Genomic DNA, 57,671 nt, shown 5'->3' with positions numbered 1-57,671 from the left:
CATCTCCCTCTATACGACAGTGCATGTCATGCCATGAACCAACGACTTTGGTACCATTGATGTAGTAGTCTGCCACATTCATCCCACCTGTGTAAGCTACCTTCCCATCAATGACAACAATCTTGCGATGGTCACGATTGAAGATATCATGCAACCATGGGAACTCCATAGGCTTGAACTCGTAAATCTGAATACCCTTTTCACGGATAGACTTCAAGTTCTTTTTCTTCATAGGGCGATTATTGCTTGCATTACCAAAGCCGTCGAAGACTGCCCTCACCTCAACCCCCTCTTTTGCTTTTGCTGCTAAATGCTTTATCAATTCTTCATTGATAGAGTCATTACGAAAGTTGAAGTATTCCAAATGAATACTCGAACGTGCTTGGTCAATCGCCTTAAAAAGGTCATTAAACTTTTCCCTTCCTGTTGTAAGTAAGGTTACGGAGTTGTTGTGAGAGAAGTGTACACCTTTCTTTCTAAGCTGGTTAACAATCAAAGAATCAGCCCTATCTGCCGTCATCTCATGTCTTTCAGCTAAAGAGCCTTGAGCCTCTGTCTGTGCTGAAAGACGTGTTGGACATATTATACTATATAGTGCCATCACCGTTGTGATGGCTTTTCTTATGCTAAAACTTACTTTTATCTCTCTCATTTTTCGTCGATAGCAGTAGCAATCTATTGTTGTAATAGATTGTCCCACTCAATATAAATACATAGATAAGATAATCGCATCTTATCTTTACAGCATACAGCTATAATGGTCTACAACACCTAAAAGATGTTTCTCGTTGTCGCATACCAATACAGTATGGATCTTGTTTTGCTGCATAATATGCTGAATCTCTGTTATCTTTGTTGTCGGCAAGACCGTTTTAGGGCTCTTTGTCATAATGTCACTGACCGTATGATCAAAGAATTCTGCCTGCCAATGCTCCATAGCTCTACGGATATCGCCATCAGTTATCAGTCCTATCACTTTCCCATTATCAACTGATACACCCAAGCCAAGCTTACCTTTGCTGACATGTATGATTGCTTCGCCTAAGTGCATATCCTTTGGTATGATAGGAAGCTCGTCTGAACGCATAACATCTTGTGCTGTTGTCAATAGGCGTTTACCTAACTCTCCACCTGGATGGAACTGTGCGAAGTCCTGTGGCTTGAAGTCGCGAACACGCATGAGAGCAACTGCTAATGCGTCACCCATGACCAGTGCAGCTGTTGTCGAGCTGGTTGGAGCAAGGTTGAGAGGACAGGCTTCTTTCTCGACCCATACTTTTAGGTGGGCTGTAGAATACTTTGCCAATAGGGAATTAGGGTTGGCACTCATTCCTATAATAGGGATATCCATGTGAAGAACTATCGGAATGAAACGGAGTAATTCGTCTGTTTGACCAGAATTAGACAAGGCTAAGACGACATCCTCTTTGGTCATTACCCCCAAGTCACCATGATAAGCGTCTAAGGGATTGACGAAGAAAGCAGGTGTACCCGTTGAAGAGAGTGTTGCTGCTATCTTTGCACCTATATTTCCACTCTTGCCAACACCAGTAACAATGATTTTACCCGTACAATGATACATCAAGCTAACGGCCTTATCAAAGTTCTCATCCAACTGATTTATTAAGTTGAGTGTTGCGTCTGCCTCCTCTTTTATACATTGTGTGGCATACGCTCTGACTTGCGTCAATCTCTCTTCTGCTTCCATCATATTAGTTTTCCTATTAATTCGTCTAACTTTTCAAGCTCTAACATATTGGCTGCATCAGACAATCCAGCGTCTGGTGTAGGGTGAACCTCAAAGAAGTAACCTGTTGCACCGAACGCTTTAGCTGCCAAAGCCATTGATGGTACGAACTTGCGATCGCCCACAGTTTTCCCGTCTCCAGCGCTTGGTCTCTGTACACTATGCGTGCAATCCATAATGACATCGGGGACAATCTCTTTCATGTCAGGTATGTTTCGAAAATCAACAACAAGGTTGTTGTATCCAAAACAGTTCCCACGCTCCGTCAGCCACACCTCTTTAGCTCCGCTCTCTTGGCATTTCTGAACAGGATAACGCATGTCTCTACCACTAAGGAATTGTGCTTTCTTTATGTTTACAATCTTGCCTGTTTTTGCAGCAGCCACTAATAAGTCAGTCTGTCGACATAGGAAGGCTGGTATCTGAATAACATCAACAACTTCTCCTACGGCTTTAGCCTGATAACTCTCATGAATATCAGTCAACAGGCGTAGTCCATATTTATCCTTGATAGCCTGTAACATCTCAAGACCCTTCTCAAGTCCTGGGCCACGAAAGGAGTGTATGCTCGTTCGATTAGCTTTATCAAAGCTCGCTTTGAAGATGATATCGATGTCGTATTTGTTGTTGAGTCGCACTAACTCTTCGGCTACAATGCCGAGAAGCTCTTGATTTTCTATAACGCAGGGACCTGCAATGAAGGTAGGTTTATTCATCATTATTCGATTATATAAATAGCTTCTTTTACCATAAAAGTATGATATTTTCTGCAAGAAATGATTGCAAAGTTATATATAATAAGGTGAAGAGACAAGTAATTAACGTTCATTTAGATGTTTAAAGTAAAACTTATGCGTAAAATTTGGCAGTTTAATAGAAAACCCTTTACTTTGCACACAGAAAACAAAGCTTATTGTCTCTTACGGCTTAAAGGGTTGTTGAGAGATATAGCATAAGGTAAAATAGATATAATTCAGTATTAATTAAAAAGTTTTCTATTATGAAAAAGATTTTATTGTCATTTGCAGTAGCATTTGTTTCACTTGCTGCAAGCGCACAGGTTTACGTTGGTGGTAGCGTTGGTATCGCTTCTTCTAAGACAGACGGGGCTGATGCTGTTACTACTTATCAGTTCCTCCCAGAGGTTGGTTACAACATCAACGGTGACTGGGCAATCGGTACTACACTCGGTTGGGGTAAGGGTGACCCTGTAGAATATGAGACTGGTGCTCGTAACTACGTTAAGGTTGCACCATACGCTCGTTACACTTTCGTACGCTCTAAGTATGTAAATGCTTTCGTAGATGGCGGTTTCGGTTATGCTCACTACAACCATGCTGACGGTGCTTCAGTTTCTTACAATCAGTGGGAAGCAGGTTTGAGACCAGGTCTTGCAGTTAACCTCAGTCCAAAGGTAAGCTTCGTAAGTCACATTGGTTTCGTAGGTTGGAAGTCTACTAAGGCTGATGTAAGTGGCGCTAAGGCAAGCAATGTTTGGGGTGCTTCTCTTAATGGTAACAATATCACCTTCGGTGTATATTACAATTTCTAATCAATTGAGTTGAAGAAACTTAATAATTATATGGAGGAACGCTGTTTAGCGTTCCTCTTTTCGTTTCTGTTTCTTTCCCTTGTGGTGCCTACTTGCATGCTAAAACCTGTATTACTCTGTGAAGCAAGCAAGACGTCTTCTTTAGCTATTGGCATTTTCAATAGATTATTTTAGTACGATCTCCATACTTCAAAGTGATTGGTAGAGTTGTGAAAAGTCATTACAAAATATTACGCAAATCATTCTTAAGAAAAGAGTATAATATCTCCTAAAAGTTAGCTTGTAATCTTCATGAAATCAATATGTTACAAATAGCGTTAAAGAAGACGCCTTTCTTGCACCAAGAAGGGCGTCTTCTATGAGTAAGAAGGGCATGTTCTCAATTGCAAGTAGGCGTCTTCTATTATCTTATAGAGCATATAGTGGATTCTAAGGTAGTAAAAAAAAGTAGCGTTCTCTCCTGTCTTTTCGAACGAAAGAGAGTATCTTTCGAAATAGTTCTCGCTGTTATATTGTATTTAATGAGCAAAGAGAGAAAACATCATTGCAGACTTTACTTGTCTCGTTCTCCAATTTTCCTTCAACCGAAGATGGGGCTGAATGTCTCATAGTAGGTATTGGCAGGGGGAGTAAAATGTATTCTTTTACTCGCAGATCAATACTAATTTTTCACACAGCAATACAATATAAACAGGTGTTCTGCCCTCGAAGTTTTTCGTGTTTATACTCCGTACTACTCGTGTACGTACTCCACTCGTTCGTAAAAAAGGAAATTAATGCTTATATTAGCTGCCACGAAAGATTGGAATAAGTCGCTGATAACCAATTATATAGTAATGGTTTTATCCATGCTTTGATGCGTTTTACTTACATGAATAGCCCCGTCACTTAGTTATTATTTTGTTGTTTGATAGTGATTTCACGCTGTGGGAATGGGATTTCAATGCCATTCTTATTAAGCGTTTCGTAGATACATTCCATGATATCACCAATGTCACTACCTCGTGTAAATACATTCAGCCACACAATAATGCTCAATGTAATGCAGCTATCATCAAAGCTTTTAAGTCTGACAACGACTGGTTGTGCTTCGTAAGTGACTCCCAATGAGGTTATTGCGTCTGTAAGAAGAGCCTTTACCTCCTTAATGTTGGTTCCGTAAGCTACTCCAACCTCAAGGATATCCAACTCATAACCATGATTCTTTGTCATGTTCTTGTAGTTTTTGGTGAATAGTTGTGAGTTTTGGAAGGCAATAACCGAACCATCGAGGGCTTCTATCATAGTAGAAGTATAGCTGATAGAGCTTACCCTACCACGAATGTCATCACAAATGATGTAGTCGCCAATCTTGATACGACCAGCCATCAGAGAGATGCCATAATAGATGTTTTCGAGGATATCCTTCATCGCAAAACCTATACCCGTTGACAGTCCACCCGTCACAACGACCAACCATGTGCTGCTGACCTTGATGATGCTAAGTGTAGTTAATAGCCATGCACCCCAGATAACAACCTGTAATACATTGATATACATTGTTGCACGTGCTTCAGCCGTTGATGGGTCGTTTCGTTTGAGATACAGTTTAATTGCATCACGAATCGTTAGGTTTAGATAATTAAATACGAACCAAAGGATGGTTACAACGGCTATGGCGTAAACACTAATCTTTATGTTTGTAGAGTCAATGAAGTTGTCACGAATCAAATCCCAAGTCAACCCACTAAGATTGAACACGTCTGTTGCCCAATAAACGGCCATAAAGAAAGATATGACCAAAGCTATAGGGATGAGAACAATGTCTATGAAGCGTAGTGCCCATACCTTTATAGGCGATAAGTTCTTGATAGGGTGTTTAGCTCTATATTGATTCAGATAGTCTTTGAAGAAGGCGATTGTAAGAATACATGCCAATTGCATTGACCACCAGATAATTACTTGTACGGCAAACATCGTATATCCTATCCATGCACTCACAAGTGAGAAGACAAAGACAAGTTGAGACATATAAGCGAAGTTCAGGTCGTAACGAGGTACAAGTTTGTGATATCTGTAAATCATTCTTGCCTGCCACAAGGTGTCGATAAGTAATAGAGGCGGGAAGAGGAGCGTCACGATAGAGCTTGGGAGCATTACAATACGGAAGGTAATGACGAAGAACCCAATCATTATCAATGGATAGTAGATGCGATAAGCGTTGTGTGTCTGTGAGCCTTCTACACGCAGGAGCAGGGAAGCAAAGATAACTGTCAGCATCCATGTGTACTCTAAGAGTAGGCTGCAAGCCATGTGTACGAAATTAGAAGGTGAGAACAATCTGATGATGACAAGTATGATACTAAACGTAATCACGGAAGCCAACATGATAATACACGTACGCTTTGCAAGAAAAGCATGACTCTTCTGCTCGAACCTATCGGTTTTCATGACCTTAGTAACTAAGAAACGAATACTCAGATAATTGATTAAGATGGCTATCAAACCATAAATGAGTATCATACTAAAAAGTGTGATTATCCACTTTACATCCCATTGTGAGGCAACAACAGGGTCGGAAGTGTATTTCTCGGAGAGTGTTGTGTTCATTTGATTGAAGCGTAGTCGGGCAGTCTTTAAGAATTTGAAATAGTTGTCTCCAGAGTTCGTAAAGATACCAGACTGTATCTCCTCATACCTTTTCTGTGCGTAGGCATCGAGTGCTTCTAATTGTTGTTGGCTAAACTTATAGTATTGGATGTATTCTTTATAGGAGTCGTTACGCTCTTTTAGCATCCTTCGAATACTTGCTGCAAGGGTAAGACAGACGTTACGGTCGGTCTTCATCTTAGGCGTGAGACCAAAGATATACATCGTACTGAGTACGTTGATTAATGAGTCGTAACGTGCTATCTCTTCATTACTTTCTGTGATAAGGTCGTGGAAGGGACGGGTCTTGGTTTGAAAGTCTTTCCATAATTCGGTCGCTTGTTGGCAGGCATAAGTAAGGTCGAAGATGTTATCCGTCTTTTGAGAATAAAGCATCAAGGATATTTGAGCAGAATTATCACCAATCTCTTTCAGTTGGCTTGTAACTTGTTCGGTAATAAATCTTGATTTATTCAGCTGTTTTGTTAGTTCTAAATGCTGCGCAATCAGTTCAGAGCGTAGTACTTGTAGAGAGTTTTTTAGTGAGTCCTCTTGTAGAACAGCATGTGTTGGCAGTGTGAGGATGAAAAGTAATATAGTGATAAAAAATAGCTTTTTGCGCATATCTGTTTGACTCTAAAAAGGGTTGTTATGTATTATATAGGTGTACAAAGATACGGAAACTTTGCCATTTAGGGCTGTATAGGAATGTAAAATGATACTAAAGATAGCTTTGTTTGTGCTTTTCTTATGTCACATGGCGTGTAAACGAATAAAAAATCGTAAGTTTGCACGAAAAAAGAGCACTATGATATTAATTGCCGATAGTGGAGGTTCTAAAACAGACTGGGCATTGGTAAGTCTGCCGACAGATACCAGTAAGTGCGTTCTGAGAGTCCGTACACAGGGATTAAATCCTTTTCATCAATCGAAGGATGTCATTTTACAAACATTAGAACAGGAGCTAATACCAGTGTTAATCAAGGCTACTGAACAAAACAACAATTCTCTAAGGGAGGCTGATATAATCAAGTTGGTCACACAGATATACTTTTATGGGGCTGGATGTACAAAGAGTCTTTCACCCATTGTAAGTGAAGCACTCAGCATGGCATTCCCTTCTGCTTCGGTGAAAGTAGAGAGCGATTTGTTAGGTGCAGCTCATGCAGTATGCGGACATGAGGCCGGAATCGCTTGTATATTAGGTACTGGTGCTAATAGCTGTCAGTATGATGGCGAGCAGATTGTAGCAAATATTCCCCCCTTGGGTTATATCTTGGGAGACGAAGGCAGTGGGGCTGTTCTTGGAAAGTTATTACTCAATGGCATCTTCAAAGGCGATTTGCCAACAGAGATACGTGATCTGTATTTAGAATGGAGCGGATTGAGCTATCCTGAAATTATTGATAAAGTATATCGTCAACCACTTGCAAACCGCTTTTTAGCAGGGATCTCAAGATTTATCAAAGACAACTTGCAACATACTGAATTAGAGGCTTTAGTAGAATATAATTTCGATAATTTCTTTAAGAAAAATATCTTGAAGTATAAATCATCTCCAATCCGTACTATTTCAGCGGTTGGAGGGATAGCAGCAGCTTTTGAACCGCAATTAAGAGCCAGTGCTAATCGCTTCGATTATCAAGTTGGTAAGGTGATAGCCTCACCTATAGAGGGTTTGATTGAATATTATTCTTAGGATGAATTGTCAATTATGACCAGTGAATCTGATATTTATGTAGCCTGTTCCCTCTGCCCTTTGAGAACAACAAATAATTAATACAATGTATTTAACAGACAACCGATTATCGTCTTGTAAATATGGCAATACGTCGTTTGTAAAGTAGAGTTTGCAAAAAGTGGTATGTTTTTCTGTTTAAAATGCAGTTGTTCTCAAATAATTTTGTAACTTTGCAGATGTTTTAAAACATATTACATTAAGAGCAAGATTGCACAATTAAATTATAGCTATATATAAAGTTTATGTATTTCACACTTTTTGTTACCGTTTTGATAACGGCCGCATTCTTGGTAGTGGCAGCTTATGCTATCGCTAAGTTGATTGGCCCGCGTTCATACAATCCTGCGAAGGGTGAGCCTTACGAGTGTGGTATACCGACTTACGGAACCTCTTGGTTACCAGTACATATCGGTTACTACCTCTTTGCTATCCTTTTCTTGATGTTTGACGTGGAGACAGTATTCCTCTATCCATGGGCAGTCGTTGTAAAAGGAACTGGTCCACTTGCACTTGCAACGATTGGTTTCTTTATGCTGGTATTAGTATTTGGTCTTGCGTATGCTTGGCGGAAAGGAGCACTTGAATGGAAATAAGAAAGCCAAAAATCAAGTCTCTTCCATACGAAGAATGGAAAGACAATGACACGCTTAGCAAAATGGCAAGCGAATTGAACGATGGTGGTACAAACCTTGTTCTCGGTAACTTGGATCAGCTCATCAACTGGGGTCGTAGTAATTCTCTTTGGTCGCTAACCTTCGCAACATCATGTTGTGGTATTGAGTTTATGTCTGTTGGATGTGCACGTTATGACTTCTCTCGCTTTGGATTTGAGGTTACACGTAACTCACCACGTCAGGCTGACTTGATTATGTGTGCTGGTACAATTACAAATAAGATGGCTCCAGCATTGAAGCGTCTGTATGATCAGATGGCTGAGCCTAAGTATGTAATTGCTGTCGGTGGTTGTGCTATCTCTGGTGGTCCATTTAAGGATAGCTATCACGTTATGCGTGGTATTGATGAGATTATCCCTGTGGATGTTTATATCCCTGGTTGTCCTCCACGTCCAGAGGCCATTATCTATGGTATGATGCAGCTTCAACGCAAGGTGAAGGTCGAGAAATTCTTCGGTGGTGTTAACCATAAGCAGACAGCTGAAGAGCGTGAATTAGGTAAGAGTAATTCTGAACTCATCTTTGAAGAGAAATTAGGTATTAATCCAGAGGAGATAAAGGAGAAGCGTGAGGCTGCTTGGAACGAGGCAAAGAAACCTGCTCCAAAGCCAGCACGTCCTGTCGCTAAGCCTGCTCCTGCTGCTGTTAAGCCTGCTGAAGCAACTGAGAAACCAAAGGAAGCTGCGGTTGCATCTTCTTCAGAAACTGTTGTTCCAAAGAAAGATACGATTGTTGTTGACCAGCCTGTAACAAAGGAAGATGTTGAAAAGTTGGGTAAAGAAATCGATCAGATAGGTGCAACAGGTAAGGTTTCAGACGAGACTTCTACTAATAATTAATATATAAGGTACGCGAGAATGAAATTAGAAAATAAAGAGTTCGGTTTTGATAGCTTTGCTTCTGAGATGGCAAAGCTAAAGAATGAGAAGCATTTCGATTACCTTGTAACTGTTGTCGGTGAAGACTTTGGTGCAGAGGAAGGTCTTGGATGTATCTATATCCTTGAGAATACAAATACTCATGAACGTTGCTCTGTAAAGCAACTTGCAAAGAAGGTAGGGGAGGAGTCTGTTATTCCTTCTGTTTATCAGCTTTGGAATGATGCAGACTTATTAGAGCGTGAGGTTTATGATTTCTATGGTATCAAGTTCCTTGGTCACCCTGATATGCGTCGTCTCTACCTAAGAAACGACTTTAAGGGATATCCACTCCGTAAGGATTATGACATGGATCCAAAGAAGAACATGTACACAACGGAGGATGATGTAGAAGTTGATACAACAACAGAATGGAATCTCAATAATGAAGGTGAACTTGTTCAGACACAACATGCGCTGTTCACTGATGATAATTTCGTTGTGAATATCGGTCCTCAGCACCCATCTACTCACGGTGTGCTTCGTTTGCAGACTGTGTTGGATGGAGAGACGGTAACCAAGATCTATCCACACTTGGGATATATCCATCGTGGTATTGAGAAGCTTTGTGAGCAGTTTACTTATCCACAGACTTTGGCATTGACTGACCGCATGAACTATCTGTCAGCAATGATGCATCGTCATGCACTTGTTGGTGTTATAGAGGAAGGTATGGGCATTGAGTTGTCTGAGCGTATCCTCTATATCCGTACTATTATGGATGAGTTGCAACGTATTGACAATCACCTCCTTTATACATCTTGTTGCGCTCAAGACTTAGGCGCCCTCACAGCCTTCCTTTATGGTATGCGTGATCGTGAGCATGTATTGAATGTAATGGAAGAGACGACTGGTGGTCGCCTGATTCAGAACTATTATAGAATAGGTGGTTTGCAGGCTGATATAGATCCAAACTTTGTTTCAAACGTGAAAGAACTTTGCAAATACTTGCGTCCAATGGTACAAGAGTATTTGGATGTCTTTGGTGATAATGTCATTACTCACCAACGTTTCTGCAATGTTGGTGTAATGGATGAGAAGGATTGCATTAGTTATGGTGTGACTGGTCCTGCTGGTCGTGCAAGCGGTTGGAAGAATGATGTTCGTAAGAACCATCCATACGCAATGTATGACAAGGTTGATTTCGAACAGATAACCTTGACACACGGCGATTCTATGGATCGTTACTATTGTCATATACAGGAGATTTATCAGAGCCTTAATATTATTGAGCAGTTGATTGATAATATCCCTGAGGGTGAGTTCTATATTAAACAGAAACCAATCATCAAGGTTCCTGAGGGACAGTGGTACTTCTCTGTTGAGGGTGCAAGTGGTGAGTTTGGTGCTTATCTGGATTCACGTGGTGACAAGACAGCATATCGTTTGAAATTCCGCCCAATGGGTCTGACACTTGTTGGCGCCATGGATAAGATGTTACGTGGTCAGAAGATTGCCGACTTGGTGACTACTGGTGCTGCGCTTGACTTCGTTATCCCTGATATTGACCGCTAACATGGTTATCAATAAAGTAATCAATTAAGAATTAAATTCATACTATGTTCGATTTTAGTATAGTTACAAAATGGTTCGATGAATTGCTTCGTGTCACTTGTGGACTAAGTAATTTTTGGGCCGTTCTGATTGAGTGCGTTGTGGTGGGATTGGCAATACTTCTTGCTTATGCTTTACTTGCAATAGTGCTTATCTTTATGGAGCGTAAGGTCTGCGCCTACTTCCAGTGCCGTATTGGCCCTGTCAGAGTAGGATGGTGGGGAACTTTACAGGTCTTAGCCGATGTGTTGAAGATGTTGATTAAGGAAATCTTTGCTGTAGATAAAGCGGATAAGCTACTTTATTATTTGGCACCTTTCTTGGTTATTATCGCATCTGTCGGTACATTCTCTTTCCTTCCTTGGAATAAGGGTGCCCATATCCTTGATTTCAATGTAGGTATTTTCCTGGTGACAGCCATTAGTTCTATTGGTGTTGTTGGTGTATTCATTGCAGGATGGGGTAGTAATAATAAATATTCAGTCCTCTCTGCTATGCGTGGAGCAGTACAGATGATTTCATACGAATTGTCATTAGGTGTATGTTTAATCTCTGCTGTTATCCTAACACAAACAATGCAGATTTCAGGTATAGTCGAAGCTCAGACTGGTCCTTGGCAGTGGTTGATAGTACAAGGACATATCCCAGCTATCTTGGCTTTCCTCGTATTCTGTATTGCGGGTAATGCGGAGGCTAATCGTGGTCCATTTGACTTGGCAGAGGCTGAGAGTGAGTTGACTGCAGGTTACCATACAGAGTATAGTGGTATGGGATTTGGTTTCTACTACTTGGCTGAGTACCTTAATCTTTTTGTTGTATCAGGTATTGCATCTACAGTGTTCTTAGGTGGTTGGGCTCCTTTGAACATTGGCTTGGATGGCTTTGATGCTGTTATGAATTGCATTCCTGGTATTGTTTGGTTCTTAGGTAAGACATTCGTAGTAGTATTCTTATTGATGTGGATAAAGTGGACGTTCCCACGTCTTCGTGTCGATCAGATTCTTAAATTAGAGTGGAAGTATCTTTTGCCGCTATCACTGATTATCCTCGTATTAATGACAGTGTGTGTAGCATTTGGTTGGACATTCACTAAGTAATGGTTAAAGAGAATGGAAGATAAAAAACAATCATATTTTGGTGAAGTCGGGAGTGCACTCAAGACTCTTGCTACAGGTATGAAGGTGACCATGAAGGAATACTTCACACCAAAGTCTACCGAGCAATATCCTGAGAACCGCAAGACGACTCTTCACGTAGCTAAGCGTCATCGCGGACGTTTAGTATTTAAGCGTGATGAAGAAGGAGTGTATAAATGCACTGCTTGTACTATGTGTGAGAAGGCCTGTCCTAATGGTACTATTAAGATACTATCTGAGATGGTTACCAATCCAGAGACAGGTAAGAAGAAGAAACAACTTCTTGATTATGAGTATGACTTAGGCGATTGTATGTTTTGTGAGTTGTGTGTTAATGCTTGCAACTTTGATGCAATCGAGTTTACGAATGATTTCGAGAATTCTGTTTTCGATCGTTCTAAGTTGGTATTACACCTTGATAAGGAAGTATATAAAGGTGGTTCACTACCTGACCTTATCGATGGAGGTGCTGACTGGAAGGTTGGAACGTTCAATACTAAAAAGAAATAAAGGTTTAGAGATATGGCAAGATTAATTATGTTTGCGGTACTCGCCGTTATTATACTGGCTTCAGCCGTATTCTGTGTATCGACGAAGCGCATCATGCGAGCAGCAACAGCATTGTTGTTTGTTCTCTTTGGCGTTGCAGGTCTCTATTTCCTGCTTGATTATACGTTCCTTGGAGCTACTCAGATCAGCATCTATGCTGGTGGTATCACTATGATGTACATTTTTGCTATTCAGTTAGTAAGTAAGCGTACATTACAAGGATTATCTGAGCGTTGGTTAGGAAAGCGCACTTTCCTTGCTGCTATTATTGCTTTAGTAGGTTTCGGCGCAGTAATCTTAGTTTTGTTAAAGAATGAAGTCTTGCGTTACACAGCTGTAGACGGAAGTGCTTTTGCAAACGAGATTACGATGAAAACTATTGGTGATAACTTAATGACAGCTAAGAAATATGGATATGTTCTCCCATTCGAGTTCATTTCTTTATTCCTTTTAGCTTGCATCATCGGTGGATTAGTTATTTTGAATATCAAAAAGAAGGAGGAAAGCAAATGATACCTGTAGGATATTTCTTTGTCCTTAGTGGACTCTTGTTCTTTATCGGAGTATTTGGTTTCGTAACCCGTCGCAACCTTGTTGCAATGCTTATCTCCGTAGAGTTAGTTCTCAATAGTGTAGATATCAACTTTGCTGCATTTAATCGTCTACTTTTCCCTGATGGTTATGAGGGTATGTTCTTTACGCTCTTCTCTATCGGTGTAAGTGCGGCTGAGTCAGCTGTTGCGCTCGCTATTATCATTAATGTTTACCGTCTATTCCACAGCGATCAGGTGAACAGTATTGAAAATATGAAATTATAAAAAGAAAACAAATATGTTTGATTACGCATTTTTGATACTTCTTCTCCCGTTCTTGAGTGCTATTGTACTCGGATTGTTCGGAATGAAGATGCCTCGCAAGGTTGCTGGTATCATTGGAACCTGTATGTTAGGAACATTATTTGTTCTTAGCCTTTACACTGCTTACCATTATTTCTTTTATACTGGTGAATATACAGCAATGGGCGAGACATTCAATGTAACTGATGGTCGCTTGGCTAATGGGGCATACCCAACTGTAACAGTCTTCAACTTAACATGGTTGAAGTTTACTGACCTTCTTACATTTAACATTGGTTTCCGTCTTTCTCCAATTAGTGTAATGATGTTAATCGTCATTACTACCATCAGCTTGATGGTTCACATCTATTCATTCGGCTATATGGCTGAACGTGATGAGAATTATAAGTTTGAGGAGTATGAGCACGGCTTCCAGCGTTTCTATGCCTACCTGTCACTCTTTACGATGTCAATGCTTGGCCTTGTAGTGGCAACTAATATTTTCCAGATGTATCTCTTCTGGGAGTTGGTAGGTGTATGTTCATATCTGTTGATTGGATTCTATTATCCAAAGCACACTGCAGTTCATGCCAGCAAGAAGGCATTTATTGTCACACGTTTTGCTGACTTGTTCTTCTTGATTGGTATCTTGTTCTTCAGTTTCTATGTTGGAACATTTAACTATGATCTCAGTGTAAACCCAGGTCTTGTTGAGACATTGAATGGTTTGGCTAAGAATCCACATTTAACTTGGGTACTTCCTACTGCGCTCTTCTTGATGTTCATTGGTGGTGCAGGTAAGTCTGCAATGTTCCCATTACATATCTGGTTGCCAGATGCTATGGAAGGTCCAACACCTGTATCTGCTTTGATTCACGCAGCTACGATGGTTGTTGCTGGTGTATTTCAGGTTGCATCATTGTTACCAATCTATGTGCAGTTTGGTGCACAGGAGCAACTCCATTGGATTGCTTGGATAGCAGCATTTACTGCCTTCTATGCAGCAGCAGTAGCTTGTGCTCAGCGCGACATTAAGCGTTGTTTGGCATTCTCAACCATATCACAGATTGCCTACATGCTTGTTGCACTTGGTGTTTGCTTCTATGACAGTAAGCATGGTTCTTTTAATAGTGCAGAATATCTCCACCACGGAGGTCTTGGCTATATGGCAGCAATGTTCCACCTCTTCACTCATGCAATGTTTAAGGCTCTGCTCTTCCTTTGCTCTGGTGCTATCATTGTTATCATTGGTAGCAACTTTAAAGAGTATATGGGTGGTTTGCATAAATACATGCCAATAACTAACATCTGCTTCCTTATTGGTTGCTTGGCAATTGCTGGTTTTCCACCATTTGCTGGTTTCTTCTCTAAGGATGAGATTATCTCAGCATGTAATGCACTTCCTGGTGTAGAAGGACAGGCTTTAAAGTGGATTATGACACTTGTAGCTGGTATGACAGCATTCTATATGTTCCGTCTCTACTACGTAATCTTCTGGGGTGAGTCTTACTACGAGCAGGACCCAGAGAACCGTCGTCGTCCACAGGAAGTACCTTTCGTAATGTGGGGTCCATTGGTATTCCTCGCAATTATCTCTATCACTGCAGGTTGGATTCCATTTGGCCACTTTGTGAGTGCTAATGGTCTCAGCTATGATATCCATATTGACAGGAGCATCGCTGCAACCAGTATCTTTGCCGCACTTATCGGTTTCGCTCTTGCAACTTGGATGTATGCTGGTAAGAAGCAACCTGTTGCAGATGCGTTACAGCGCACCTTCCCACGTTTACATAAAGCAGCTCTCAATAGATTCTATATTGATAATGCTTGGCAATTCTTTACACATAAGATTGTGTTCCGTTGCTTCTCTATTCCAATCGCATGGTTTGATCGTCACGTTATTGATGGCACCTTCAATTTCATGGCTTGGGGTACACAGGAGGCTGGTGAGTCTATCCGTTCATGGCAGAGTGGCGACGTTCGTCAGTATGCCGTATGGTTCATCACTGGTACAGTAGCATTAACATTAGTATTACTTTGCTTGATTTAAAGAAATGAGTTGGATATTAACTGTATTTGTAATTATCCCCGTCCTGATGCTCTTAGGCTTATGGGTAGCCAAGAATGACAATCAGGTACGCGGTGTGATGGTAGCTGGCGCTACAGCACTTTTGATAGGTGCAATCTGGCTGACCGTTTATTTCGTTCAGCAACGCAACGCAGGTAATCATGATGCGATGCTGTTGACAAATTCTGTGATGTGGTTCAAGCCTTTGAATATTGCTTTCTCGGTAGGTGTAGATGGTATCTCTGTCGTGATGATTCTGCTTTCTGCAATCATCGTCTTCACTGGTACTTTTGCCAGTTGGCAGCTTGAGCCTATGAAGAAGGAGTATTTCCTTTGGTTCGTACTCTTATCTTCAGGTGTATTTGGCTTCTTTATCTCAACGGATATGTTCACGATGTTCATGTTCTATGAGGTTGCGCTGATTCCAATGTACCTCCTCATCGGTGTGTGGGGTACTGGTCCAAAGGAGTACTCAGCAATGAAGCTTACCTTGATGTTGATGGGTGGTTCTGCTCTCTTAGTACTTGGTATTCTTGGTATCTACTATTTCAGTGGTGCTACCACAATGGATGTCACAGAATTAGCACGTATGCATGCTATGCCCAAGAACATACAGAACATCTTCTTCCCATTGGTATTCATAGGCTTCGGTGTACTTGGTGCGTTATTCCCATTCCATACATGGTCTCCTGACGGTCATGCTTCAGCGCCTACGGCGGTATCAATGCTCCACGCTGGTGTATTGATGAAGCTCGGTGGTTATGGTTGTTTGCGTATTGCAATGTTCCTTATGCCAGATGCTTTGGAGATGTGGGCACCAGTATTCCTCGTGTTGACAACTATCTCTGTTGTATATGGTGCACTTTCAGCTTGTGTACAGACTGACTTGAAGTATATCAATGCTTATTCTTCAGTATCACACTGTGGTATGGTACTCTTCGCTTTGGTTATGACCACACAGACAGCTATCACAGGTGCAATCCTTCAGATGCTTTCACACGGTTTGATGACAGCTTTGTTCTTTGCATGTATCGGTATGATTTATCACCGTGCAGGAACACGTGACGTACGTTACCTTGGTGGTCTTATGAAGGTTATCCCATTCTTGGCTGTATCTTATGTAGTCGCAGGTCTTGCTAACCTTGGTTTGCCAGGTTTCTCTGGTTTCGTAGCAGAGATGACAATCTTCGTAGGTTCGTTCGAGAATGCAGGTATGTTCCATAGAGTAGCCACAATCATTGCTTGTACAGCGATTGTTATCACCGCAGTGTATATCTTGCGTGTGGTAGGAAAGATACTCTTCCAGAAAATTCCTAATAAGAAGTTCTATGAATTACATGATGCTACGTGGGACGAGCGTTTTGCCATTGGCTGTCTGATCTTCTGTGTTGCAGGCTTAGGACTATGCCCACTCTTCTTTGAGAATATGATTTTGGATGCGGTTCATCCTATCTTTGAGCACATTATCACGTATATACCAAATTTGGGTAATCTTTAATAAACGGGCGAAATGAATTATAGTGATTTCTTTAAGATGATTCCGGAGGCAAGTCTTGTTGCCATCCTGATTGTTTTGTTCGTTGCTGACTTTGCAACGGCAAAGACTGAAGAACGCAAGTGGTTCAATCCGCTGGCTTCTATACTCCTGCTTCTGAACACATTTGTGTGTCTCTATCCCATGGATACACAACATCTGTTCGGTGATATGTATGTAACAAGTTCTGCTGTCAACGTTATGAAGGCCATCCTTTCTATGGGTACCTTTATCGTTGTAGTACAGAGTCGTACCTGGGCTGCAAAGACTGGTAAGGAAGCTGAGTTCTATATGCTCATCGTTTCAACATTGCTTGGTATGTTTGCGATGATGAGTGCAGGCAATTTCGTAATGTTCTTCCTTGGGCTCGAAATGGCGTCTGTACCTTTGGCATGTACTGTTGCTTTCGATATGTATCGCAAGAACTCTGCAGAGGGTGCAGCTAAGTTTATCTTGACAGCAACCTTCTCAAGCGGTGTAATGCTCTATGGTATCAGCTTCCTCTATGGTCAGTTTGGTACTCTTTACTTCGCTGATATCGCTACAAAGATGCAGGCAACCCCATTGGTAATCATGGGTCTTGTGTTCTTTTTCAGTGGTCTTGGCTTCAAGATTTCTCTTGTTCCATTCCACTTTTGGACGGCAGATACCTATCAAGGTGCGCCAACAACTGTTACTGGTTATTTGAGTGTTATCTCAAAGGGTGCTGCAGCCTTCACATTGCTGAGTATTCTCTTCCATGTCTTCGGTGGCATGATGGAGTACTGGCACGTGTTGCTGATGATTGTAGTTGTTCTTTCAATTACTATTGCCAACCTCTTTGCTGTACGTCAGAATGAGTTAAAGCGTTTCATGGCATTTAGTTCTATCTCACAGGCTGGTTATATCATGTTGGCAGCTATTGGTAATAACTGGGCAAACTCTGTTGCTGCTCTTAGCTACTACGTTTTGATTTATGTTGTTGCCAACATGGCAGTCTTCACCATCATATCAGTCGTAGAGCAGAACAATGGCGGCAAAACCGACATTAGTGACTACAATGGATTTTATCAAACAAACCCACGTCTGAGTTTCTTGATGACCTTAGCGATGTTCTCTCTCGGTGGTATCCCTCCGTTTGCAGGTATGTTCTCTAAGTTCTTCATCTTTATGTCAGGTGTTAATGGTGCTGACATCAACACCACAATGGGAGCATGGGCTTACGGAGTTGTATTCATCGCTTTGCTCAACACTGTTATCTCACTCTACTACTATCTTAAGATTGTAAAGGCTATGTATATTGTTCGCACAGACAATCCATTGCCAACCTTCAAGAGTGACTGTAACACTAAGTTCGCTTTGGCTATCTGCATGGCAGGTATCCTCCTCTTCGGTGTTTGCAGCTTTGTATATGAGTGGATTGCAGCAGCAGTTTAATAAGCTACAGACTTATTAAATAAGTATACAAATCGCCCAAGGATTTCGATAAATCCTTGGGCGATTTTTGCTGATTATAGGTTTTAATGGGGTAAGATATAATACCACTTTTTGTTTCAGTTGGTCATTAATCTCTTATTATACGATGATTATAATGCCCTTTCTCTCTCATCTTTTCTTGATGTATCACTATTTAGCACATATTGTGCTAATGCTCAGCACGTGTTGTGCTGATAGTAAACACAAATGGTGCTGAGTGCAAATTAGCTTGCAATAGGTTATCAATTGCTCGCAATAATGTTTACATTAATATAGTCTTATAAGCTTCAAAAAAGTAATATTGCTGTCCGATAAAACCTCCATATACTGCAATATCCTCTCTCAATCCTGCTGAAATAGGCATGATTAGTTCTAATTTCAAATTCCAAGCCCCCCCACTAGAATAATGACAACTCTTCTGGTGGGGCTTTTACCTGGGTAATCAATCTATCCCAGTCTCTATGTGGCTGCTCAAAGAATCTTTGTATTGAGACATAACTCATAAGTAGAATTCTTATCATTGTTGCCAAGCCTGAGAAACTCCAAAGTCTCTTTATTTTGTCCTTCACTAGTGTTATAAGCAGATTGGCTATAAGCGTAATCCATATTTGTATTTTTATAGCATTCGCACTCTCTCCATAGAAGTATCTTAGAGGGAAATTCTTTTTTATTTGCTTAAATAAGGTTTCTATTTGCCATCGTTTCTTATAGATAGCTATAATATCTTCTGCCGACATCTGAGAATCATTGGTCAGCAGAGATATTAATCTGATTTTCCCTTTCTTAGTCTTATCCTGATATGTAATTTTTCTTGCTTTATGGTAGATATCTTTTTCCTTTGTATGCTTATGAAAGATAATGGTTTCTACACGTACAGCTCCATAATCTGTTGTCATCTCATAATCTGTATCAGCAATTCTTTCAAAGCTAAGATTACTTTTCATCTTAGTTACATATATAACGCCTCTTTGCGTGAGTTCTGAGAACTTTTCATAGTTGATATAGGCCCTGTCAAAAGCAATCAGTTCCTCATTGGCGTATCGTTCTGGAATAAGTGCAAATTGGTCATGACTGGCTGCGGATGTGAACTTGATATCGCTTGGAACATTCTCATTGGCAAATATCTCTGTATGTACTTTTATTCCACCCTTTTTCTTACCAGTTTTGGGGTTACGTCCTACACCTTTAAAGACCAAGTTAGAAAACAGACTTATTGTCGTAGAATCTATTATCTTTAGATTCTTCAGCCATTTAGGCTGTCCACAATTTCGGCTGTCCGAGTAAAGCTCATGGCGGTATTTCTCATATAAGTTCATATAGATTGAACCGAATATCTCGGAATCTCGACGTTTGTTTGCATCTGACAAGGTACTTCGATAAGGAAAATGCTTTAAACCAAGATGATTAAAGCGATTAACATTAGCAAAGAGAGAGGCCTTTATCTCACGCAGAGAGTCTAAACGCATCATTACTGCATAAAGCATGACGACAAGATGATGCCATGCGTCAAACTTCTTTATATAGTGTTCACCTCCCTGAGCTTGGCTCAGAGATGCAAGTTCCAAAACGAAGTGCAATAAAAGAGTGTCCCTCTCCGAGCAGATGTACGACACCGCGAACCAGCATATCTATGACATGTTAAGCGGCGGAAAGAGCCTTGCCAAACAGCAAATTACAGAACGAATGGCTGAAAAAGGCTTACCTTCGGACACTGTTTTTATGAACCTTTTTTGGAGAATGCCGAATGCGAGGCACTCATTTGCAGCGGCCCTGAAGTGGGAAACGCACATACCTACATGCTCTTAGACGAGCGAGTAGCCCCTATACCCTTACCCACAAAAGACGAGGCGTTGAGCATATTGGCACGCAATTACTTTAGAAGTCATGCCCCAGCAACGTTAGACGACTTCTGTTGGTGATCGGGATTGTCAGTGAAAGAGGTGCGATTGGGCGTTGAAATTATTGAAAAAGAGTTTCAAAAGGTCGTTTTCAACGATAAAACTTATCTGCTGCACGAATCTTCTTCAATCGACATCAAAGAGAAAGAAAGATTTATCTTTCTGTCTGCTTACGACGAATACATCATTGCCTACAAGTATCGCGGCGATGTTTTGCAAGCTTCTCACAACAGCAAAGCATTTACTAACGGTGTTTTCTTTCCCCTTATCCTACAAAATGGTAGGGCGACGGGTAATTGGAAAATGACTTTGACACGCCGAAACATCGCCATCAACACGTCTTACTTTGATAACAACGCCCCCAACAAATTTATCTGCGGCTGAAGAAAAAGTCCGTTTGCAACTTATTTCGTTCCATAACTAACGGTAAAGATACCGAAGTTATCGAGTTTCATGCCATATTTGGTTAAGCCATAAAAGGCGAAAAGACTGTCTAGTTCGCGTTGCGAACGCCGCCGCATAATCCAATCACGCTCTTGATGGTTGTTTAATACGAAAGCAATCATTTTTAACTGAGGGTGCCAAGGCTGACCAGTATAGACCAAAAAGCCGCCCGGTTGCAGTGCGGATAAAGCACCAGAGATGGCCTTACAAACAAGCTCGTTATCACCAAACAGCTCAAATATACCAGAAATAATAACAATATTAGGTTCAAAATTCAGCTGTCGATATGAGTCTTTATTAAAACAATCAAGACGAGTAAACCGTATATTTTGAAGTCCTTGCTGTTGTATCTGTGCCTCGCCGAAAGCAATATTTGCTTCCGAAAAGTCGTTTATAACCACTTCTATTTCCGGAAACTTGCGTTTGATGTCGAACAAATAATTACCCGTCCCACCGGCAATATCGAGTATTTTCACGGGTTCATTGCGCTGTTTAAGCGTTTCAATACGCTCTTCTACGGTTGCGATGAGATGCTCTCGTCGTATTCTTACTCCTCGCCAACCAATGGCGTTAAGATAGCCTTTGTCTATCCATCGCCCAATTGGTCCGCATCCCTGTGCTTGGTTGCGATAAACATAATCCAGAGACATACCCGAATCAAAACCATATTTTAGTCCCACACGCATTCCTTTACTAAGAAATCCCAAGTGATGGAGCATCCATTTCTGCATCCGAAAGCCCCAACGTTCAATTCGGGGAAGCATATTCAAAGTCATTTTGTTATACTCGTCAACTGTAAATTTATCAGGCATACAGGTCGCCGGCGGTTGTTCGAGTGAGAAACAGCGGTTAATAAACTCAGCAATAGGATTGTAAACCTGCTCACGTTGCGTTTCAAACAATAGCCCGTGATAAAACCCTTTAAGCTTGACAAACCGCTTTTGGGTGGAGCTGATGTCAACAAAAAACCGCTTTTGCATATCGTCTTTCACCACGTAATCTTTACCGGCAGAGAGCAATAGCGTCGGTATGGTTATTGCAGCAGCATCTTCTACTATACGCTTTCCTGCTTTCAGCAAATCCAAGAGATAGTGCGCATCAATTTCTCTAGTAATTAGCGGGTCGGTGTCGTACGCCTTTTGCTGTTCCACATCATGTGTCAACACCTTCGATTTTACATAACTGGGCACTGTTAGGTGTTTGAAGAGCCGCGCTGCCAACGCAATTCCCGTCTTTGCAAAAGGCACATATAACTTAATGGTAAACGCAGGAGCAAGAAGTGCCATACCAGCAATACGGGGCGCAAAGTCGTGACACCACGCCGAAACAATTACACCTGCAATGCTGTTAGCCACCACAAAGATGTCTCTCTCAACAATTCCATACTGCTCATAGAGGTATTTTACGAAAGCATCCAAGTCGCGTACATAGTCCATAAAATGGGGTGAAACGGATTGCGAAGTATGCCCCAGTCCACGCATATCAAAGCCAAAGATGTTGAAATGCACAAATTGCTCGTTCTCAGCAAAGGCTTGCAAACGTCCCGAATGTTCGTGCCCGCGATGCAATATCACAATGGTTTTCTGCGAAGGGTTGTAATTCCACACCCTATAAAAAATATCTGCGTTGTCAAAACTCTTAAATGTTCCTGTTTCCATTTTTATCTTTGGTTAAATTTTTACTTATCATTAACTGCAGCGTTTCACCTATTCGGCGACTCCGAAAACGGCCCATTGCACAATGAATATATAGCTTTCGAGGCACATCTTCGGCTTTCATCTTCTCTAAAACTGTATTTACAATACGCTCCTCACAGGCTTTGGGGATAGTGGCAATATCCAAAAGCGGAAAGCAATGGTAATCTGCCGATGTGCGAAAGTAGGCGTTTTCGGGTAATTCGGCTGAAAGGTCGAACACCGAAACCTCTCCCAACATGGCGAATTTCCGAGCAGAACGGCATGAAAGCAAGCCTCCAACGAAGATGTTGGGTGCAATTTCTACAGGTGCCTGACGAGAAAACAACCACAATATGCGATACACTGCGATATAGGGAAAATAGAAAATATAACGCAAAAAACCGATGCAACCGTGGTCGTCTTTAAGAAAATGTCGATTAGAGCGATAATAAGCACGGCCCAATAAAAGCAAGACGAGTATGCCCCACAATAAAAAATACTTCCTAAAACCGAATGTTCGATGGCAAACAATAACGCCGTCAACCCCACAGCGGCAACAAAAAAGTAAACCGTTGCTATTTGTTGGTTGCGCTTTTTACGGTAAGGAAACATCCATAACGTCAGAAAACCTGCCATCAAACCGGTAGTAATATCGATGAAATGGTGCTGATACACCAAAAGGGTAGACAGCATTAACAACACCAACCACATTCTCAGTAAGTTTCTGAACCTGCTATTTCGCACCCCACTCCAAAAGATGCAGGCATAACCTATATGTAAAGACGGGACCTGATTAAAAGGTGTATCGTACGTATTGATGAAAGAAAACAAGATATGGGCTGTTTCTGGACGTACAAAACTTTGTTTTAACGGAAAAATAATAAAACAAATTCCCGATAAAACGGTTATAAAAACGATGCGTTTACTTAATGTCGACAGCTGCCGAAAAGTATTGCAGAGGAAGAAAACCCATATAAAAAACACCACACTACTGCTATAAAAATAGATGGCAAAAGGTACAAACGGTATGGCTTTTTCAAACGAAAAGCAAAGCGAAGACACCTCTTTAAGCGATGCCGCATAGCTTGCAGCAAAAGTATAAACAGCATAGAATACACCCCAACAAATAACAAGGGCGATGTATTTGCTTACTTGCAAGCATTTGTTATCTATACCGCAACGCTGCATCAAACCGTTTGGCAAGGGCCGCTTACATGTCCATACATTTTTGTTGTTTATTTGGGAATGCTCCATAATGTCTTTCGGTGCATAAAAGCCGATAACAAACAAGTGGGTAAAAGCGAAAGAAAAGCGATGGAAAGGCGCATTTTTTGGCGGAAACACCACCTGTTCTTTGCGCTGCGCTATGGCCTTTGTCATTGTTTCAATAGCCCGATTTAAGGGCATGCAGAACGGACATTTGGAAAGGTCATTACGGTATATCTCTCTCAATCGTGGCGTGTCTATGTAGCCCGGAACAAGTGTTGTAACCGTTATTTGATAGTCGGCAAGACTTCGGCGATAAGCATCGGCTATCTGTATCAATGCTCTTTTGCACTTGGCATATACGCTTGCGCACGGATAATGCAACAATCCTGCCACCGAAGCAATCACTACCAAATGTCCGCCGGATGCATTCATTGCTTCTCGTGCCACTTCCATCGCATTCAATGCACCCGCGATATTAACCTTCAACATTTGTGAAGTCTGCTCAAAATCCACTTCTTCAGTAACGCCGTTACGGTAATATCCAGCAGCAACAATCATCATGTCCAACCCCTTATCGGCACAAAACATTTCTACGGCAACGGTTAATGCGTCCTTATCACACACATCCAGCTGGTATGCAAGCAACAGTTTGTTAACCTCATCACTCCTGTCTATTCGTGCCGTATTTCGTCCGCACACCCCCACCCGATGGCCTTTGGCAGCATAAAACCGCGCCAAGGCCAAGCCGATACCCGATGTTCCGCCCGTAATAAAGATGTTCATACCTGTTTGTTTTTAAAATGTTGGGCAACCCTATCGTATCCGTATTGCCATTGAAAGTTCATATCTTTTACAAACTGGGCATAGGTTTTGGGCAGTTTCAGTTCTACCTGGAGCTTCAGAAGATTGATGTTTTTTTCGATGTAATGGCCCGAAAGTGCCTGGTTCATGTCGGCCGTGTCTACCCAATAGTTCACCGAATGCGTCATCACTTCTTGCAATCGGCGGTTTCCACTATATCCAAATACGGCTCTAATAAGTGCCTCGTCGATGGTGCCAAACCCCTTTTTCTTCTCAAAGATAATTGTTTCGCCAAGTTGTTCGGCCAGTTCTATGGGCATCAAATCAATAATTCCGCCCGCAAAATAGGCACCTTTGTAATGCACGGGCTGAACGTAGAACATATCCGAAACAGATATTCGGGTGGCAATGGGTAAGGGAACATCTTGAAACAGCTCAACTTGCGGGTCGATGGCACTACCCTCATAGCTTTTAAAATTGCAGTTAACAGCCGGCAAATCGATGTTTCTAGCTGTCTCGGCATCGGTAAAAAGCACCTTCCGATAAAGTTTTCTTCCGTTTCTTTCTTTACCGACGTCAGCCCTGTCAAACAACAATCGGGCACCTACTACGATGGTGGGAAGGGTTGGTCGAACAGCCAACGAGGGCAAAAGCGGGCGTATGTCGGTGGGCATGTCTACGATAAATTTATCGAAAATATTTTCTATATAAGGAGCATAGAATGTGTTTCGCACCTTGCGCTGGCAATAGACACCTATCTTATACAGCATTTTGAAACGTGTCATTCGGGTGTTTTGCACAAAGCGATACAGCTCTTCAGACTGTATAAAGGCCTTTCGCTGCTCGTCGGTAGCAAACGAGTTGATGATGTTGGCAGCGATACTGCCACCGCAAGCGGCAATCAGCAGGTCGGGCTTTACACCATAATGTTGCATCGCCGCATACATGCCGAGATACAAAGCATAACGTGTACCACCGCCAGAAAAAACCGCAACCGTTGGATAAGGTTTCTTTTTCATACTCCACTGCTTATCAATACCATCGGTTTACTCAGGCGTTTGCGAATTCCTGGTTACTTTTAACGTCTTCTTTATCCTAATCCACGTGCTGAGTACAAGCAACAAATCGATAACCCCAAAGATGTAAACGGAATATCCTGAAAGGTTTATACCAAACAAACAGACCACCCCGTAGAGGCCGAGAACGAAAGCACGGTCGCTCTTGCCCATCGGACCATCATACCGTCGTTCTGCCGACAGCACCTTTCCCATCACTCCTGCGTATTCATTAATAATGCTGAGGGCAATGAAAGCCACAATAAAATAAAGACTTTCGGGATGATACTTCAACAGCGGAAAATAAATAATGGTGTCCGAAACGACATCACCCACTTCGTTTAACAGCTCTCCCTTTCGGGTTATTTGATTGTAACGACGAGCCATCATGCCGTCTAAGGCATTCAGGGCCATACGTATCAGCAGTCCCACAGGCAGGCAAAGGTAGAGCCATGTACCCACATCGCCCGCAAACCAAAACAAAATGCCGATGACAAGTGAGAGGACACAAGCCCACAAGGTGATTTGGTTGGCAGTAACTTTTGCACGATGCAACAACTCTAAAATAGGCGTTAACACCCGTTGAAACTGCGGTTTGATGGAATAGACAGATATCATAAGTACTTTGTTTTACATGAACATTCTTAATTCCGCAACACTATTATAAATTAAACTTTTTAAGTACCAGAGCAACAAAAAGTTGCTCAGGATTTTGCCATGTCAGAGTTTTCACTTATCTTAGTGTTGCAAAAAAACAAGAGAATCCGACGATGGACATGGCAAAGATACAAATTAAATCTGAGAGACTCACTCCTTTTGGGGTGTTATTTTCAATCATGGAGCAATTTGACTCCACACATTATCATCTGTAATCGACTCAACCCTCGGTCTAAGGTGTAGATCGTTCGGTTATCAGTACAGCGAAATCATTCGTTCTCTCATGAGTATCTACTTCTGTGGCGGATCATGTACCCCAGGATGTCACTACTCATTTGATGAACCACCTCTCGCTTCATCTGACACTTCGCACTTGTAGCTCTGATACTATCCTCAGAGCGATAAAGGAGTTGACGCAAGAAAACATTTCATACACATCAGATATGGGCAAGACCTACGATTTCAATACGGCTGACACTCTCAATACTTTATTGCTCAATTGTATATTTGCATCTGGCCAACTGAAAGGGAGTGAGATGTATGATGTTGATTTCGACCATCAGATCATAGAGATAGAGAAGTATGATGCAAAGCCTACATACAAGAAGTTCTTTGGTTATCGCCCTGGCGTGTCGGTTATTGGCGATTTGATAGTCGGTATAGAGAATAGCAATGGTAACACAAATGTTCGTTTCCATCAGAAGAACACGCAGAAGAGGTTCTTTGAGAGATTTGAACAGAATGGGCTCATTATCAATCGCTTCAGAACTGATTGTGGAGCATGCTCCAAGGAAATCGTGGAGGAAATAGAAAAACACAGCAAGTCCTTCTATATCCGTGCTAACCGCTGCAGTTCGATCTACAATGACACCTTTGCTCTCAAAGGCTGGAAAACAGAGGAAATCAATGGTATTGAGTTTGAATTGAACTCTATCCTTGTTGAGAAGTGGAAGGGTAAAGCATACCGACTTGTGATTCAAAGACAGAAACGGATGGATGGTATGTAGGATTTTGGGGAATAATACTGCGTATTGCCTCAAGTCACATTGTGGGGTAAGGGGATATTGTAGGCAGAAGTGGGTGTTTCAAATTCAAATTATCTGCAAATTCAGTAATGAGAGGATGTGTAAATGCAATAAGGATGTTGAAAGGCTTAGTTGCGGATTTGAGGTACTATAAATTTGATAATAGGTTTTGCTTTTATAGACATTGTGTTTACAACTCATAGTATCACCATATAATAAGGTATAAAGCTAAGATTTTTAGTAATAAGAATATCTGTTAAAACAAAAAGACAGACTCTACTAAATCAGAGAGCCTGTCTTTATCTATATCAGAAAATAGTGTAATTCTATTAGAATGGTAGGTCGTCAGTAGAGTTCTCCTCTGGCTGTGCAGGAGGGAATGGGGCTGGTTGTGATTCTGCTGCAGGTGCTGGCTGCGGATTAATAGGGGCAGCTGCTGCAGGTGCACCAGCTATTACAGCCGTTGCATCAACACGCTGAATGTTCCATGCACGAATATTGTTAAACCAACGACCGTTGTATTCATGTGCATCAATATCAAAGCTAACATTGAGTTCTTCACCTGCTTTAATAGCAAACTGTTCAATTCTGTCAGCGCCAAAAACATCGAAGACCATCTTTTTTGGATACTGGTCATGGGTTTCGATGACATACTGTTGTGACTTCCATGGTCCTCGAGCAGAAGTTCCTTCACGTGCAGGGAGGACAGCGATTACTTTTCCTTGTAAATCCATTTATCTACTTATTTTGGTTATTTTAATACTTTATTCTGTTTGCGAAATTACTAAAATAGTTCTAAAAACCGAAACTTTTATACTTAATTTTTGTTTTTCACGGCGCTTTTTTGTATTTTTGTACGATGAAGAAGAAAGACGACTATGATGAGAAGTCTGGTGTCTTAATTCGGATATACATAATATGAATATTAACTAAAATACATACTAATGAGATTTAACCTTTCAAGTACTGCATTGAGCAGCCGGTTGTTGACTCTCTCTCGAGTAATAAATAGTAAGAACTCTCTGCCTATTTTGGATTGTTTCTTGTTTGAAGTTCATGATGGACAGCTTACAATAACAGCGTCTGACAGTGAGAATGTCATGCGTGGAACATTGAACCTTGAGAATTGTGAGGGCGAAGGTGATTTCGCAGTGAACAATCATACGATTCTTGATGCTGTGAAAGAACTTCCAGAACAACCACTAACATTGGATGTTAATTTGGATGAGATGAAGATATATGTTACCTATCAGAATGGTTCATATAATTTCCCTATTCTTGGAGCAGATGAGTATCCGAAGGCTCAATCAGTGTCTGAGAATGCAACAACGATCACACTTCAAGCTGAGATGTTGTCTGATAGTTTGACACGTTCACTCTTTGCAACAGCGCAAGATGAGCTTCGCCCTGTTATGAATGGTGTTTACTTTGATTTGAAGGAAGATGCTTTGGCTGTTGTAGCCAGTGATGGGCACAGACTTGTAAGGAATAAGATTTTCTCTATTAAGAGTGATACTCCAGCCTCATTCGTCCTACCTAAAAAGCCTGCTTCATTATTGAAGAATGTGTTGGCAAAGGATGGTGGAGATGTTATTATTCGTTTTGATGAGCGTTCTGCAGAGATATCTTTTGCCGAAGGTAATCTTTCTTGCCGTTTGATAGAAGGTAAGTATCCTAATTATAATAGCGTAATTCCTCAAGACAACCCTAACCAAGTCACGATTGATCGTAAGACTTTGATTGGTGCTTTGCGTCGTGTGTTGCCGTTTGCGAGCGATTCTTCTCAGCAAATTCGCTTCCATGTGTCAGCTGGTCTGATGGAGTTGAATGCTGAAGATATTGATTTCGCAACAAGTGCAAAGGAGAGTGTCACCTGTGGATATGGTGGTAATCCTATGAGCATAGGCTTTAAGGGTTCAAGTATGCTTGATATTTTGAATAATATTGAGAGCGATGATGTCATTATACAGTTGGCAGATCCCTCTCGTGCAGGTGTTATTGTACCAGACAAACAGCCAGAGAATGAGGACATTCTCATGCTGATTATGCCGATGCTATTAAGCGATTAAAAGAGTAATAAAATAAATCTTATTTGGGGGGATGGCTGTGTATCTCTATATAGCCATTCTCCTTTATGATTATATATAGGGTTATACACAAACGTATGAAGCTGAATTTGACAAAGCCATTGATAGTCTTTGATTTGGAGACAACAGGGCTTGACCTTGTAAACGACCGTATTATTCAAATCTCTTACATCAAGGTTTATCCTGATGGAAGGGAGGAAAGAGAGAATATCTTTATCAATCCTGGAAAGCCTATACCTACAGAAGTAACGTTGTTAACTGGTATTTCGGACGAGGATGTGGCTAATGCGCCTACCTTTAAGCAGAAGGCAAAGGAATTATCAGAGAAGTTTGCAGGATGTGATTTTGCTGGCTTTAATTCCAATCGATTTGATGTTCCGATGTTGGCAGAAGAATTCTTACGTGCGGGTGTTGATTTTGATTTCTCAAAGTGTCGCCTGATAGATGCACAGAATATCTATCACAAGATGGAACGTCGCAATCTTGCTGCAGCATATAAGTTCTATTGTGGCAGGAAAATGGAGGATGATTTCGAAGCGCATAGAGCTGATCAGGATACTGAGGCCACATGGCGTGTTCTACAGGGTGAGCTTGATATGTATGCTCCTGGTAAGCAAGAAGAAGAAGAGCGTTCATTGAATAATGACATGGATGAGCTTGCAGAGTTCTCAAAAATGAATGATTTTGTAGACTTTGCTGGTCGTATGGTGTGGCGTGATATGACAGATAAGGATGGTAATCAGCTATTGGATGCTACAGGAAAACCACGCCGACATGAAGTGTTTAACTTTGGTAAATACAAAGGTTGGGATGTAGCTGAGGTGTTACACAAAGATCCTGGTTATTATAGTTGGATGCTTGCAAGCGATTTCACCTATAACACAAAGCAGGTGTTGACGCGTATTCGACTAAGAGAGTTCAATAATAGATAAGGTGATGTTGACAGGGAAGAAAATAGTTTTAGGCATAACAGGTTCTATAGCGGCTTATAAGAGTTGTCTTATTATTCGTGAGCTGATAAAGAGTGGGGCAGAGGTACAGGTGGTTATCACCCCTGCTGGTAAAGAATTTATTACCCCTATCACATTGTCAGCCTTGACACATAAACCTGTCGTAAGTGAGTTTTTCTCACAGAAGGATGGTACGTGGAATTCTCATGTAGACCTTGGTCTATGGGCAGATGCTATGGTCATTGCACCTTGCACAGCTGCTACGTTAGGCAAAATGGCAAATGGAATAGCTGACAATATGCTTATTACTACCTATCTCTCTATGAAAGCACCTGTCTTTATTGCGCCAGCAATGGACTTAGATATGTATAAGCATCCTTCTACACAGAAGAATATAGAGACACTGCGTAGCTTTGGTAATTATATAATAGAGCCAGGTAGCGGTTTTCTTGCCAGTGGTCTGGAAGGGAAAGGGAGGATGGAAGAGCCAGAGAATATCGTCAAGGCATTAGACAAATTCTTCTCTGTTTCATCTGAGTCACAGTCTACTTTATATGACCTAATAGATAAAAAAATTCTTATAACAGCTGGTCCTACATACGAAAAGATTGACCCAGTACGTTTTATAGGTAATTATTCGTCTGGCAAGATGGGCTTCGCTTTAGCTGAGGAATGTGCCCGACGTGGTGCAAAAGTGGTGCTTGTAGCAGGGCCAGTAAGCCTTACGTGTTCTGATGGCATCCAACGAGTAAATGTTGAAAGTTGCAAGGAAATGTTTGAGGCTGCTGTCAGAGTATTTCCTGATTGCGATGCTGCGATACTTTGTGCAGCTGTTGCTGACTTCCGACCTGAGGCGATTGCAGAAGAAAAGATTAAGCGTGTAGGTGACGACTTAGTCTTAAAGCTGAAGCCAACACAGGATATTGCTGCGACAATAGGGCGTATGAAGGAAAAGAGTCAACGCATTGTTGCATTCGCACTGGAGACAAATGAAGAAGAAAATAATGCTCAAAGAAAGTTGGAAAAGAAGAATGCTGATTTCATCGTATTGAATTCAACGAGGATTCCAGGGACGACTTTTCAGGCAGATGATAACCAAATAACGATTATCAACAAAGAAGGTAAGAAGCGTTATGCAAAGAAACCAAAGACAGAAGTGGCTCGTGATATTATTGATGAGCTTGTTGCTATTCTCTAATAGAGAATTATCAGCACAAGAGTTGAATGCGAAAGTGACCGTGAATCATAATCAGATTCAGGGTACGGATGCTTCTGTCTTTGAGAATTTACAACAGACTTTAGAACAGTTTATTAATACTCGTCAATGGACTCATTATCAGTTCCAAAGAAAGGAACGTATAAACTGTAACTTTAATATTACTGTTAGTAAGTATGACCCAGGTAATAACCTTTTTACTTGTACGGCTTTAATTCAGGCAAACCGCCCTGTTTATAATGCAGCCTACACTTCTACGCTCTATAACAATCAGGATGGTGATTTCAATTTCACCTTTGCTCAATTCGATCAGATTGAGTTTAATGAGGAGAATATAGATAATCAATTGACTGCTCTGATAGCCTATTATGCTTATCTTATCATAGGATTAGATTTAGACTCTTTCGCTCCTATGGGTGGTGAAGATATTCTTCAACGTTGTATGGTTCTGACGAATAATGCACAGAATCTTAACTTTACGGGTTGGAAAGCTTTTGATAATTCACGTAATCGGTTTGCTATCATCAATGACTATCTTGATGGTGCAATGAAACCATTTCGCCAGTTACAATATGACTATTACAGAACAGGATTGGACGAGATGGCTAACAATGCTGAACGTGGACGTACAAACATAACTATTGCATTGGAAAATGACTTAAAGAAAGCACATGACAATCGCCCGATAAGTATGTTACCACAGATATGGACAGACTATAAAAAGGACGAATTGGCTAATATATACAAAGGGAAAGGTACACAGAAAGAAAAGGAGTCGGTTTATGATATCCTCTTTGGTATCAATGCCAGTCAGAACATTACATGGGACAAAATAAAACAGTAGTAATTCTATTGTAGTATGAAATAGTCCTATATTCTAACTTCACTTAGTATTATTGATAAATATATGCTGAAACATCTATATATAAAAAACTATACGTTGATAGACCAGTTGGATATAGCCTTTCATTCTGGTTTCTCGGTTATTACTGGTGAAACAGGTGCAGGAAAGAGTATTATCCTTGGTGCTATCGGATTATTGTTAGGTAATCGAGCTGATAGCAAACAAATTAAACAAGGAGAGAAGAAATGTACTATTGAAGCACATTTTGACCTTTCTAACTATGGTTTTGATTCTTTCTTTGCAGAACATGATATTGATTTCGAACCAGAAGATACAATTGTTCGTCGTGAACTAACGGCTACGGGCAAGTCTCGTGCTTTTATTAATGATACGCCAGTGTCGTTGCAGATGATGCGTGCATTGGGTGAGCAGCTAATAGATGTTCATTCACAGCATCAAAACTTATTGTTACAGAAGGATGATTTTCAACTGAATGTTATAGACATCATTGCTCAAGACAGTAAGGAACTGGCTGCTTATCGTTCAGCATTTCAGCAATATAAAGAGGCTGAACGACATCTGTCAAGTGTGAAAGAACAGATCTCAAAGGTACAGGAAAACGAAGAGTTTATGCGTTTTCAGTTTAGTGAATTGGATAACGCAGGGTTGGTAGAAGGCAGGCAAGAAGAGTTGGAGCAGGAGAGTGAGACTCTCTCACATTCTGAAGATATCAAAACAGCTTTCTATGAAGCTGATAATCTGCTGAATGATGATGATAGTGGAGTTATTAGTAAGCTTGGAAAGAGTCTGGATAGTCTTGGTGATATAGAGAAGGTGTATCCTAAAGCACAAGAACTGGTACAACGACTGTCATCAGTACATATAGAGTTGAAGGATATTGCAGGTGAGGTTAGTAGTGAAGTTGAGAATATCGACTTTGACCCTTCACGCTTAGATAGTATCAATCAGCAGCTTGACTTACTGAATACACTTGAACAAAAGTTCCATGTTTCTACGGAGAAAGCGCTCATCGAGATTCGTGATAATATTGCAGAACAGCTTAAGAATATCGATAATAGCGACGAAGAACTGGATTTACTTGAACAAGATGTTAAAGCAAAACTTGTAGCTTGTGAAAAGCAAGCAGAGAAGTTAACAGGGCTAAGACATAAGGCTATAAAGATTGTTGAAGAACAGATGAAGAGCCGTCTTATACCACTTGGTATTCCTAATGTTAGGTTTAAGGTTGATTTGTCGCCTAAGGCTCTATCATTAGATGGCGCAGACAAGGTTCAATTCCTTTTCTCTGCCAATACAAGTACAGCTATGGAACCAGTAGCACAGGTAGCTTCCGGTGGTGAGATTGCTCGTGTGATGTTGTCGTTAAAGGCAATGGTAAGTGGAGCAGTGAAGTTACCAACAATTATTTTTGATGAGATTGATACTGGTGTTAGTGGTAAGATTGCACAGAAGATGGCGCTCATCATGCAAGAAATGGGCGATAATAATCGTCAGGTTATTTCTATCACTCATCTTCCACAGATTGCTGCTTTGGGTAGCTCACATTATAAGGTTGAGAAAGAAGAAACAGCAGAAGGTACTCGTAGTCACATGCGTGAGTTGACACAAGAGCAGCGTGTGACAGAGATAGCACAGATGCTTTCGGGAGCTGATATCTCTGATGCAGCTTTACAGAATGCTCGTGAACTGTTAGAATTAAGTAAGAAGAAAAAATAACACCTTACTAAAAACATACAATGAAAGAAAGAATGAACATGAAACTAAGAACTTTAATTTTGGCCATTTCACTTGTGTTTGGTGTGTCTACAAGCCTTTTCGCACAGCCTGCCGCTGTGAAGAAAGCTGCAGATGCAGCCTTTACATTGACAACTTTTAAGGCAGATGGCAGTATTTTGGCAACTTCTAATGGTGTTTGCATAAGTACTGATGGGATTGCTGTCAGTCCATGGAAGCCTTTTATAGGTGCTGATAAAGCTGTTATTGTAGATTCGAAGGGACAGAAGCATGACGTGGAATGTCTGCTTGGTGCGAATGAAATCTATGATATAGCAAAGTTTCAAGTGAGTGGTAAGACTGCTGCTGCACCTTTTAGCAACAACTGTTTCTGCAGGTGACGAGGTTTGGCTTACTCCTATACTTAAAAGTGGAAATGCTGAGAAAGCCAATGTGACAAGTGTTGAAAAGTTCATGGATAAGTATAACTATGCTATTTTAAGCTCATCTGCAACAGATAAGATGAATGGTGTTCCGGTCTTTGATAAAAAGGGACAGGTTATAGGTTTGTACAATAAATCTGGTGACTCCCAGAGTTCCACGGATGCTAACTATGCGAAGGACTTTGTTCTTAAGGGTCTTTCACAGAATGATGTAACGCTTCGACAGAGTGATATACGAATCGGTTTACCTAACACGTTGGAAGAGGCTGTTGTTGCTTTGATGCTTTCTTCAGAGAAGCCTGCTAATATACATGAGGCTATTGTCAACGAATTTATTACTAAGTTCCCACAGTCAAATGATGGATATTATGCGTTAGCGAACATACAGATTGCTAAAGGTGAGGTCGCAAATGCTGATAAAACAATGCAGACTGCTATCGGAAAGGTTACTGCAAAGGATGAAGCTCACTATAATTATGCTCGTCTTATTTATCGTAATGCGTTTATCCCTGAGTTTGAGGAAAAAGCTAAAGCTATTGGGTGGACACTTGATAAGGCTTTGGATGAAGTCCAAAAGGCTCAATCTGCAAAAGCCAATGATGCTTATCGCCATTTGCAAGCACAAATTACTTATGCAAAGGGTGATTATGCAAAGGCTTATACAGACTTTGAGGCACTAACTAAGACGAAATTTAATAATCCAGAGTTGTATTTGGAAATGGCACAGAGCCGCCAACATCTGGGAGGTACTGATCAGGAGATTCTCGACTTACTCAATAAGAGTATCGAACTTTGTGATACACCATACGTATCTACTTCTGCACCATATTTCTATACACGTGGACAACAGCTGGAGAAGATGGGGGAGTATCGAAAGGCTGTACAAGATTATTATACGTATGAATATTTTAATCAGGGACGTCTTGGCGCAGCATTCTATTATATGCGTGAACAGTGTGAGGTGAAGGGACGTATGTGGCAGCAGGCACTACAAGACATTCTTGTTGCATCACGACTTGACCCTAAAGAGCCTTTATACCCAACGGAGGCAGGAAGTCTTTTGTTACGTTTAAATAAGCTTGATGCTGCAATGAGTGCTGCTCAACAAGCAATCCAACTTGATGCTGCTCAGCCTGATGCATACCTTATCTTGGGTATAGCACAATGCGAAAGTAAACAGAAAGAGTCTGGAATAAAGAATATTCAAAAAGCAAAGGAACTTGGTAATACACAAGCCGATACGTTTTTACAGAAATATAAATAATTTGACAAGATAGTTTAATAGGTATGAAATTTGAAGGAATGGAATTTGGCAGAACCGAATTTATTCCGTACCTTTGCACCCACATGATGGTTCCGTAGCTCAGTTGGATTAGAGCAACAGCCTTCTAAGCTGTGGGTCTTGGGTTCGAACCCCAACGGAATCACTGAGTGTTATAAGAGGAATATCCGCAAGGATGTTCCTTTTTTATTTTATTATCAGAGTGTTTATAGTGTTACAAGCTAAAGTACTGGTGGCATCGATAATAAAGAGGATTTTTTATTAGGCTTATTAATTCTTACTGATAGCTACTTTTATTTACCAATATTTGTTTATCTTTGTTTATTGGATGATATTACTTGTTATACAAATATTGCGGTCTTGTGATTAATATATAGCTAACTTCTCTTTATGAGAATTCCCAGGAACATACGACGTCTATGTATTAGATGTTTGATATAGAGCCTAATGGAATAAGAGCTGTTTATCATAAAGCTATTGGAGATGGCTTTAATATAAGTCATGAAGGATAATCTGATAGATTCAAATATTTAAGAACAAATAAGATGGTTATGATGGACTGGTATCAAATAAAGAAACATATATATTATACTAATGATGATTATGTAAGAGATATAATTGCTTTTCATCTTAAGAGAGGTGCTATGACAGCTATCTACAACTATATCTGTAAAACCCCTTTCCTCTCTATGGAAGAGAGTATTAAAGATTTTGCAGACTATATAGAACATGGTGTTCATAATCAAATAATAACTGTTTTCTTATATAATAAACCTGTTATTAGATGGTACTTAAATAGTACAGAACAATTAGAAATGGATATTGATGTTCGGTTTGTAAATAGTTTGAATGTTCACAATAAGATTTGTGAATTTCTCACAGGCTTATCTCGTTTAATCGACGATGATATCTATATATTAGATGATATTATTAAGGAAAAGCCTTCAATCTTAATGGCTTTTAAGCCTCAGACACCACCTCAAATAATAGAAGGTAATCTACGTTTACAGCAAGAGACTTAAACAATATATAAAATCCTTTTGTGAAACAAGGTTGATTCATTACCTTTGTTGTCAAAAGGTAGATTCAATCTGTAGGAGAAGTGAACCACTGAATTTATAAGAATTCAACTCTATCATTTCTTTCACGCCATTCTGTACAGTTGAGTAGACCTAATGAAGGTATAGGCTTCGGGCTTTTTTGCAAGGGAGTTTGGCAACTATTGGCTCTATAGAGTTGGTATTGACCCCTCTTTTCCCATTTGAAAATAACAGTCTAACAAAGTGTAATAAGAGGATGGAGAAGCCTATACTTGGAATAAGCAGTGTGAACGTCTGCAGGTGATGAACCTTACAGCGGATGATCAGACTGTGATGGAGAACAGGTACCAGTATGATGCTGTGGACAATATCCTCGGTATCACGAATGCTGCCAACCCAACGTCGCTGACGAAACTCAACAAGGCGAAGCTGGGAGGAAGGAGTTCGCATACGTATGAGTATGATGAGCTGAACCGCCTTGTTCATGCAAACGGTAAGGCTAAGCGTGCATGGTATGATATGGTGATGTCGTTCGGAAGGCTGAGTGAGCCGTTCACGAATGTGCAGAAGGTTGACTCAACGACGACTGCTAAGTCTTATAACTTTGCTTATAAGTATGAGGACAGTAACCGCCCAACTGCTCCAACGCAGATAGGACATGATTATTACACCTACGATTCCAAAGGTTGTCCTATGCTGGAATTGAATAGTGCAACGAAAGGTCCCGCAAGATGTCCCTAATCTTACAAGACAAAAGTTCTTTGATTCAAGGATACCTTTAAGCCACATAGATGTCATGATGTATGCATAATGCAAATGGAAAGAAACGTATCTTATAAAGGCAATCATTGTTCTTATTAATATATGTATAGAGTGTCGCTTATAATGGACCGAGATGGTAAACCCTATTATACAAATATGTGTGACGTTGATAATTATAATGCAGGGAGTGTAGGCTGGTAGAGCAGGACGAGGTTGGACTATTTCATGTAAAGCCTTGGAGGCATTAGAGAGCTATTAGTAAGATATACATAGTAAAGATACCATGGTTTACTAATTTGTAGAATAGGCTGGTGTTAACAGAGGCAATAAAGTTTACAGGTAAGGACAATACTATAAGCAAAGGATGCTACAAAAAGTGTGTGAACTTACTTGGAAAAGAATCTATGACTTTCAAAGTCTTTCTTTAAATATGTTTTATATAAGATGAGAAAATATGTAGTATTTTTAATTATACTCATAGTATCCCTGATGTTGTTTTACGAAAGTAGACATTTCTATAAAATAGGGGATAGAACTTTAACTGTTTGGAAAACGAACAATGGATGTTTTGTCATACCCTATTCGTATTATGGGATTCTTCCACCTCAAAAGAATTATCTTAAACTATCTAATATTGGTACAGTTCATATCTTTATCGTACCTAACGACAGCTTATATATTTTTGCAGAACCATATAGTGATGGTTACAGTGAATTGAGTAATCAAATGAATAACTCTAAAATGATTACCTATTCGGCAGACACTCCGAATGCAATAGTACAGAGTAAATTATGGGTAGATTCTTTTGAGAAGTATAGAAAACAGTATCCCTACATTTCTGTAGATGCGAGATATATGGATGTGTTGATAAAGGGACCATAACTCTTATAGAGCTTTATTTATTCTGAAATATACTTTTAGTTCGATGATTTAGGCTACGACTCTTGAATACCGTGTGTTGTTGATGACTTATCCTAATGGTGACGTAGTAATCTATCACTACAATACCGTAGGATAGGTGGTGTGCTTGACGAGCAATAGACAGGTTAGTAGAGTGTTATAGTTGACAGGGTAGGTTACGACAAGGTGGTCAGACTTAGTGACAATTTGAGTTCATCATTTTGCATTACAGACGAATTAACCAACATCATCCAGCTACATGATGATAATGCTCCGTACGGAGAACTCCTCGTAGAGGAAGACTCTATATCCAAGGATCTGGCGTATGAGTTCAACTGTAGGCAGTTAGATGAGAAACTGGCTTGTACTAATATTAAGGTACATGAATTCAATCATAAGTATATAGCATGGGGTAGAGCCATTGGCTGAGAAATACGTACGAACTATCCTTTATCTATTTGGTGGTGGAAATCCTGTCCGGATAATTGATTCTTGAACATGTGTAGTACCTAAAATTACCTGTAGCCTTCTCCGTCTTATTTGCTAATATGGGCAGGGGAATGGCTGCTACCTTTAAGTTTAATCCTATTAATTATAAGAGGTAAATTTGTTTCGTGAGTTCATCTCTATTATTGATTATGAATATAAAATATAAGATATCTAAAGAGTTACTTGTTTTGCAAGCTATAGCAAGTTTCTTGCCATTAGGAGCATTTATGTTCTGCTTAATGAATGTTAGTAGAAGATCACCAATACTTTATATTGTATTTAGTTATCTTTTTCTTTTAGTATTATTAGTGTGTTGCATAAGTTTTTATTTTATATTTCAGCGTTTATGGAATAAAGTCTACTTATATACTCAAAAGGATAGGATCTATTTTTATGATTGTTTAAAAGCTAAGTATGGTGAAGTAAAAATAGCTGATATAGGTGGAATTAATGATTATAATCTTTCTATATATCCCTATTCTATTCTTATCATTTATACAAATAATGGTAAAATATTTACATGTCCAGATCTTGCTGAGGGAGGAAAAGATATAATCTCTGAAAGAATCTATGAGATTATATATCAAACAGGAAGTGATAGCGATTGATATTACAGAATTTTAGTAAGTGAATTCTTCAATGTTAGGTAATAAGGAATTAAGTCTCGACAACGATAATTTGTCTTCTTGGGTGTCTTATGTAGCTTGTAGTAAGCAAATGGTACATGATTGCATTTTAGTATTTGAATGGAACTTCTATAGTTACACTAATAACCTAATTTAGTTTTATTATTTTTGTTGCTGTCATTTTTAATATTTCGTGTAAATGTCTTATTATTAATGTGTTGTGGCCTGTAGGGTTGCGATGTAAGTGACAAGAAAATTGAAAAATAAACGTTCTCATGATATTTTATGACAATTTAGAGAAGGCAGTACTCTGTTGTCTAAAAGAAGAAGGAGATTTGTGGTGTTGTAATAAAGATTCATAAATAAAGATTAGTAGGTGGTCTTTATCAAAGTAAAAGATGCCGTTTTACAAACCAAAATATGCTCTTTTAAGGCGTTAAAAAAGCCCTTTTGCGGTATAAAAGGGCACCTTCTTGAATGGAGTTTGTAAGACGTTGGTAAACAATGGAATACAAGATTGAATCCTTTGCATATCTCCTGAATTTGTAGACTTACTACTTCAACTTTTTGTAAATATACTTCAGGTGATTTTGTGATGGTTCGGTGTTATAAAGAAAGGCGGATACGTTCACAAGAAACAATATTGTATAGTTTTATTATTAACAACTATTTCTTATAATTATCAGTGATCCTTTTCCATCCAAGGACAAAAGACAATTACATACCGTTTTCTATTTTGCTGTCACTTCTGTCACCCTTTTATAATCATTAATATTCTGAATATGAAGCTATTATACGAAATGTTAAAAATGACAGCAACTAAAAATGAAACTAAATTGTGGTTTTTAGGGGTACAGATATTTGGAGTGAAAAGTGTGCCGGCTAAGTTTATAACTTTGATGAAGTGTCACACAGAAAAAAGGAGAGTACGGAGGATTATTCATACAAAGCAGCGGTAGTCCCGGAGGCACTGTCGGTATGTAGAGCTACGTAGGTTGTTTGTATATTTTATTAGCGACTTTATGCCCAAAGCGTTTATCCCAATAGTTATCAGGAATCTGTACGCTATACCTCCGTCACTCTTTGTGCCATTGCAACTCCGTGCCATTGCCTTTACCTCTGCTCACTCCGTGTGCCTTATGATATAAAAGCTTTAGTTTATCATTCCATATATCAGAAGATCCTTTTATTATTCTGGTATGGTTACATTCATACGCACACAGCACTTCGTCTTTCCCCGTTTTCCCATGATCTTAAGACCCATTTACAAAATAATGTTGTATATTTGCCTTTGAAAGTGGTATGTTTAGTTTATGTATTCTTTTCAGTAAGAGAATAACATTGCCAGCATAGCTACGACATAACACATAACGCTGAGCGTCTGCAGGTACTGGACCTTACAGTGGATGTCGGGTTGTGATGTAGGAAAAGCGTCTTCTCAATGCTGTGATGAACGTCACAGTAGAGGAATGATTTCCTCCTGTTTTGTTCCTATCTATAACAGAATTATTTTTAGAAGAAGTATCAAGTTTAGAAGACGTATAAAGATATACTCTTACTGAGCAGGAAAAGTACAATAATAAACAAAGGAAGAGTAAAATTAAAAACGAAATAAGATGTTTAGCTTTTTTGATAAAAACAAAATGGAGGAGCAAGATTTCAACTTTCTTAAAAATGTGATTTGCATCTTGCCAACTAAATGGAACTTTCTACTAAAGCAAATAAACAACAAATATATTATCGGAAAATGTAAGAATAAACATTATGGAAAGGGGTTCTATAGTTTGGTTCTCAATAGAGAATACCATGACTATAGTAATTACAAATATCCTGAGTTGATAACATTGTCAGATATCTATATTTGGGATAAAAAGAAACAAGAATATGTAGAAGTACAGCTATTTATTTCGTTTGGTACAATAATTGGCTATTATTTTAATTCTAAATTTAAACATTTAGATTGGTGTAAAGTTCGCCTTACCACACTGAAAGAAAATACACATGCAAATCATTCAAACGGGAAGAAAGCTTTTATAGAAAAGCTTTTGCATAAACTTTCACCAGAAGAACTAAAGCTAATAGATGTAGGTGATATTAATGAACTTGAGATTGGGGGAAACACATATTATACTATTAGGAACTTAAATGATGGCGACTATATTGCCATTAATAATATAGGTGAAGTCTTCATTATAACTCACTCTCCTTTTGAAGTAAAGCAGTTGTCTTCATCAATTGAAGCTTTCCTCAACAAATATCGTGGCTATTAATCTATGCTGGAAATATCATGTTGCAAATACTTATTACCAATAATAAGACAGGTGATAAGTACAGCAAAACCGACGATTATAATATCAGATAGTTGAAGCTGCTTTACGAAATATTATTTCATTGGTGACAAACGGAACGCTTCAATGATAGGAACAGGTACGTTCAATAACGTTTATGGACGCAACGGTTCATACGTTACTATAAGGATATTACTTCTAGTACTATCCAAGCTCAATCATACTATCTAACAGAAGGGGTTCTAAAAACGCCTTCATATATCCCCTATTTTGGTACTCTATGGGGATTAGGCTTTAATCAGGCTGTTCGTCCAACTTGGGAAAATGGTGCTAAGAATATAGACGATGCTATAAAACATGGGACTGAGCCTGCTATTATTTTTATTATACCAGGACTAGGATGTGTTCCTTCTACAAAATAAGCGTTATTATGGAATATTCATATTTTATAAAGAGAAATATCAAGTTTTTTAATAATAATGGATATACTCTATATCCAAACGGGAGTCAAGTGTATAAGCGAATAGGCGATTATGATGTTCTAATCACAGATTATACAGGGAAAAAACTATCATTAGACCTTCTGATAATCTTTGAACTTTGGATAAAAAATAATATAACAGATGTGCTTATCTTTAGAAGAATGTATAAGAGAACTTTTTTTGTCCTAAAATGGAAAAGATTGATAAAGAAATAGCAAAGATAATAGAAGAGTTTTAGTCTTCGAACCACATGTACAGCTGATAATTATTTTTTTATGTCCTATACCTATAATGTACCTATGACAGCTGGAACCGTGTGCAGACAATGACTTATCCTGACGGTGAAGTGGTGACTTATCACTACAATGCTGCCGGACAGGTGGAGAGCCTGACGAGCAATAAACAGGGACGTCAGAGCGTTATTGTTGACAGGATAGGATTGGTCATGACCATTACACGTATGATGCCAACGGCAATCCAACGCTGGTAACGAACGATTCAACCAACACTACCCGTGAAATGTACTGGGATGAGGATAACCGCCTCATGGTCTTAAGCGATAACGGTAAGACGAGTCGTTACACTTACAATGCTTCTGGTGAGCGTATCATGAAGAGTTACGGAACGATGGAGGGAGTATATATCAACGGTGCACCGCAGGGTGTTACCTTCCATGAGACAGATAACTTCACGCTTTACCTTGCAAGTATCCTCTCTGTTAACAAGAATAGATTCACGAAGCATTACTTCATTGGTGACAAACGAATCGCCAGCCGTATCGGTACAGGATTGTTTAACAACGTTTACGGACGCAACGGTTCATACGTCACTGCTGGTCAGCAGGACTATGCAGAACGCATGAATCAGATTCAGACTCAGAAGGAAGCGTATTATAAGAAGGTGGGTGTAGCTCCAGGTGTACCGACAGAGAAGGGCGCGTACGGTGATCCGGAGAACACGGGTGTTGGTTATAATGCCGTCCTCACAGAACTCGGCAACCATGATGTGCCACAGGGTTGGATTCAGACTCCACGCCCCAACACCACACCGTATACCAACCTCGGTCCACCTGTAAGTTGGAATGACCCAAGCAACCCTGATGACCCACAGGCTGGATATGGTTATATTCCAAACGACACTACGAAAGAAGAAACCTTCTTCTATCACAGTGACCACCTCGGCTCAACATCTTACATAACTGATGATAAAGCCAACATCACCCAGTATGATGCTTACCTGCCATATGGTGAACTGTTAGTTGATGAGCACAGCAGCAGTGAAGACCTGCCGTATAAGTTCAATGGCAAGCAGTTCGATGACGAGACAGGCTTGTACTATTATGGTGCAAGGTACATGAATCCCGTCACGAGTCTGTGGTATGGGGTGGATCCGTTAGCGGAGAAATATACAACTACTGGTGGATATGTCTATACTTTTGACAACCCAATTAAGTTGATTGATCCTGATGGGCGAGGACCTGGTTGGAATAGATTTACTGGAGGGTTACGTGTAATTGGAGGTAGTCTACAAATAATAGCTGGTATTACAGGAGGTATTGCTACATCTTGGTCAGGAGTAGGTGCTGTTGTAGGGGGAATAGCTGTAGTCCATGGGGTAGATGATGTTCAGGCTGGTGTAAGATAACTTTGGACAGGTAAAGAAGTTGATTCATTTACCTTTCAAGGAATTAAAGCTGGTGTAAAATTTGCTGGAGCTAGTGACAATACAGCAAATAGTATAGCAACTTTTTCAGACATCGGTTTAGGGCTAGTTGGTGGTGGAGCAGGCTTATTTAAAGTGCTTAACAAAGGAACTAAAGTTGCAGAATTCACAGTTGCGGAGAGTAAATTTGATTATTTCTTCGGCAGAGTAGTTGAAGGCAATGTGCATAATGTCCAAAGATCTGCTCAAAACCTAAAGGAATTAACCGCCTTAGGTATTAGTTCTAAAAAGCAATTAGCAAAAACATTTGCTACAATATTAGTCAAAGGAACTGAAGTTTCTAGAAGCACTAATAGATATGGTATTACAATAAATAAAGTTTTAAATATTGGTAAGAGAGGTCAGATTCAAACTAGTTTTTTCTACGCTGGTGGAGATATGACAAAAGCACCAAAAGTAACAACAATCATTCCCAAAATATTTATAAAGAAATGAAACTTAAGATTATAGACTATTTTACATATAAAAAAATAAATTATGATTCAGTTTTTGATGATTCCCATAATGATTCTTATCGAATATATGGGAAATTAGTGGAAGGCAATTTTTATGCAAAAATAGCTTGGTCAAGCGACTTATTACAACCTGAGTTCCTAAAAATATATCCTAAAGTATATGCTATAGGAATTGACCAAAATTTTGCTATTTATGATTTTAGGAAAAAACATAGAATCATGTGTTTGGATTTAATGTATCTTTTTTGCGAAATGGTTATGTATGACAAAAAGATATTTGTAGCTACTGAATTAGAAGTTTTTGTTATAGATATAAAGCAATATGAAGTCATAAAAACAATATCATTACCTGACACATACAATAAAATTGAAAATAATTGTGGTAAAATTGAAATTCATTGTATGGATAATACTTTAATAAAATATCAAATTAGTAATAATTAAAAAATATACAATGTATGTAACCTCCTGACGAAGCTCACGGCAGAGCTTAGGAAGTCGATATCTGACAAGGGTTATATCTCTTACACCTACGACTTCGAGCGACTACATGAGGTGCTTTATCCTGAAAACCTCTTCAACCGTGTTACTTATACCTATGGTAAGGCTGGCGATAAGTATAACCGTGCCGGTCGTCTTGCCCTCGTGGAGGATGCTTCGGGTGGTGAAGCGTATTACTATGGCAAGCAGGGTGAGGTGACGAAGACCGTCCGTACGGTGATGGCGAGTGTGGCGGATATCAGGACTTATGTCTATGGTGCTACCTATGACAGCTGGAACCGGGTGCAGACGATGACTTATCCTGACGGTGAAGTGGTGACTTATCACTACAATGCTGCAGGACAGGTGGAGAGCATGTCGAGCAATAAACAGGGACGTCAGAGCGTTATTGTTGACAGGATAGGTTACGACAAGGAGGGTCACACGGTCTATACGAAGCTCGGTAATGGCACGGAGACTACCTATACCTACGACAAGCAGCGTGAACGTCTGCAGGTGATGAACCTTACAGCGGATGGTCAGACTGTGATGGAAAACAGGTATCGCTATGATGCTGTGGATAATATCCTCGGTATCACGAATGCCGCCAACCCAACGTCGCTGACGAAACTCAACAAGGCGAAGTTAGGAGGAAGGAGTTCGCATACGTATGAGTATGATGAGCTGAACCGTCTTATTCATGCAAACGGTAAGGCTAAGCGTGCATCGTATGATATGGTGATGTCGTTCGGACGGATGAGTGAACCGCTGACAAAGGTACAGAAGGTGGATTCAACGACAACTGCTAAGTCTTATAACTTCGCTTATAAATATGAGGACAGTAACCATCCGACAGCTCCAACACAGATTGGTCACGATCATTACACGTATGATGCCAACGGTAATCCAACATTAGTAACGAACGATTCGGCGAATACTACCCGTGAGATGTATTGGGATGAGGATAACCGCCTGATGGTCTTAAGCGATAACGGCAAGACGAGTCGTTATACTTACAACGCTACTGGTGAACGTATTATGAAGAGCTATGGAACAATGGAAGGTGTGTATATCAATGGTGCGCCACAGGGTATCACATTCCACGAGACGGATAACTTCACGCTTTATCCTGCAAGTATCCTCTCTGTAAACAAGAATCGCTTTACAAAACATTACTTCCTTGGTGATAAACGAGTTGCTTCAAGAATAGGAACAGGTCTGTTTAATAATGTCTATGGGCGTAATGGCTCATATGTAACGGCTGGTCAGCAGGACTACGCTGAACGCATGAATCAGATTCAGAAGCAGAAAGAAACATACTATAAACAGCAGGGCATTGCCCCTGGTGTACCTACAATGAAGGGTGCGTATGGGGATCCTGAAAATACAGGTGTGGGCTATAACACTGTGATTACCGAGCTGGGCGACCATAGTGTACCAGAGGGCTGGATACAGACTCCGAAACACAACACTACTGAAGGAAATGAGCCTGGTGCTCCAATTAGCTGGAACGATCCAACGAACCCAGAGAATCCACAGCCTGGCTATGGCTACGTGGACAATGACACAACGAAGGAAGAGACTTTCTTCTATCACAGCGATCACCTTGGTAGTACAAGTTATATCACAGACAGTAAAGGCAATATCACTCAGTACGATGCTTATTTGCCGTACGGTGAATTGCTTGTTGATGAACATAGTAGTAGTGAGGATATGCCGTATAAGTTCAATGGCAAGGAGATGGATGCAGAAACTGGCTTGTACTACTATGGTGCAAGGTACTTGAACCCTGTTACCTGTCTGTGGTATGGGGTGGATCCGCTGGCAGAGAAGTATAAAGAAATAGGTTCTTATGTTTATTGTGCAGACAATCCAATAAATTTATTTGATCCTGATGGTCAGAAGTTTATATACAATGCTCAAGGAAAATTCTTAAGGAAAGAAGGAAAAGATAATCTTGTATATATTGAACGAGATGGTAAATTGACTCAGTTAATTGATCATGGAAATGGTATGACAGATGAACAGTTTAATATTGCTGCTCATATTGTAGATGTAGAATCGAGTGATGCCCCAAATGAAAGCTTGTGGATTGCACATGCAGCTAATAATGCAGTTGATGATAAAGATGTGAATTACGCACATGTAAGAGTAAAAGGAGGGCCTAGAGTAAAGAACCATTCTTTATATGAACAACTGAATGATCAAAATTATTCGACTACTCCTGCATCAGCAAGAGTTGCTTATGATAAAGATTATCTTACAAGTTCTACAAGAACTACTGCAAGAGCAGGTATAATAGATGCATTACAATCAGATATTGATCCAACTCATGGTGCAACGTTGTGGGACGGAACAGATTTTGCAACTAAAGGGCTTAGCCATCCAAAATTTAGACAGTATAATAAAATAACAATACCAGATAATATCAGAAAAGATTATGTTTATCGAAATGAAAGCTATTTACAGAGGATAAAATCAAAGATGCAGGTGTCACCCGTTTTTGAGAGGAATGGAATTTTTATTCATGATGGCAAAAGTACAGCAAAATTCTCTCTAATAGCGACAGGTACATTTGGTAGAACTATATTTTGGCATAAAAAATAATTTTATATGAAAAAGTTTATTCTTATTTTATTCATTATTATTTTTTCAGCTCCTAGTATAAATGGGAAAGCTCAAAGAAAATGGCAAGGATATTTAATTCCACAAGGGTATGTTATTGTTGATAGCCTTACCTTAAATGGACAGAATACCCAAATAGCTATATTTAGCCCTTATAGTATGACAGCTGACGGTTGTGAAAAATACGTTGATAAAGGGGAAAATAGGATTCTTTTGATTAAGCGTGATTCTCACTTTTATAGATTTGATAATGTTATATCTAATGACGTTTATGGTTATATTGATGGGAACGAAAGTCTTAAAGAAAATGGGAATGGATTTGAATTGTGGTTTGAAAAAGGGCAGAGTTGTACTTTTGAGTATCACATTTATATTGGATTTTTTAATTCAAAAATTAAAATAACGCACATTACATTAATTACTTTATGTAATGATAAAAAGAAGGTAAAAATATAAGATATAAAAACTTTTTACTTAAGAATTTTCATCGGAATTTAATCGATAAATTAAAAATAAATATAGCATGTAATCTATTAGAAAGATATTTATCTTATGATCATATGCTATACTGGGAGGAGGAGAACCGCCTGATGGTGTTGAAAGACAACAACGGCATCAACCGCTATACCTACAATGCTGCTGGTGAGCGTATCATGAAGAGTTACGGTACGATGGAGGGTGTGTATATCAATGGTGCACCGCAGGGTATTACATTCCATGAGACGGACAACTTCACACTTTATCCTGCAAGTATCCTCTCTGTAAACAAGAATCGCTTTACGAAACATTACTTCCTTGGTGACAAACGAGTTGCTTCAAGGATAGGAACGGGTATGTTCAACAATGTCTATGGACGCAACGGTTCATACGTAACGGCTGGTCAGCAGGACTATGCTGAGCGTATGAATCAGATCCAGACACAGAAGGAAGCATACTATAAGAAGGTGGGTGTAGCTCCAGGTGTACCGACAGAGAAGGGTGCGTATGGTGATCCAGAGAATACTGGTGTTGGTTATAACGCCGTCCTCACAGAACTCGGTAATCATGATGTACCACAGGGTTGGATACAGACTCCACGCCCAAACACCACACCAGGCACTAACCCCGGTGCTCCAGTCTCATGGAACGACCCGAGCAACCCTGATGACCCACAGGCTGGATATGGTTATATTCCAAATGACACTACGAAAGAAGAAACCTTCTTCTATCATAGTGACCACCTCGGCAGCACGTCTTATATCACAGATGATAAAGCCAACATCACGCAATATGATGCTTACCTGCCGTACGGAGAGCTGTTGGTTGATGAGCATAGTAGCAGAGAGGACCTGCCGTATAAGTTCAATGGCAAACAGTTCGATGAAGAAACCGGCTTGTATTATTATGGTGCAAGGTACTTGAATCCTATGGTTAGCATTTGGTATGGGGTGGATCCGTTGGCGGAAAAGTATGTTCAAACTATCCCTTATCTATATGGTGGTGGAAATCCTGTTAGGATACTAGACCCCAATGGAATGGGATGGGTTGAAACAAAGGACAAGGGCGTCTATTGGGATGAAAGAGTCAACTCTGCTAAAGACAGAAAGTTTATCCCAGAAGGTGGAAGATATTTAGGAAATACTGTAAATATGTTCGATAATCAAGGACAATATAAATTCGGTGATAATCAAGGGAATATTCTTTCAGCCCACCCAATGGATGAAGTGTCTGTATCCCATAAAAAACATGTTAATTTCTTAGACATTCTAAGTAATATGGGACTGGAACTTTGTAGATATAAAGAATTGCCAAAAAACTTCTTCAGGTATCTATGCCCCTTTTAACTTTGACGCAATAGGATTGGAAGCTGGATTTAGTTTTCAAATTGCCAATTTACATTACTCTTATGGTCTCGGTTTCACAATTAGTGGTTCTGAGGGAGGTCTTTATAGCCTTATGTCTGCGGGGGGGGATTTGGCTAAACCTGCTTTAAGTTTTAATGCATATCTCAACCTTGTTGGATACAAAAACCATACAAATTTAAAGAATAATATTGATCTGTATGAAGGTACTGGTTATAACAATGCCGCTACGATTGGCCCATTGAATGCCGTTTATGGAACACCTATTGATAATCATACCTATTCATCCTATGGAATAGGAGCAGGAATAAGTATAAAAGCTATAGGAGGAAGTAATGGCGTATCTAGAGAGATGTTGAAAACAAAGTATATTTTAAAATTCTAATATGAGGCATATTATCTTATCTTTTCTTTTCTTTCTTAATTTCTCAAGCTGTATAACCTGCAATAAAATTGTACAAGACTTGAGGCCTATTGAATACAGCCTAAAAGGACAGGGTGTGGGAAGACATGAAAACAGATTTTTTTTAATATTTGGAATAGATAATTGTGGGGAACATAAATGTATCAAGATTCCTTATTTTTGGGAGATTGAAGAGAATTATCAACCGGGCGATTATATTTTCAAGAAGAAAGGAGAAACTGATATATGTTTGATACGTGCAGATACTACTATTGTTCTTCCAATGTATTGTGACCAGGAGTTAGTACGTTAGAAATAATACAGGATTGTTTTTATTGTCTGGCAACGCCTGTACGGCAGGGGCTAGACGGATATCGACGGTGACGGACATCCAGACATTATTGTTGCTGATGGGGCAAAGCAGCTTATAGTCTACCGTAACCTTACGGGAAGAATGAACATGCTGCGCTCTGTGACGCTTCCTTTCGGCGGACATATCAATATCAACTATGAGCAGACAACTCCAAGTTATGACTTGCCGGGACGTCGCTGGGTGATGTCATCTGTTGAGACGACAGGTGGATACAAGGAGAACGGAGCAGTACGAAGCAGGAATACCTTCGAATATAGCGGTGGCTACCGTGACCGTCGTGAGCGTGACTTCTATGGTTTCAAGCAGGTACGTACCAATCAGATAGACACTGAGAACGGTGATAAACTCTATCGTTACTCCGTACAGACCTATGGCAAGAATAGGGATTACTATGCGCATGGGCTTGTTACGAGTGAGTATCTCTATACCGCTGATAGAAAGAAGCTGCAGGGATCTCTATATGACTACGACCTGAAGACACTCGCCGTTGGTCATAATACGACAGACGCTGTTGTCTTCCCTGCCCTAAAGACGCTTGTTCAGAGTAACTTTGATGTAAATAGTGGGGATAGTCTGGCGGTTGCGGTCAATAATACTTACGATGACTATGGTAATCTACAGGGATATAAGGAAACGACAACGGGTTATAGCTTAGAGGCAAACATTAACTATCATAAGATAGCAGATAAGTATATCGTTGGTGTTCCGAGCCATATCACTGTCAGCAGTGGCGGTAAGACTTACCGTGAACGCAGCACGAAGGTGGACGGCAACGGTGAGATAACGGAGATTATACTCCATAATGGTGATAAGCCATCAGTCTATAACATGACTTACGATGGCTATGGCAACATCACACGCATGACGAAGCCGGAGAACTATAACCATCAGCGTATGTTCTATGCTTATACGTATGATGACCGCTATCATAGTCTTGTGACAAGTGTCAGGGATGCATACGGCTATAGCTCCAGTACGGCTTATGATGGTTTTTGGAATGCTCCGTCTGTAACGACCGACCTCAACGGGCAGAAGATGGAATACACCTACGATGCTTTAGGACGTCAGCTGACGATTCGTGCTCCGTATGAGATAGAGAGCGGTCAGCCGTTTACTATCTGTTTTGAGTACTTCCCTGCAGAACGCAAGGCACATACCATCCATTATTCTAAGGAAGGCAACATTGATACCTATACCTTTGCCGACTCGCTGATGCGTGCTGTCCAGACGAAGCAGACAGGTGTGGTTTGGTCTGGTGGCAGCAATCAAAAGGTCTCCATCGTCAGTGGAAGGGCTGTCATCGATGCCTTCGGACGTAATGTTGCGGCTTACTACCCAATGACGGAGAGCCATGGTAATATTGGCACTTACAACCATGCTACAGGTGATCTGCAGGCAAAGACAGAGTATGATGCACACGACCGTACCATGAGTGTTACGCTTGCTGACGGTAGTGTGACACGTACGGCTTATACTATCGGTAGCCATGACGGTGAACCAATGCTCCAGACAACGGTCACGGATGCACTAGGGCGACATGCGGAGAGCTATACGGATGCCAAGGGGCGTAACCGTGAAACGGTGCAGCATGCCCGTGGTGAGGATATCACGGTGAAGTACAGCTATGACCCTGTCGGTCAGGTGATGACGGTTCAGCATCCTAACGGCAAGGAGACGAAGTATGCCTACGACTTGCTTGGTCGGAAACTGATGGTGAATCATCCTGATGCAGGTGAGACGGATATGACCTATGATGCGGCGGGTAACCTCCTGACGAAGCTCACAGCAGAACTTAGGAAGTCGATATCTGACAAGGGTTACATCTCTTACACCTACGACTTCGAACGGCTTCATGAGGTGCTTTATCCTGAAAATCTCTTCAACCGTGTTACTTATACCTATGGTAAGGCTGGCGATAAGTATAACCGTGCCGGTCGTCTTGCCCTCGTTGAGGATGCGAGTGGCGGTGAAGCCTATTACTATGGCAGACAGGGTGAGGTGACGAAGACCGTCCGTACGGTCATGGCGAGCGTGGCAGATATCAGGACTTATGTCTATGGTGCTACGTATGATAGCTGGAACCGGGTGCAGACGATGACTTATCCTGATGGTGAAGTGGTGACTTATCACTACAATGCAGCTGGACAGGTTGAGAGCATGACAAGCAATAAACAGGGACGTCAGAGCGTTATTGTTGATAGGATAGGTTACGACAAGGAGGGTCACACGGTCTATACGAAGCTCGGTAATGGCACGGAGACTACCTATACATATGACAAGCAGCGTGAACGTCTGCAGGTGATGAACCTTACAGCGGATGGTCAGACAGTCATGGAGAACAGGTATCGTTATGATGCTGTGGACAATATCCTCGGTATTACGAATGCTGCCAACCCAACGTCGCTGACGAAACTCAACAAGGCGAAGTTAGGAGGAAGAAGTTCGCATACGTATGAGTATGATGAGTTGAACCGCCTTATTCATGCAAACGGTAAGGCTAAGCGTGCATCGTATGATATGGTGATGTCGTTCGGACGGATGAGCGAACCGCTGACCAAGGTTCAGAAGGTGGACTCAACGACAACAGCTAAGTCTTATAACTTTGCTTATAAGTATGAGGACAGCAACCACCCGACAGCTCCAACACAGATTGGTCACGACCATTACACGTATGATGCTAACGGTAATCCAACACTGGTAACGAACGACTCTACGAATACTACCCGTGAGATGTATTGGGATGAGGATAACCGCCTGATGGTCTTAAGCGATAACGGCAAGACGAGTCGTTATACTTACAACGCTGCTGGTGAACGCATCATGAAGAGCTATGGAACAATGGAAGGTGTGTATATCAATGGTGCGCCACAGGGTATCACATTCCACGAGACGGATAACTTCACGCTTTATCCTGCAAGTATTCTCTCTGTTAACAAGAATAGATTCACGAAGCATTACTTCATTGGTGACAAACGAATCGCCAGCCGTATCGGTACAGGATTGTTCAATAACGTCTATGGACGCAACGGTTCATACGTAACGGCTGGTCAGCAGGACTATGCAGAACGTATGAATCAGATTCAGACACAGAAAGAGGCGTATTATAAGAAGGTGGGGGTAGCGCCTGGTGTACCTACAGAGAAGGGTGCGTATGGTGATCCGGAGAACACGGGTGTTGGTTATAATGCCGTTCTCACAGAACTCGGTAACCACGATGTGCCACAGGGTTGGGTACAGACTCCGAAGCCGAACACCACACCAAATACCAACCCCGGTCCGCCTGTAAGCTGGAACGACCCGAGCAACCCTGATGACCCACAGGCTGGTTATGGATATATTCCTAACGACACCACAAAAGAGGAAACCTTCTTCTATCACAGTGATCACCTCGGTAGCACGTCTTACATCACGGACGATCATGCCAACATCACGCAGTATGATGCCTACCTGCCGTACGGTGAACTCCTTGTAGACGAGCACTCATCGAGTGAAGACTTACCTTATAAGTTCAATGGTAAACAGTTCGATGATGAGACTGGCCTGTACTATTATGGTGCAAGGTACTTGAATCCTATGACAAGTATTTGGTATGGGGTGGATAATTTAGCGGAAGATTTTACTAATATCGCTGCATATGTATATTGTAATAATAATCCTATCCGTTTAAAGGATCCAGATGGGAATATCCCTTTAGAAACAATCTGGGATGCTGCTAATGTTCTGTTAGGAGTAGCAAATTTAACTAATAATATAAATAGAGGGAGATACGGTGCGGCTGCCTTAGACGGTGTCGGAATTATACTTGATGCAGCAGCTACTGTCCTTCCGTATATTCCAGGGGGAGCTGCATCGGGATTAAAGGCTCTAAGAGCAGGTAAAACAGTTGAACACGTAACGCAAATTTCTGAAAAAATAACGAGAAGATCGGCTTTTAGAGCAGCAAAAAGAGATGCAGGAATTCCCATGTCTCAGCATCCTATTCGTGTTACTAAAGTACCCATGAGTAAATCGAATGGTAAGAGTATTCTTGGAAAAGATGGGAAGCCTATCATGACAAGAGAATATCATTATAAGGGATCTCATGGGGATGCTGTTATACAAGAACACTCTGTTGGTCATCAGCAATTTAGAGATGATGCTGGAAAACCACATTTTAATATACGTCCAAAAGAAAATACTAGAAAGGGAACGTATCCTGGGACAAAAAAACATTATATTTTTAACCATAAATAAGCAATGGATTTTACACTATTTGAAAATACAACAAGCGTATCTGCTATATATAAGGACTCTCTGCCTACTTTTACGAAAATAGAAGTTATCAAGATTACTATTTTGACAGGAGAAGATACTGAACTGATTTTAACTTTAGATACAACAGAATTACCTAAAGTTTTACCTTTAAAGTGGTCCCAAAAAAAATTAATACTGTTCAGTTCGAATTTGACTTTATAGATGTTGATATAAAAAATTTTTGTCTTACTAAAGGTATGAAGTATAATTTTATAATGCAGAGAAAAAATGATAAAAATGTTATTGTATTAACGAATCTTTTAAATAATAAGAAAATTACTTTTGATTCAAAGTGGGCTTATATTAAGAATATATCTGGATATGAAAAATAAAATCATCCTGATGCAGGTGAGATGGATATGACTTATGATGCGGCAGGTAACCTCCTGACGAAGCTCACGGCAGAACTTAGGAAGTCGATATCTGACAAGGGTTACATCTCTTACACCTACGACTTCGAACGGCTTCACGAGGTGCTTTATCCCGAAAATCTCTTCAACCGTGTTACTTATACCTATGGTAAGGCTGGCGATAAGTACAACCGTGCCGGTCGTCTTGCCCTCGTAGAGGATGCGAGTGGCGGTGAAGCCTACTACTACGGCAGACAGGGTGAGGTGACAAAGACTGTCCGTACGGTCATGGCGAGCGTGGCGGATATCAGGACTTATGTCTATGGTGCTACGTACGACAGCTGGAACCGTGTGCAGACGATGACTTATCCTGACGGTGAAGTGGTGACTTATCACTACAATGCTGCAGGACAGGTTGAGAGTCTTACGAGCAATAAACAGGGACGTCAGAGCGTTATTGTTGACAGGATAGGTTACGACAAAGAGGGTCATACGGTCTATACGAAGCTCGGTAACGGCACGGAGACTACCTATACCTACGACAAGCAGCGTGAACGTCTGCAGGTGATGAACCTTACAGCGGACGGTCAGACTGTGATGGAAAACAGATATCGTTATGATGCTGTGGATAATATCCTCGGTATTACGAATGCTGCCAACCCAACGTCGCTGACGAAACTCAACAAGGCGAAGCTGGGAGGAAGGAGTTCGCATACGTATGAGTATGATGAGCTGAACCGTCTTATTCATGCAAACGGTAAGGCAAAGCGTGCATCGTATGACATGGTGATGTCGTTCGGACGGATGAGTGAACCGCTGACAAAGGTGCAGAAGGTGGACTCAACGACGACTGCGAAGTCTTATAACTTTGCTTATAAGTACGAGGACAGTAACCACCCGACGGCTCCAACGCATATTGGACACGATCATTACACCTACGATGCTAATGGTAATCCAACGCTGGTAACGAACGATTCAACCAACACTACCCGTGAAATGTACTGGGATGAGGATAACCGCCTCATGGTCTTAAGCGATAACGGTAAGACGAGTCGTTACACTTACAATGCTGCCGGCGAACGTATCATGAAGAGTTACGGTACGATGGAGGGTGTCTTTATCAATGGAGCATCATAGGGTATTGCCTTCTAAGAGTAACAAGAAGAGGTATGAAGGTGATTCTTGCTATAGAACAATAATAATCATTCAAGAAATGAAAAAGAAACTCATTTTTATTCAGCTCTGTATTGTATTGATTTTATTTTGTATAAATGTAAAAGGGCAGAATGCTTCTCTAAACAAAGCATTGGAAATCTCATACTATAATTTCTTAAGAACAGTACCTGACAGGTGGAAAGATAAATTTGACAGAAAAGATTTCTATCTCGTCAATAATTATAATCCATATGGTTTTAATGTTCAAAGAATAAAGGGCTGGAATAATTTACACCTTAAGAACGGTAAACTAATAATAGGAAAGAATCTTGTCGGATATCCGCTTTTACAAATGATAGGCAGGGATACACTGCTAATAGAGATAGGGCAGATCTTTTGCAGACAAGATAAAATGTGGGCTTTTACAGACGGATATACATCACTCTTTAATGTAGATAATAAAGCTTTTAAGGCAATAAAAATCTCTCAGAAAGACTTATACTACAAGCCTGAGAATGCTAAGAAGCAAGGAAAACTTATAGACTTTGACAGTATTTATGATAAGGCCGTTAATAGAGCGATTGGCTATTTGGAAAGATCGGGAGTCCCTCGGCATTTAATATATATAAATAAGGAATATTTTCCAAGTTGGTTTTTTCAAAAACCAACAAGAGAATGTCATTGAAGGTTCTGAATATAAAAAATACATCAAAAAGAATTATTACATTATCGGTTGGCCTATTTTATTTATAAAAAAGGAAATATAATCGTCAGGTTGCATTGTTCATACAAATCTGGTATAAGAAAGAAAATTATTTCAGAAGTCCAATATACATTTGACGAAAATAAAAATAAATGGACACTTCATAATGAAAATTCCACTACTATGTCTATTAAAATGAAATTAGTTGATGAGCATAGTAGCCGTGAGGACCTGCTATATAAAATCTACGGCAAGCAATACGATGAGGAGGGTGACTTGTAACTATGGTGTAAAATATATGAAACCTGTAATAAGTCTTTAGTGTGTGGTAGATTCGTTGGCTGAGTAATATGCCACAATGGCTATATCGCTCAGTCGTACAGGGAATAATGCTGGAAGTGAAATTTTTCAAAAACTTACGAGATAATGAATCTAAAAAAATATTAAAGGAAGAAGCAACTTGGTATTTCTTGGCCTTAGCGGGGCTGTGGATACTACTCTATATGGGTGGGAACATCATTATAGATACATATTTCTATATGATATCATTAAATATTTTGATTTTTTATTTTCTTATATAATACTTAGGATAAAGAAAAAACGTGAATTCAACAAGCAAGTGCAAATTTACTTAATTAGTTCGTAAAAGCAGTCCTGTGGTGTTTTAAAATCTAATTTCTTTCTTGGCCTCATGTTAATTTTCTTTGAATACTTCGTGATTTGTTGCTGGCTGATATGCTCAAAGGTTTCTTTTTTGGCACGTATTGCCTAATTAGTCCGTTAGCATTTTCTATAGCCCCTTTCTGCCATGAAGCGTATGGGTCAGCAAAATATATGGTAACACCAAGGCTTTTGGCTATCATTTCATGACAAGCGAATTCTGTACCATTGTCAGTTGTAATAGACTTGATATGGTCTTTGAAAGGAGATAGTAAGTGTATTACCAGTTCGTGCCAGTTCTTTGGCATTTTT

39 protein-coding genes, 1 tRNA gene and 9 pseudogenes (1 of these 49 cut by a window edge) are annotated in these 57,671 nt (G+C 40.3%); 38 read left to right on the top strand and 11 right to left on the bottom strand.

Annotated elements, in window-relative coordinates; all coding sequences use genetic code 11:
• The 3 genes from HMPREF0666_RS05035 to kdsA form a co-directional block, all read right to left on the bottom strand.
• Nucleotides 1–652, bottom strand: partial view of a phosphatidylserine/phosphatidylglycerophosphate/cardiolipin synthase family protein gene (locus HMPREF0666_RS05035; protein ID WP_042856014.1) — the 5' portion only. It extends 695 nt beyond the left edge of the window; the window shows 652 of its 1,347 coding nt (coding positions 1–652); its start codon is at nucleotides 650–652; the stop codon falls past the left edge of the window.
• An 87-nt stretch (nucleotides 653–739) separates the two neighbouring features.
• Nucleotides 740–1,711 carry an SIS domain-containing protein gene (locus HMPREF0666_RS05030; protein WP_009011257.1) on the bottom strand — a complete coding sequence of 324 codons (972 nt, stop codon included), beginning with the start codon at nucleotides 1,709–1,711 and terminating at the stop codon, nucleotides 740–742.
• Nucleotides 1,708–2,466, bottom strand: coding sequence for a 3-deoxy-8-phosphooctulonate synthase (kdsA, locus tag HMPREF0666_RS05025; protein WP_009011256.1), 759 nt, complete (start codon nucleotides 2,464–2,466; stop codon nucleotides 1,708–1,710). Before kdsA ends, HMPREF0666_RS05030 begins: the two co-directional genes overlap by 4 nt.
• A 281-nt stretch (nucleotides 2,467–2,747) precedes the next feature.
• On the opposite strand from kdsA, the gene HMPREF0666_RS05020 reads away from it, so the two are divergent.
• The gene (locus HMPREF0666_RS05020) at nucleotides 2,748–3,299 is read left to right on the top strand and encodes an outer membrane beta-barrel protein (RefSeq protein WP_009011255.1); all 552 of its coding nucleotides are present in this window, start codon (nucleotides 2,748–2,750) and stop codon (nucleotides 3,297–3,299) included.
• An 888-nt stretch (nucleotides 3,300–4,187) separates the two neighbouring features.
• On the opposite strand, the gene HMPREF0666_RS05015 is transcribed toward HMPREF0666_RS05020, so the two are convergent.
• Nucleotides 4,188–6,551, bottom strand: coding sequence for a mechanosensitive ion channel domain-containing protein (locus HMPREF0666_RS05015; protein WP_009011254.1), 2,364 nt, complete (start codon nucleotides 6,549–6,551; stop codon nucleotides 4,188–4,190).
• Nucleotides 6,552–6,735: 184 nt separating this feature from the next.
• Between HMPREF0666_RS05015 and HMPREF0666_RS05010 the strand changes: the two genes are divergently transcribed.
• From HMPREF0666_RS05010 to HMPREF0666_RS04960, 11 genes are all read left to right on the top strand, one after another.
• Complete coding sequence (locus HMPREF0666_RS05010; RefSeq protein WP_009011253.1) at nucleotides 6,736–7,626, top strand: ATPase; 891 nt, start codon at nucleotides 6,736–6,738, stop codon at nucleotides 7,624–7,626.
• 284 nt (nucleotides 7,627–7,910) lie between these two features.
• Entirely contained in the window at nucleotides 7,911–8,261 is a 351-nt protein-coding gene (locus HMPREF0666_RS05005; RefSeq protein WP_009011252.1) for an NADH-quinone oxidoreductase subunit A, read from the top strand.
• Entirely contained in the window at nucleotides 8,252–9,181 is a 930-nt protein-coding gene (locus tag HMPREF0666_RS05000; protein WP_009011251.1) for an NADH-quinone oxidoreductase subunit B, read from the top strand. The genes HMPREF0666_RS05005 and HMPREF0666_RS05000 overlap by 10 nt, the downstream gene beginning before the upstream one ends.
• A gap of 18 nt (nucleotides 9,182–9,199) precedes the next feature.
• On the top strand, nucleotides 9,200–10,774 hold the full coding sequence (locus HMPREF0666_RS04995; protein WP_009011250.1) for an NADH-quinone oxidoreductase subunit C: 1,575 nt from the start codon (nucleotides 9,200–9,202) through the stop codon (nucleotides 10,772–10,774).
• Nucleotides 10,775–10,818: 44 nt separating this feature from the next.
• Entirely contained in the window at nucleotides 10,819–11,910 is a 1,092-nt protein-coding gene (gene nuoH, locus HMPREF0666_RS04990) for an NADH-quinone oxidoreductase subunit NuoH (protein ID WP_009011249.1), read from the top strand.
• 12 nt (nucleotides 11,911–11,922) lie between these two features.
• Nucleotides 11,923–12,459 carry a 4Fe-4S dicluster domain-containing protein gene (locus tag HMPREF0666_RS04985; protein WP_009011248.1) on the top strand — a complete coding sequence of 179 codons (537 nt, stop codon included), beginning with the start codon at nucleotides 11,923–11,925 and terminating at the stop codon, nucleotides 12,457–12,459.
• Nucleotides 12,460–12,471: 12 nt separating this feature from the next.
• Complete coding sequence (locus HMPREF0666_RS04980) at nucleotides 12,472–13,011, top strand: NADH-quinone oxidoreductase subunit J (protein ID WP_009011247.1); 540 nt, start codon at nucleotides 12,472–12,474, stop codon at nucleotides 13,009–13,011.
• Nucleotides 13,008–13,316: an NADH-quinone oxidoreductase subunit NuoK gene (gene nuoK, locus HMPREF0666_RS04975; protein WP_009011246.1), complete on the top strand. Its 309-nt coding sequence runs from the start codon at nucleotides 13,008–13,010 to the stop codon at nucleotides 13,314–13,316. The genes HMPREF0666_RS04980 and nuoK overlap by 4 nt, the downstream gene beginning before the upstream one ends.
• A gap of 13 nt (nucleotides 13,317–13,329) precedes the next feature.
• Complete coding sequence (locus HMPREF0666_RS04970) at nucleotides 13,330–15,384, top strand: NADH-quinone oxidoreductase subunit L (protein WP_009011245.1); 2,055 nt, start codon at nucleotides 13,330–13,332, stop codon at nucleotides 15,382–15,384.
• 4 nt (nucleotides 15,385–15,388) lie between these two features.
• Nucleotides 15,389–16,900, top strand: coding sequence for a NuoM family protein (locus tag HMPREF0666_RS04965; RefSeq protein WP_009011244.1), 1,512 nt, complete (start codon nucleotides 15,389–15,391; stop codon nucleotides 16,898–16,900).
• Nucleotides 16,901–16,912: 12 nt separating this feature from the next.
• Nucleotides 16,913–18,352 (top strand): NADH-quinone oxidoreductase subunit N, encoded by a 1,440-nt coding sequence (locus HMPREF0666_RS04960; RefSeq protein WP_009011243.1) that lies wholly within the window; start codon nucleotides 16,913–16,915, stop codon nucleotides 18,350–18,352.
• A gap of 437 nt (nucleotides 18,353–18,789) precedes the next feature.
• Here HMPREF0666_RS04960 and HMPREF0666_RS04955 read toward each other — a convergent pair whose 3' ends face one another.
• Nucleotides 18,790–19,956 carry an IS4 family transposase gene (locus HMPREF0666_RS04955; RefSeq protein WP_232214060.1) on the bottom strand — a complete coding sequence of 389 codons (1,167 nt, stop codon included), beginning with the start codon at nucleotides 19,954–19,956 and terminating at the stop codon, nucleotides 18,790–18,792.
• 210 nt (nucleotides 19,957–20,166) lie between these two features.
• Between HMPREF0666_RS04955 and HMPREF0666_RS04950 the strand changes: the two are divergent.
• A pseudogene (locus HMPREF0666_RS04950) lies at nucleotides 20,167–20,673 on the top strand (DNA glycosylase AlkZ-like family protein).
• A gap of 20 nt (nucleotides 20,674–20,693) precedes the next feature.
• On the opposite strand, the gene HMPREF0666_RS04945 reads toward HMPREF0666_RS04950, so the two are convergent.
• From HMPREF0666_RS04945 to HMPREF0666_RS04925, 4 genes are all read right to left on the bottom strand, one after another.
• Nucleotides 20,694–22,391 carry a bifunctional alpha/beta hydrolase/class I SAM-dependent methyltransferase gene (locus tag HMPREF0666_RS04945; RefSeq protein WP_009011241.1) on the bottom strand — a complete coding sequence of 566 codons (1,698 nt, stop codon included), beginning with the start codon at nucleotides 22,389–22,391 and terminating at the stop codon, nucleotides 20,694–20,696.
• A gap of 339 nt (nucleotides 22,392–22,730) precedes the next feature.
• Nucleotides 22,731–24,401: an SDR family NAD(P)-dependent oxidoreductase gene (locus HMPREF0666_RS17905; protein WP_009011240.1), complete on the bottom strand. Its 1,671-nt coding sequence runs from the start codon at nucleotides 24,399–24,401 to the stop codon at nucleotides 22,731–22,733.
• Nucleotides 24,398–25,438: a patatin-like phospholipase family protein gene (locus HMPREF0666_RS04930; protein ID WP_009011239.1), complete on the bottom strand. Its 1,041-nt coding sequence runs from the start codon at nucleotides 25,436–25,438 to the stop codon at nucleotides 24,398–24,400. Before HMPREF0666_RS04930 ends, HMPREF0666_RS17905 begins: the two co-directional genes overlap by 4 nt.
• A 27-nt stretch (nucleotides 25,439–25,465) precedes the next feature.
• Nucleotides 25,466–26,092, bottom strand: coding sequence for a CDP-alcohol phosphatidyltransferase family protein (locus tag HMPREF0666_RS04925; RefSeq protein ID WP_004360929.1), 627 nt, complete (start codon nucleotides 26,090–26,092; stop codon nucleotides 25,466–25,468).
• Between the two features lie 158 nt (nucleotides 26,093–26,250).
• Between HMPREF0666_RS04925 and HMPREF0666_RS04920 the strand changes: the two are divergent.
• Both HMPREF0666_RS04920 and HMPREF0666_RS17900 read left to right on the top strand, forming a co-directional pair.
• Nucleotides 26,251–27,132 (top strand): annotated as a pseudogene (locus tag HMPREF0666_RS04920) (IS1380 family transposase); the annotation flags it as partial.
• 17 nt (nucleotides 27,133–27,149) lie between these two features.
• A pseudogene (locus HMPREF0666_RS17900) lies at nucleotides 27,150–27,359 on the top strand (hypothetical protein).
• Between the two features lie 126 nt (nucleotides 27,360–27,485).
• Here HMPREF0666_RS17900 and HMPREF0666_RS04915 read toward each other — a convergent pair.
• Nucleotides 27,486–27,890: a DUF3127 domain-containing protein gene (locus tag HMPREF0666_RS04915; protein ID WP_009011236.1), complete on the bottom strand. Its 405-nt coding sequence runs from the start codon at nucleotides 27,888–27,890 to the stop codon at nucleotides 27,486–27,488.
• Between the two features lie 210 nt (nucleotides 27,891–28,100).
• Here HMPREF0666_RS04915 and dnaN point away from each other — a divergent pair, with 210 nt between their 5' ends.
• The 23 genes and pseudogenes from dnaN to HMPREF0666_RS17895 all read left to right on the top strand — a co-directional run bounded on the left by dnaN (nucleotide 28,101) and on the right by HMPREF0666_RS17895 (nucleotide 56,681).
• Nucleotides 28,101–29,225 (top strand): DNA polymerase III subunit beta, encoded by a 1,125-nt coding sequence (gene dnaN / locus HMPREF0666_RS04910; protein ID WP_009011235.1) that lies wholly within the window; start codon nucleotides 28,101–28,103, stop codon nucleotides 29,223–29,225.
• Between the two features lie 95 nt (nucleotides 29,226–29,320).
• Nucleotides 29,321–30,175 (top strand): 3'-5' exonuclease, encoded by an 855-nt coding sequence (locus tag HMPREF0666_RS04905; protein WP_009011234.1) that lies wholly within the window; start codon nucleotides 29,321–29,323, stop codon nucleotides 30,173–30,175.
• A 4-nt stretch (nucleotides 30,176–30,179) separates the two neighbouring features.
• Nucleotides 30,180–31,391: a bifunctional phosphopantothenoylcysteine decarboxylase/phosphopantothenate--cysteine ligase CoaBC gene (coaBC, locus tag HMPREF0666_RS04900; protein ID WP_009011233.1), complete on the top strand. Its 1,212-nt coding sequence runs from the start codon at nucleotides 30,180–30,182 to the stop codon at nucleotides 31,389–31,391.
• The gene (locus tag HMPREF0666_RS04895) at nucleotides 31,369–32,253 is read left to right on the top strand and encodes a DUF4835 family protein (RefSeq protein ID WP_009011232.1); all 885 of its coding nucleotides are present in this window, start codon (nucleotides 31,369–31,371) and stop codon (nucleotides 32,251–32,253) included. The genes coaBC and HMPREF0666_RS04895 overlap by 23 nt, the downstream gene beginning before the upstream one ends.
• A 63-nt stretch (nucleotides 32,254–32,316) precedes the next feature.
• The gene (gene recN / locus HMPREF0666_RS04890; RefSeq protein WP_009011231.1) at nucleotides 32,317–33,990 is read left to right on the top strand and encodes a DNA repair protein RecN; all 1,674 of its coding nucleotides are present in this window, start codon (nucleotides 32,317–32,319) and stop codon (nucleotides 33,988–33,990) included.
• Between the two features lie 20 nt (nucleotides 33,991–34,010).
• A pseudogene (locus tag HMPREF0666_RS04885) lies at nucleotides 34,011–35,694 on the top strand (tetratricopeptide repeat protein).
• Nucleotides 35,695–35,782: 88 nt separating this feature from the next.
• Nucleotides 35,783–35,857: transfer RNA gene (locus tag HMPREF0666_RS04880), tRNA-Arg, on the top strand.
• Nucleotides 35,858–36,263: 406 nt separating this feature from the next.
• Nucleotides 36,264–36,734 carry a hypothetical protein gene (locus HMPREF0666_RS04875; RefSeq protein ID WP_009011228.1) on the top strand — a complete coding sequence of 157 codons (471 nt, stop codon included), beginning with the start codon at nucleotides 36,264–36,266 and terminating at the stop codon, nucleotides 36,732–36,734.
• 318 nt (nucleotides 36,735–37,052) lie between these two features.
• On the top strand, nucleotides 37,053–37,493 hold the full coding sequence (locus HMPREF0666_RS04870; protein WP_369750534.1) for a hypothetical protein: 441 nt from the start codon (nucleotides 37,053–37,055) through the stop codon (nucleotides 37,491–37,493).
• Between the two features lie 465 nt (nucleotides 37,494–37,958).
• Nucleotides 37,959–38,396, top strand: coding sequence for a hypothetical protein (locus tag HMPREF0666_RS04865; RefSeq protein ID WP_009011226.1), 438 nt, complete (start codon nucleotides 37,959–37,961; stop codon nucleotides 38,394–38,396).
• Nucleotides 38,397–38,621: 225 nt separating this feature from the next.
• Nucleotides 38,622–38,843 (top strand): hypothetical protein, encoded by a 222-nt coding sequence (locus HMPREF0666_RS04860; RefSeq protein ID WP_050803227.1) that lies wholly within the window; start codon nucleotides 38,622–38,624, stop codon nucleotides 38,841–38,843.
• Between the two features lie 209 nt (nucleotides 38,844–39,052).
• Complete coding sequence (locus tag HMPREF0666_RS04855; protein WP_009011225.1) at nucleotides 39,053–39,511, top strand: hypothetical protein; 459 nt, start codon at nucleotides 39,053–39,055, stop codon at nucleotides 39,509–39,511.
• Nucleotides 39,512–41,172: 1,661 nt separating this feature from the next.
• A complete protein-coding gene (locus tag HMPREF0666_RS04850; protein WP_157600243.1) occupies nucleotides 41,173–41,799 on the top strand; it encodes a hypothetical protein in 627 nt (208 codons plus the stop codon).
• 816 nt (nucleotides 41,800–42,615) lie between these two features.
• A pseudogene (locus HMPREF0666_RS04840) lies at nucleotides 42,616–43,943 on the top strand (RHS repeat-associated core domain-containing protein).
• Nucleotides 43,944–44,096: 153 nt separating this feature from the next.
• On the top strand, nucleotides 44,097–44,456 hold the full coding sequence (locus HMPREF0666_RS04835) for a hypothetical protein (RefSeq protein ID WP_050803226.1): 360 nt from the start codon (nucleotides 44,097–44,099) through the stop codon (nucleotides 44,454–44,456).
• Complete coding sequence (locus HMPREF0666_RS04830; protein WP_009011220.1) at nucleotides 44,453–44,920, top strand: hypothetical protein; 468 nt, start codon at nucleotides 44,453–44,455, stop codon at nucleotides 44,918–44,920. Before HMPREF0666_RS04835 ends, HMPREF0666_RS04830 begins: the two co-directional genes overlap by 4 nt.
• A 348-nt stretch (nucleotides 44,921–45,268) precedes the next feature.
• Nucleotides 45,269–47,563 (top strand): RHS repeat-associated core domain-containing protein, encoded by a 2,295-nt coding sequence (locus HMPREF0666_RS04825; protein ID WP_369750537.1) that lies wholly within the window; start codon nucleotides 45,269–45,271, stop codon nucleotides 47,561–47,563.
• Nucleotides 47,564–47,569: 6 nt separating this feature from the next.
• On the top strand, nucleotides 47,570–48,037 hold the full coding sequence (locus HMPREF0666_RS04820) for a hypothetical protein (RefSeq protein ID WP_009011218.1): 468 nt from the start codon (nucleotides 47,570–47,572) through the stop codon (nucleotides 48,035–48,037).
• Between the two features lie 137 nt (nucleotides 48,038–48,174).
• Nucleotides 48,175–49,095, top strand: a pseudogene (locus HMPREF0666_RS04815) (RHS repeat-associated core domain-containing protein); the annotation flags it as partial.
• A 325-nt stretch (nucleotides 49,096–49,420) separates the two neighbouring features.
• Nucleotides 49,421–49,807 carry a hypothetical protein gene (locus HMPREF0666_RS04810; protein ID WP_009011216.1) on the top strand — a complete coding sequence of 129 codons (387 nt, stop codon included), beginning with the start codon at nucleotides 49,421–49,423 and terminating at the stop codon, nucleotides 49,805–49,807.
• Nucleotides 49,808–50,195: 388 nt separating this feature from the next.
• Nucleotides 50,196–54,431, top strand: a pseudogene (locus HMPREF0666_RS04800) (RHS repeat-associated core domain-containing protein); the annotation flags it as partial.
• A 698-nt stretch (nucleotides 54,432–55,129) separates the two neighbouring features.
• Nucleotides 55,130–55,972: pseudogene (locus tag HMPREF0666_RS04790) on the top strand (hypothetical protein); the annotation flags it as partial.
• Nucleotides 55,973–56,054: 82 nt separating this feature from the next.
• A complete protein-coding gene (locus tag HMPREF0666_RS17895; protein ID WP_009011210.1) occupies nucleotides 56,055–56,681 on the top strand; it encodes a hypothetical protein in 627 nt (208 codons plus the stop codon).
• 645 nt (nucleotides 56,682–57,326) lie between these two features.
• On the opposite strand, the pseudogene HMPREF0666_RS04775 reads toward HMPREF0666_RS17895, so the two are convergent.
• Nucleotides 57,327–57,671 (bottom strand): annotated as a pseudogene (locus HMPREF0666_RS04775) (IS30 family transposase); the annotation flags it as partial.

The sequence above is a fragment of the Prevotella sp. C561 genome (assembly GCF_000224595.1).
In the GTDB taxonomy this organism is placed as follows: Bacteria; Bacteroidota; Bacteroidia; order Bacteroidales; family Bacteroidaceae; genus Prevotella; species Prevotella jejuni.
The sequence above is the reverse complement of the archived record's forward strand: the minus strand, read 5'-3'. Positions and strand labels throughout refer to the sequence as shown.

Coding starts and splice junctions, on each gene's coding strand:
- HMPREF0666_RS04875 (WP_009011228.1), top strand. CDS start 36,264: ATGATGGACTGGTATCAAATAAAGAAACATATATATTATACTAATGAT.
- HMPREF0666_RS04970 (WP_009011245.1), top strand. CDS start 13,330: ATGTTTGATTACGCATTTTTGATACTTCTTCTCCCGTTCTTGAGTGCT.
- HMPREF0666_RS04945 (WP_009011241.1), bottom strand. CDS start 22,391: ATGGAAACAGGAACATTTAAGAGTTTTGACAACGCAGATATTTTTTAT.
- HMPREF0666_RS17895 (WP_009011210.1), top strand. CDS start 56,055: ATGAAAAAGAAACTCATTTTTATTCAGCTCTGTATTGTATTGATTTTA.
- HMPREF0666_RS04825 (WP_369750537.1), top strand. CDS start 45,269: ATGACTTATCCTGACGGTGAAGTGGTGACTTATCACTACAATGCTGCA.
- HMPREF0666_RS04960 (WP_009011243.1), top strand. CDS start 16,913: ATGAATTATAGTGATTTCTTTAAGATGATTCCGGAGGCAAGTCTTGTT.
- HMPREF0666_RS17905 (WP_009011240.1), bottom strand. CDS start 24,401: ATGAACATCTTTATTACGGGCGGAACATCGGGTATCGGCTTGGCCTTG.
- HMPREF0666_RS04980 (WP_009011247.1), top strand. CDS start 12,472: ATGGCAAGATTAATTATGTTTGCGGTACTCGCCGTTATTATACTGGCT.
- recN (WP_009011231.1), top strand. CDS start 32,317: ATGCTGAAACATCTATATATAAAAAACTATACGTTGATAGACCAGTTG.
- kdsA (WP_009011256.1), bottom strand. CDS start 2,466: ATGATGAATAAACCTACCTTCATTGCAGGTCCCTGCGTTATAGAAAAT.
- HMPREF0666_RS04965 (WP_009011244.1), top strand. CDS start 15,389: ATGAGTTGGATATTAACTGTATTTGTAATTATCCCCGTCCTGATGCTC.
- HMPREF0666_RS05010 (WP_009011253.1), top strand. CDS start 6,736: ATGATATTAATTGCCGATAGTGGAGGTTCTAAAACAGACTGGGCATTG.
- nuoH (WP_009011249.1), top strand. CDS start 10,819: ATGTTCGATTTTAGTATAGTTACAAAATGGTTCGATGAATTGCTTCGT.
- HMPREF0666_RS04830 (WP_009011220.1), top strand. CDS start 44,453: ATGAAACTTAAGATTATAGACTATTTTACATATAAAAAAATAAATTAT.
- HMPREF0666_RS04850 (WP_157600243.1), top strand. CDS start 41,173: ATGGAGGAGCAAGATTTCAACTTTCTTAAAAATGTGATTTGCATCTTG.
- HMPREF0666_RS04985 (WP_009011248.1), top strand. CDS start 11,923: ATGGAAGATAAAAAACAATCATATTTTGGTGAAGTCGGGAGTGCACTC.
- HMPREF0666_RS04925 (WP_004360929.1), bottom strand. CDS start 26,092: ATGATATCTGTCTATTCCATCAAACCGCAGTTTCAACGGGTGTTAACG.
- HMPREF0666_RS05015 (WP_009011254.1), bottom strand. CDS start 6,551: ATGCGCAAAAAGCTATTTTTTATCACTATATTACTTTTCATCCTCACA.
- HMPREF0666_RS04905 (WP_009011234.1), top strand. CDS start 29,321: ATGAAGCTGAATTTGACAAAGCCATTGATAGTCTTTGATTTGGAGACA.
- HMPREF0666_RS04915 (WP_009011236.1), bottom strand. CDS start 27,890: ATGGATTTACAAGGAAAAGTAATCGCTGTCCTCCCTGCACGTGAAGGA.
- HMPREF0666_RS04995 (WP_009011250.1), top strand. CDS start 9,200: ATGAAATTAGAAAATAAAGAGTTCGGTTTTGATAGCTTTGCTTCTGAG.
- HMPREF0666_RS05005 (WP_009011252.1), top strand. CDS start 7,911: ATGTATTTCACACTTTTTGTTACCGTTTTGATAACGGCCGCATTCTTG.
- HMPREF0666_RS04865 (WP_009011226.1), top strand. CDS start 37,959: ATGAGAAAATATGTAGTATTTTTAATTATACTCATAGTATCCCTGATG.
- HMPREF0666_RS05020 (WP_009011255.1), top strand. CDS start 2,748: ATGAAAAAGATTTTATTGTCATTTGCAGTAGCATTTGTTTCACTTGCT.
- HMPREF0666_RS05030 (WP_009011257.1), bottom strand. CDS start 1,711: ATGATGGAAGCAGAAGAGAGATTGACGCAAGTCAGAGCGTATGCCACA.
- coaBC (WP_009011233.1), top strand. CDS start 30,180: ATGTTGACAGGGAAGAAAATAGTTTTAGGCATAACAGGTTCTATAGCG.
- HMPREF0666_RS05000 (WP_009011251.1), top strand. CDS start 8,252: ATGGAAATAAGAAAGCCAAAAATCAAGTCTCTTCCATACGAAGAATGG.
- HMPREF0666_RS04895 (WP_009011232.1), top strand. CDS start 31,369: ATGAGCTTGTTGCTATTCTCTAATAGAGAATTATCAGCACAAGAGTTG.
- HMPREF0666_RS04820 (WP_009011218.1), top strand. CDS start 47,570: ATGAAAAAGTTTATTCTTATTTTATTCATTATTATTTTTTCAGCTCCT.
- HMPREF0666_RS04855 (WP_009011225.1), top strand. CDS start 39,053: ATGAATATAAAATATAAGATATCTAAAGAGTTACTTGTTTTGCAAGCT.
- HMPREF0666_RS04930 (WP_009011239.1), bottom strand. CDS start 25,438: ATGAAAAAGAAACCTTATCCAACGGTTGCGGTTTTTTCTGGCGGTGGT.
- nuoK (WP_009011246.1), top strand. CDS start 13,008: ATGATACCTGTAGGATATTTCTTTGTCCTTAGTGGACTCTTGTTCTTT.
- dnaN (WP_009011235.1), top strand. CDS start 28,101: ATGAGATTTAACCTTTCAAGTACTGCATTGAGCAGCCGGTTGTTGACT.